Annotated in this window: 52 protein-coding genes and 1 other RNA gene (1 of these 53 only partly in view); 39 read left to right on the top strand and 14 right to left on the bottom strand. The window is 64.5% G+C overall.

The genetic code is table 11. The features are described 5' to 3' along the window. A protein-coding gene (gene ettA / locus QZ266_RS00385) for an energy-dependent translational throttle protein EttA (RefSeq protein ID WP_295690557.1) crosses the window boundary here: on the top strand, positions 1 to 698 show its final stretch. Its footprint begins 970 nt before the window's first position; the window shows 698 of its 1,668 coding nt (coding positions 971-1,668); its start codon lies beyond the left edge, outside the window; its stop codon occupies positions 696 to 698. A gap of 57 nt (positions 699 to 755) precedes the next feature. Here ettA and QZ266_RS00380 read toward each other — a convergent pair whose 3' ends face one another. Continuing rightward, the gene (locus QZ266_RS00380) at positions 756 to 2,078 is read right to left on the bottom strand and encodes a S41 family peptidase (protein WP_295690555.1); all 1,323 of its coding nucleotides are present in this window, start codon (positions 2,076 to 2,078) and stop codon (positions 756 to 758) included. Between the two features lie 75 nt (positions 2,079 to 2,153). Here QZ266_RS00380 and QZ266_RS00375 point away from each other — a divergent pair, with 75 nt between their 5' ends. Then, a complete protein-coding gene (locus QZ266_RS00375; protein WP_295690554.1) occupies positions 2,154 to 2,669 on the top strand; it encodes a MarR family transcriptional regulator in 516 nt (171 codons plus the stop codon). A gap of 56 nt (positions 2,670 to 2,725) precedes the next feature. Here QZ266_RS00375 and QZ266_RS00370 read toward each other — a convergent pair whose 3' ends face one another. From QZ266_RS00370 to QZ266_RS00360, 3 genes are all read right to left on the bottom strand, one after another. Next, positions 2,726 to 3,367 carry a hypothetical protein gene (locus tag QZ266_RS00370; RefSeq protein ID WP_295690553.1) on the bottom strand — a complete coding sequence of 214 codons (642 nt, stop codon included), beginning with the start codon at positions 3,365 to 3,367 and terminating at the stop codon, positions 2,726 to 2,728. Continuing rightward, on the bottom strand, positions 3,364 to 4,065 hold the full coding sequence (locus tag QZ266_RS00365; protein ID WP_295690550.1) for a hypothetical protein: 702 nt from the start codon (positions 4,063 to 4,065) through the stop codon (positions 3,364 to 3,366). The genes QZ266_RS00370 and QZ266_RS00365 overlap by 4 nt, the downstream gene beginning before the upstream one ends. A 118-nt stretch (positions 4,066 to 4,183) precedes the next feature. Beyond that, complete coding sequence (locus QZ266_RS00360) at positions 4,184 to 5,452, bottom strand: D-amino acid dehydrogenase (protein ID WP_295690547.1); 1,269 nt, start codon at positions 5,450 to 5,452, stop codon at positions 4,184 to 4,186. 99 nt (positions 5,453 to 5,551) lie between these two features. Between QZ266_RS00360 and QZ266_RS00355 the strand changes: the two genes are divergently transcribed. From QZ266_RS00355 to QZ266_RS00335, 5 genes are all read left to right on the top strand, one after another. After that, on the top strand, positions 5,552 to 6,505 hold the full coding sequence (locus QZ266_RS00355) for a metalloregulator ArsR/SmtB family transcription factor (RefSeq protein ID WP_295690544.1): 954 nt from the start codon (positions 5,552 to 5,554) through the stop codon (positions 6,503 to 6,505). Between the two features lie 66 nt (positions 6,506 to 6,571). Then, entirely contained in the window at positions 6,572 to 7,240 is a 669-nt protein-coding gene (locus tag QZ266_RS00350; RefSeq protein WP_295690542.1) for a hypothetical protein, read from the top strand. A gap of 204 nt (positions 7,241 to 7,444) precedes the next feature. After that, entirely contained in the window at positions 7,445 to 7,918 is a 474-nt protein-coding gene (locus tag QZ266_RS00345) for an ATP-dependent zinc protease (RefSeq protein ID WP_295690539.1), read from the top strand. Positions 7,919 to 7,977: 59 nt separating this feature from the next. Then, entirely contained in the window at positions 7,978 to 8,883 is a 906-nt protein-coding gene (rimK, locus tag QZ266_RS00340) for a 30S ribosomal protein S6--L-glutamate ligase (protein WP_295690537.1), read from the top strand. After that, positions 8,880 to 9,917, top strand: coding sequence for a succinylglutamate desuccinylase/aspartoacylase family protein (locus tag QZ266_RS00335; RefSeq protein ID WP_295690535.1), 1,038 nt, complete (start codon positions 8,880 to 8,882; stop codon positions 9,915 to 9,917). Before rimK ends, QZ266_RS00335 begins: the two co-directional genes overlap by 4 nt. 228 nt (positions 9,918 to 10,145) lie before the next feature. Here the strand turns inward: QZ266_RS00335 and QZ266_RS00330 are convergent, their stop codons facing one another. Next, on the bottom strand, positions 10,146 to 10,685 hold the full coding sequence (locus QZ266_RS00330; protein ID WP_295690533.1) for a fasciclin domain-containing protein: 540 nt from the start codon (positions 10,683 to 10,685) through the stop codon (positions 10,146 to 10,148). A 131-nt stretch (positions 10,686 to 10,816) separates the two neighbouring features. Further along, the gene (locus QZ266_RS00325) at positions 10,817 to 11,617 is read right to left on the bottom strand and encodes a helix-turn-helix domain-containing protein (RefSeq protein WP_295690532.1); all 801 of its coding nucleotides are present in this window, start codon (positions 11,615 to 11,617) and stop codon (positions 10,817 to 10,819) included. Between the two features lie 110 nt (positions 11,618 to 11,727). On the opposite strand from QZ266_RS00325, the gene QZ266_RS00320 reads away from it, so the two are divergent. Then, the gene (locus QZ266_RS00320) at positions 11,728 to 12,117 is read left to right on the top strand and encodes a hypothetical protein (RefSeq protein ID WP_295690530.1); all 390 of its coding nucleotides are present in this window, start codon (positions 11,728 to 11,730) and stop codon (positions 12,115 to 12,117) included. A gap of 3 nt (positions 12,118 to 12,120) precedes the next feature. Here the strand turns inward: QZ266_RS00320 and QZ266_RS00315 are convergent, their stop codons facing one another. After that, entirely contained in the window at positions 12,121 to 15,699 is a 3,579-nt protein-coding gene (locus tag QZ266_RS00315) for a hydantoinase B/oxoprolinase family protein (protein ID WP_295690529.1), read from the bottom strand. A gap of 152 nt (positions 15,700 to 15,851) precedes the next feature. Here QZ266_RS00315 and QZ266_RS00310 point away from each other — a divergent pair, with 152 nt between their 5' ends. The 29 genes from QZ266_RS00310 (at position 15,852) to ligA (ending at position 47,063) form a co-directional block, all read left to right on the top strand. Continuing rightward, a complete protein-coding gene (locus QZ266_RS00310; protein WP_295690527.1) occupies positions 15,852 to 16,553 on the top strand; it encodes a molecular chaperone DjiA in 702 nt (233 codons plus the stop codon). 58 nt (positions 16,554 to 16,611) lie between these two features. Then, positions 16,612 to 16,935: a hypothetical protein gene (locus tag QZ266_RS00305; RefSeq protein ID WP_295690524.1), complete on the top strand. Its 324-nt coding sequence runs from the start codon at positions 16,612 to 16,614 to the stop codon at positions 16,933 to 16,935. Between the two features lie 93 nt (positions 16,936 to 17,028). Then, positions 17,029 to 18,264, top strand: a complete 1,236-nt coding sequence (locus QZ266_RS00300; RefSeq protein ID WP_295690522.1) for a hypothetical protein — start codon at positions 17,029 to 17,031, stop codon at positions 18,262 to 18,264. A 39-nt stretch (positions 18,265 to 18,303) separates the two neighbouring features. Then, the gene (locus QZ266_RS00295) at positions 18,304 to 19,218 is read left to right on the top strand and encodes an EamA family transporter (RefSeq protein WP_295690521.1); all 915 of its coding nucleotides are present in this window, start codon (positions 18,304 to 18,306) and stop codon (positions 19,216 to 19,218) included. Continuing rightward, complete coding sequence (locus QZ266_RS00290; RefSeq protein ID WP_295690519.1) at positions 19,215 to 19,907, top strand: N-acetylmuramoyl-L-alanine amidase; 693 nt, start codon at positions 19,215 to 19,217, stop codon at positions 19,905 to 19,907. The genes QZ266_RS00295 and QZ266_RS00290 overlap by 4 nt, the downstream gene beginning before the upstream one ends. Positions 19,908 to 19,940: 33 nt before the next feature. Then, positions 19,941 to 20,329, top strand: an RNA gene (gene rnpB / locus QZ266_RS00285) — RNase P RNA component class A. A gap of 432 nt (positions 20,330 to 20,761) precedes the next feature. Next, the gene (locus QZ266_RS00280) at positions 20,762 to 21,220 is read left to right on the top strand and encodes a division/cell wall cluster transcriptional repressor MraZ (RefSeq protein ID WP_295690517.1); all 459 of its coding nucleotides are present in this window, start codon (positions 20,762 to 20,764) and stop codon (positions 21,218 to 21,220) included. Next, on the top strand, positions 21,220 to 22,224 hold the full coding sequence (gene rsmH / locus QZ266_RS00275) for a 16S rRNA (cytosine(1402)-N(4))-methyltransferase RsmH (RefSeq protein WP_295690515.1): 1,005 nt from the start codon (positions 21,220 to 21,222) through the stop codon (positions 22,222 to 22,224). The genes QZ266_RS00280 and rsmH overlap by 1 nt, the downstream gene beginning before the upstream one ends. Continuing rightward, positions 22,221 to 22,604, top strand: coding sequence for a hypothetical protein (locus QZ266_RS00270; protein ID WP_295690513.1), 384 nt, complete (start codon positions 22,221 to 22,223; stop codon positions 22,602 to 22,604). The genes rsmH and QZ266_RS00270 overlap by 4 nt, the downstream gene beginning before the upstream one ends. Continuing rightward, a complete protein-coding gene (locus QZ266_RS00265) occupies positions 22,604 to 24,361 on the top strand; it encodes a penicillin-binding protein 2 (RefSeq protein ID WP_295690511.1) in 1,758 nt (585 codons plus the stop codon). Before QZ266_RS00270 ends, QZ266_RS00265 begins: the two co-directional genes overlap by 1 nt. Beyond that, the gene (locus tag QZ266_RS00260; RefSeq protein WP_295690508.1) at positions 24,358 to 25,809 is read left to right on the top strand and encodes a UDP-N-acetylmuramoyl-L-alanyl-D-glutamate--2,6-diaminopimelate ligase; all 1,452 of its coding nucleotides are present in this window, start codon (positions 24,358 to 24,360) and stop codon (positions 25,807 to 25,809) included. Before QZ266_RS00265 ends, QZ266_RS00260 begins: the two co-directional genes overlap by 4 nt. Then, positions 25,802 to 27,226, top strand: coding sequence for a UDP-N-acetylmuramoyl-tripeptide--D-alanyl-D-alanine ligase (murF, locus tag QZ266_RS00255; RefSeq protein WP_295690505.1), 1,425 nt, complete (start codon positions 25,802 to 25,804; stop codon positions 27,224 to 27,226). The genes QZ266_RS00260 and murF overlap by 8 nt, the downstream gene beginning before the upstream one ends. 7 nt (positions 27,227 to 27,233) lie before the next feature. After that, complete coding sequence (mraY, locus tag QZ266_RS00250; RefSeq protein ID WP_295690504.1) at positions 27,234 to 28,337, top strand: phospho-N-acetylmuramoyl-pentapeptide-transferase; 1,104 nt, start codon at positions 27,234 to 27,236, stop codon at positions 28,335 to 28,337. A gap of 11 nt (positions 28,338 to 28,348) precedes the next feature. Next, a complete protein-coding gene (murD, locus tag QZ266_RS00245; protein ID WP_295690501.1) occupies positions 28,349 to 29,773 on the top strand; it encodes a UDP-N-acetylmuramoyl-L-alanine--D-glutamate ligase in 1,425 nt (474 codons plus the stop codon). Further along, positions 29,770 to 30,897 carry a putative lipid II flippase FtsW gene (gene ftsW / locus QZ266_RS00240; protein ID WP_295690497.1) on the top strand — a complete coding sequence of 376 codons (1,128 nt, stop codon included), beginning with the start codon at positions 29,770 to 29,772 and terminating at the stop codon, positions 30,895 to 30,897. Before murD ends, ftsW begins: the two co-directional genes overlap by 4 nt. Next, complete coding sequence (murG, locus tag QZ266_RS00235; protein ID WP_295690494.1) at positions 30,894 to 32,000, top strand: undecaprenyldiphospho-muramoylpentapeptide beta-N-acetylglucosaminyltransferase; 1,107 nt, start codon at positions 30,894 to 30,896, stop codon at positions 31,998 to 32,000. Before ftsW ends, murG begins: the two co-directional genes overlap by 4 nt. Beyond that, positions 31,997 to 33,403 carry a UDP-N-acetylmuramate--L-alanine ligase gene (murC, locus tag QZ266_RS00230; protein ID WP_295690492.1) on the top strand — a complete coding sequence of 469 codons (1,407 nt, stop codon included), beginning with the start codon at positions 31,997 to 31,999 and terminating at the stop codon, positions 33,401 to 33,403. Before murG ends, murC begins: the two co-directional genes overlap by 4 nt. Further along, positions 33,400 to 34,347: a UDP-N-acetylmuramate dehydrogenase gene (gene murB / locus QZ266_RS00225; RefSeq protein ID WP_295690489.1), complete on the top strand. Its 948-nt coding sequence runs from the start codon at positions 33,400 to 33,402 to the stop codon at positions 34,345 to 34,347. Before murC ends, murB begins: the two co-directional genes overlap by 4 nt. Further along, a complete protein-coding gene (locus tag QZ266_RS00220; RefSeq protein ID WP_295690486.1) occupies positions 34,344 to 34,943 on the top strand; it encodes a hypothetical protein in 600 nt (199 codons plus the stop codon). The genes murB and QZ266_RS00220 overlap by 4 nt, the downstream gene beginning before the upstream one ends. Positions 34,944 to 35,081: 138 nt before the next feature. After that, positions 35,082 to 35,405, top strand: coding sequence for a low molecular weight protein tyrosine phosphatase family protein (locus QZ266_RS00215; RefSeq protein ID WP_367178189.1), 324 nt, complete (start codon positions 35,082 to 35,084; stop codon positions 35,403 to 35,405). A 52-nt stretch (positions 35,406 to 35,457) separates the two neighbouring features. Then, positions 35,458 to 36,042, top strand: coding sequence for a hypothetical protein (locus QZ266_RS00210; RefSeq protein ID WP_295690483.1), 585 nt, complete (start codon positions 35,458 to 35,460; stop codon positions 36,040 to 36,042). Beyond that, on the top strand, positions 36,039 to 36,953 hold the full coding sequence (locus QZ266_RS00205) for a D-alanine--D-alanine ligase (protein WP_295690481.1): 915 nt from the start codon (positions 36,039 to 36,041) through the stop codon (positions 36,951 to 36,953). Before QZ266_RS00210 ends, QZ266_RS00205 begins: the two co-directional genes overlap by 4 nt. Further along, complete coding sequence (locus QZ266_RS00200; RefSeq protein WP_295690479.1) at positions 36,941 to 37,849, top strand: cell division protein FtsQ/DivIB; 909 nt, start codon at positions 36,941 to 36,943, stop codon at positions 37,847 to 37,849. The genes QZ266_RS00205 and QZ266_RS00200 overlap by 13 nt, the downstream gene beginning before the upstream one ends. Next, positions 37,846 to 39,177 (top strand): cell division protein FtsA, encoded by a 1,332-nt coding sequence (gene ftsA, locus QZ266_RS00195; protein WP_295690478.1) that lies wholly within the window; start codon positions 37,846 to 37,848, stop codon positions 39,175 to 39,177. The genes QZ266_RS00200 and ftsA overlap by 4 nt, the downstream gene beginning before the upstream one ends. Positions 39,178 to 39,399: 222 nt before the next feature. Continuing rightward, complete coding sequence (gene ftsZ, locus QZ266_RS00190; protein WP_295690476.1) at positions 39,400 to 41,040, top strand: cell division protein FtsZ; 1,641 nt, start codon at positions 39,400 to 39,402, stop codon at positions 41,038 to 41,040. Positions 41,041 to 41,233: 193 nt separating this feature from the next. Continuing rightward, positions 41,234 to 42,130: a UDP-3-O-acyl-N-acetylglucosamine deacetylase gene (gene lpxC / locus QZ266_RS00185; RefSeq protein ID WP_295690474.1), complete on the top strand. Its 897-nt coding sequence runs from the start codon at positions 41,234 to 41,236 to the stop codon at positions 42,128 to 42,130. A 235-nt stretch (positions 42,131 to 42,365) separates the two neighbouring features. Beyond that, entirely contained in the window at positions 42,366 to 43,196 is an 831-nt protein-coding gene (locus QZ266_RS00180; protein WP_295690471.1) for an outer membrane protein assembly factor BamD, read from the top strand. Positions 43,197 to 43,223: 27 nt separating this feature from the next. Beyond that, the gene (gene recN / locus QZ266_RS00175; protein WP_295690470.1) at positions 43,224 to 44,921 is read left to right on the top strand and encodes a DNA repair protein RecN; all 1,698 of its coding nucleotides are present in this window, start codon (positions 43,224 to 43,226) and stop codon (positions 44,919 to 44,921) included. 36 nt (positions 44,922 to 44,957) lie between these two features. Beyond that, positions 44,958 to 47,063: an NAD-dependent DNA ligase LigA gene (gene ligA / locus QZ266_RS00170; RefSeq protein ID WP_295690467.1), complete on the top strand. Its 2,106-nt coding sequence runs from the start codon at positions 44,958 to 44,960 to the stop codon at positions 47,061 to 47,063. 14 nt (positions 47,064 to 47,077) lie between these two features. Here the strand turns inward: ligA and QZ266_RS00165 are convergent, their stop codons facing one another. The 3 genes from QZ266_RS00165 to QZ266_RS00155 are packed head-to-tail and all read right to left on the bottom strand — an operon-like array spanning position 47,078 to position 51,299. Then, the gene (locus QZ266_RS00165) at positions 47,078 to 48,883 is read right to left on the bottom strand and encodes an ATP-binding protein (protein ID WP_295690465.1); all 1,806 of its coding nucleotides are present in this window, start codon (positions 48,881 to 48,883) and stop codon (positions 47,078 to 47,080) included. 47 nt (positions 48,884 to 48,930) lie between these two features. Next, positions 48,931 to 49,461 (bottom strand): hypothetical protein, encoded by a 531-nt coding sequence (locus QZ266_RS00160; protein WP_295690462.1) that lies wholly within the window; start codon positions 49,459 to 49,461, stop codon positions 48,931 to 48,933. Further along, positions 49,461 to 51,299, bottom strand: coding sequence for an aminopeptidase P family protein (locus tag QZ266_RS00155; RefSeq protein WP_295690461.1), 1,839 nt, complete (start codon positions 51,297 to 51,299; stop codon positions 49,461 to 49,463). Before QZ266_RS00155 ends, QZ266_RS00160 begins: the two co-directional genes overlap by 1 nt. A gap of 191 nt (positions 51,300 to 51,490) precedes the next feature. On the opposite strand from QZ266_RS00155, the gene QZ266_RS00150 reads away from it, so the two are divergent. After that, the gene (locus QZ266_RS00150) at positions 51,491 to 51,652 is read left to right on the top strand and encodes a hypothetical protein (protein ID WP_295690458.1); all 162 of its coding nucleotides are present in this window, start codon (positions 51,491 to 51,493) and stop codon (positions 51,650 to 51,652) included. Here QZ266_RS00150 and QZ266_RS00145 read toward each other — a convergent pair whose 3' ends face one another. After that, the gene (locus tag QZ266_RS00145) at positions 51,653 to 53,131 is read right to left on the bottom strand and encodes a LytTR family DNA-binding domain-containing protein (RefSeq protein ID WP_295690457.1); all 1,479 of its coding nucleotides are present in this window, start codon (positions 53,129 to 53,131) and stop codon (positions 51,653 to 51,655) included. An 82-nt stretch (positions 53,132 to 53,213) separates the two neighbouring features. Between QZ266_RS00145 and QZ266_RS00140 the strand changes: the two genes are divergently transcribed. Then, positions 53,214 to 54,254 (top strand): serine hydrolase, encoded by a 1,041-nt coding sequence (locus QZ266_RS00140; protein WP_295690455.1) that lies wholly within the window; start codon positions 53,214 to 53,216, stop codon positions 54,252 to 54,254. Positions 54,255 to 54,258: 4 nt separating this feature from the next. On the opposite strand, the gene QZ266_RS00135 is transcribed toward QZ266_RS00140, so the two are convergent. The 3 genes from QZ266_RS00135 to QZ266_RS00125 all read right to left on the bottom strand — a co-directional run bounded on the left by QZ266_RS00135 (position 54,259) and on the right by QZ266_RS00125 (position 57,373). After that, entirely contained in the window at positions 54,259 to 55,122 is an 864-nt protein-coding gene (locus tag QZ266_RS00135) for a 50S ribosomal protein L11 methyltransferase (protein ID WP_295690453.1), read from the bottom strand. A gap of 269 nt (positions 55,123 to 55,391) precedes the next feature. Further along, a complete protein-coding gene (locus tag QZ266_RS00130; protein WP_295690450.1) occupies positions 55,392 to 56,336 on the bottom strand; it encodes an alpha/beta hydrolase in 945 nt (314 codons plus the stop codon). A 386-nt stretch (positions 56,337 to 56,722) separates the two neighbouring features. Beyond that, positions 56,723 to 57,373, bottom strand: coding sequence for a hypothetical protein (locus QZ266_RS00125; protein ID WP_295690446.1), 651 nt, complete (start codon positions 57,371 to 57,373; stop codon positions 56,723 to 56,725). Positions 57,374 to 57,531: the final 158 nt, after the last annotated feature.

The raw sequence follows: 57,531 nt of genomic DNA, 5'->3' as shown, positions 1-57,531 counted from the left end.
TCGAGGTGGAAAACCTCAAGAAGGGCTTCGAGGACAAGCTTCTCATCGACGGCCTGTCCTTCAAACTGCCACCGGGCGGCGTGGTTGGCGTGATCGGTCCGAACGGGGCCGGTAAATCCACCCTGTTCAAGATGATGACCGGGCAGGAAACTCCTGACGAAGGCACGGTCCGTCTCGGCGATACGGTCAAGCTGGGCTATGTTGATCAGTCGCGCGACACGCTCGATCCGAACAAGACCGTTTGGCAGGAAATCTCCGGCGGCAATGACATGATCGAGCTGGGCGGCAAGGAAGTCCCCTCGCGCGCCTATGTCGGGACGTTCAACTTCAAGGGCGGCGACCAGCAGAAGAAGGTCGGTCTCCTCTCGGGTGGTGAGCGCAATCGCGTCCATCTCGCCAAGATGCTGCAGACCGGCGGCAATCTTCTGCTGCTCGATGAGCCGACCAATGATCTCGACGTCGAGACCCTGGCGGCGCTGGAACAGGCGCTGGAGGCCTATCCGGGCTGTGCCGTGGTCATCTCGCACGACCGCTTCTTCCTCGACCGTCTGGCCACCCATATCCTCGCCTTTGAAGGCGACAGCCATGTCGAATGGTTCGAAGGCAATTTCGAGGACTATATCGAGGACAAGAAGCGCCGGTTGGGTCCGGACGCCGACATGCCCAAGAAGATCAAGTTCCAGAAATTCGGCCGGTAAAATCCGCGCCCGTGATGTGAGGAAAAGGCCCGGCGGTGTCGCCGGGCCTTTTTCGTATCACTCTTCGGTTCGAAGGCGGGTGATCAGCGCGTCGATCTGCGTCTCGCGAGAGCCACTGAGCGGAAGGTCCGGCACAATGGGTGCGCTGGAGGTGTCGCCGGACGCGCGGGTGAAGACATAAATCGGCGCGGCGGCTTCCAGGCCCGTATTGGCGAGGCGGTGCAACTGGACCTGTCCGGTTGAATTGGCCCGTCCCTCCGTGCCCGGCCCGGCAATAGGGGCGATGTCGAAATCCTGGACCGTGGCGGCCAGCACGATGGCCTGGGAATAGGTGCCGGCCCCGACCAGGAAAGCGACGCGTCCGGTGAAGCGGTAGGGCTGCTCCGCTGGTGGTTCGACCCATTGGGCGAAGGGCATGGAGATGACCTGACCGGGCTGTGATCCGGGGATCAGGGCCTGGTTTTCCGGTGTGATGCGCGCGGTGACGGCTGAGAGCGGTGTGTGGCGCTGGTCGGTGAGATAGCTCAACAAGTGGTCAGACAACATGTGGGCGCCGCCGCCATTCTCGCTGATATCGATGACCAGGATGTCACTGCCGCGCTCGGCGATCTCGGCGAAGCTGGCATCGATGAAGGCGGCGAACTCAGTCTCGAGCGTGGGCGCGAATGTGTTGAGCGTGAGGCGCGCGGCGTCTCCATTGAATGCCAGAGACCAACGCTCGGCCTCCCCTCCTGCGCGCTCCCGCTGCGGGTCGAGCGTGAGCGTGCGTGTCTGGCCGTCGGCTGACATCAGGGTGACCTGCCAGTCATCCGCCCCGCCGGTCAGGGCCCAGAGATAGCTGGCAAAGCGCCTCTCCACGATATGGCGGCGCAATCCAGGTGTGTCGCCATTGGCGCGATCAGTGGCAGCCCTGATCAGCGGGCCGACCGGCCGGCCATTGATGGCTGTGATGCGTTCGCCGACCAGGGCGCGGCTGTCGGCGGAGACCGTCTCGGCCACGCGCAATTGGTCGCCTTCGATCCGGACGGGCAAGGTAAAATCCGAACCGCCCTCGGCAAGCCAGGCATCATGGTCCTCGGTCGGCAGGCGCAGGGTGACATGGCCATCGGCGAAATGCGGATTGAGGACGGCGAGGGCGAGCCAGGCTTCGCGGCGGGTATGGTTCTTGTTGAGTCTGTCACGGACCGCATCGAAGCCGGCCCGGACCGCTTCCACATCCATGCTGAATTCCGGTTGCGGGTGGGTTGCGAACAGCCAGTCTTCCCACTCCGTCACATCTGCTGCGATGGCGGCCGCGTCGAAACTGTCGGGCTGCGCCTGTGAACAGGCCGGCAGGAGAAGCAGGGCGATCGCGGCGATGCAGGCATGGACTTTTGGCATGAACGGGCGCATTCCTCGATATGCGTTACTGGTAACGTTACTGGTAACGTATATCGAATGAGGAGGCAATCGACCATGGCGAACGCGTCCCAGGCAGAGCTGGACCAGCTGATACATGGCCAAATGGCGCCCGGCTTTCTCGGCCTTCTGTTGGGGCGACTGGTTGACCGTCTCGTGGAGGAGGGGAGTGGTCCGGCCGATGCAGCGGGCATTCGAGCGCCCGTGCGGAGCTTCTCAATGATCATCTTGCTGGCCCGTTCCGATCAGAGCGTGACCGAGCTGGCCCGCCGGCTTGGTGTGACTCATGCCGCAGTGATCAAGACCGCGCGCGCCCTGGACGCGCTGGGCTTCCTTGCGCGTGGCGAGGATCCCGGCGATGCCCGACGCAAGCCGCTCGGGCTCACTTCGGCCGGGCGTGCCGACGCGGCCCGGATCGAGCGTTACATGGCGGATGCAGGCGAGGTCCTTGCCGGTCTGTTCGACGAAGCGGGTGTTGACCTGTTTGCGGCCGCCCAGGCTTTCGACGCCGCGCTCGACCGGGAGGGTTTCGCATCACGCATGCGGGCCTTGCGGCCGACGGGCTCCGGATAAGGAACAGCCGCCGCGATGGCGTCGCGGCGGCTGTCTGTTCAGCGTGACCCGGTCGATTATTCGACGTTCAGCAAACGAAAGACCACGCGCCCCTCGAACGAGTAGCTGCGCTCGGTCTGCAGGTCGTGTCCGTGATACATCGTGGCGGTGCCATAGCCGGTATAAACCTGGCTGGTGGAAATCCCCATCTCGATGCTCTCATGGGTCAGGCCAACGAGTTCCGGATCGACGGATACAGCGACCATTGCCTCTTCCGCGCGCGGCGTCAGCTGCAAGGAATAGCCATCGCCGAGGGTCACGAAGCGATCACGCTCGAAATGGCGGACAACCTGTCCGTTGGCATCCAGGGTGCGGACGTCGGTTGCCAGCGTGCGCAGCCGGTCGAGCGGAGCGATCACGGTCAGCAGGAGCTGGGACTCGCTCTGCGGCAACTGGGCAATGACATAGGGCGTGTTGATCCCGGTCTCGGGATTGGACCAGCAGGCGGTTTCAGCCGTGACGTCTGCCGCCATGACCGAGGCCCGGTTGGGGTTCGGTACTTCCAGCAGCAGGGGCGCCTCGATGCCCATGCTCTCGTCACACGGGCCGGCCGGCGGCGCCATCACCGCCACCGGTGGCGGCGGCGGCGTGGCGCAGGCCGTGGCGAAACTTGCCAGGGCCAGGACGGCGATACCGGGTTTCACGATGGCGCGGCTCATGGCGCGAGCAACCGGGCGACGGTCACCGCGGTCTCCGAGATGGCTGCGCGCACGGCGTCCACGAGGCGATCCGGATCTTCCAGCAATTCCTCGCGATTATTGTAGACATGGCGCGGGTTCGGCGACAGCACGATCTGGCCCTGCGGCTGACCGACCGAGGCATAGATCACGGCATTGCGCATCAAGACGGCGTCCGTGTCCGGATTGACCAATTGGGCCTCGACCGAGGCGTGCGGGCGGAACGGGGTGCCGGCGCCGGCCGACACGAAGCCGTAGGAGCGGAGCACGGTGTCCAGATAGGCCTGAACCTCGTCGCCATCATCAGGATAGGTTTCCATCAGATCGGCACGATTGCGACCATCGATCTGGGCGATCTCGACGGCATAGCCGAGCGCTTCCAGTTCTTCGGTCAGGCGTGTGCGAAAGAAGGCCTGGGCGTCGAAGCCGGCATTCTCGAGCACTTCTTCAACGCGGGCGCGGCGACTGCTCTGGACGCCGGCATCGACGATCGCGCCGACGAGCCCGAAATTGCCGCCGGCGGAGGCAAATTCATAGGCCATCACATTCGCGCTGCCGACGTCTTCGATCAGCGTGATGGTGGCAACCGGATTCTGGTCCGCCTCGTACGGAATCGCGACATACGGCGTGGCGCACGCCGATGTGGCAAGCAGTGCAAGCACAGCAAGAAACTTACGCATTGAACATCCCCAATATTTGAACTCGCATTGCTGGCGGCACAACCATAGCGCGCGGTCAATCTGAAAATGTGTTACAAATCAATGAATTGAATTCACGCGCGAGGAGGGTTCGCCAAGCCTAGAAGCGCTTCGCCGAGAATGGTTCGGCCGGGACGAGCGGTGTTTCCCCGTCCAGCAGGGCGGCCAGAAGGCCCGCCGACCCCATGGCCTGGGTCCATCCGAGATGACCGTGGCCGGCATTGATCCACAAGCCTTCCGCCCGGGTTTCGCCGATAAAGGGGCGTCCATCTGCCGACATCGGCCGGAATCCGCACCAGGGTTTCTGCTCGCCGGTGAGGAGATGCTCGGCCAGGGCCGGATAGAGGCGGGTCAGCAATTGCCGGAGATTGTCGACGCGTTCGCCGCGCAGGGTCCGGTCTTCGCCGGCAAACTCGGCCGTTCCGGCGATGCGCAGCGTGTCGCCCAGCGGGCTGACAATGGCGTGCAGCGCCTCGTCGACCACAGGCAGGGAGGGGCGCTGGTCGAGTGCCGACATGTCGAGGCTGAGCGAATACCCCTTAACCGGTCGCACCGGGACATGCAGTCCGAGCGGGGTGAGCAGGCGGTGCGAGGCATGACCGGTGGCGAGGACGATCTGGTCGGCCTCGATCTCCTCGGTCTCGGTGCGCACGCCGGTGATGCGGCCGGCCCGGTCGATCAGGCTGGAGACCGGGGACTCATACTCGAAGCGCACGCCGGCAGTGCGCGCCACTTCTGCCAGTCCCACCGTGAAGCGATGGGCGTCGCCGCTCTCATCATCGGGGTAATAGATCGCGCCGGCGAGATCCTCGGCGACGTCCGCCAGCATCGGTTCGCGCGCAATCGTGGCGGCGCGGTCAAGAATCTCGAAGCGCAGACCGGCATCGGCGAGGGCCTGGCTCGCCTGGCGGGCCGGTTCCAGGGCCTGGGCATCCCGGCAGACCTTCATGGTCCCGCGGGCGAGATTGGCGAAGTCCAGCTGGTGCGTGTCGCGCGCCGCCCGGGTGCAGGCCAGCGAATAGCGCGACAGGGCAAAATTGGCGAGCGAGGCCGCCTCGAAGCGTTTGCGGGTCGAGTTGGCGAGGAATTTGAGCCCCCAGGGCACCAGTCCGGGCAGCGGCGCCAGGCGCAGTTTCATTGCCGAATGGGGGTCGGGCAGGGAGGCGAGCAATTGCCAATGCACGCCGGGTGCATTCCAGGGCTCCGGTTCGGACGGCGTCAGCGCGCCGGCATTGGCGAAGCTGGTCTCCCGTGCCGGACCCTCATGCGCGTCGAGGACGAGAACATCATGTCCGCGCTCGCGCAGGGCGTAGGCCGTGCAGACACCGGCCAGACCGGCTCCGATAATGATCACTTCCTGATTGGCCACGAAATACTCCCGAGTCGACCGTCCTGAGCGGCTCGGTTTGAACTTCGTGGGGATACAGATAAAAGCAAGGCATATTCTGCAGGTCTTGCCCGGGATTCCATGGACGCTCTCGTCACTCAGCTCAAAGCGCTTGCCGAACCGACGCGGCTGCGCATCGTCACCCTGCTGTCGCGGGGTGAGCTGACCGTGTCCGAACTGGTGTCGATTCTCGGCCAGAGCCAGCCGCGCGTTTCACGCCATCTCAAACTCCTCACCGATGCCGGACTGGCCGAGCGTCTGCCTGAAGGTGCCTATGTTTTCTACCGCCTGACCGATGCCGGCGGCGGTCGCAAACTCGCGCAGATGGCGAATGAGCTGGTGCCCGAAGACGACGCCGTCCTGACCCGCGACGTGTCGCGCCTGGATGCGATCAAGAAGGCGCGTGCCCAGGCTGCCCAGGCTTATTTCGAAAGCGTGGCGGAGGACTGGGACACGATCCGCTCCCTTCATCTCGCCGATCACAAGGTCGAGGCCGCCATGCGCGAGCTGGCCGGGCCGGGCCCCTTTGGCCTGATGATCGATGTCGGTGTCGGCACGGGGCGCGTGCTGGAGCTATTCTCGGACCGGGTCGAGCGCGGCATCGGTGTTGATATCAATCACTCCATGCTCAATGTCGCCCGCCTCAACCTCGAGGGCGCCGGTCTGAGGCATTGCTCGGTTCGCCATGCTGATGTCGGGGCTCTGCCTTTCGATTCGGCGGTCGCCGACCTGGTGACCGTGCATCAGGTCCTGCATTATCTGGAAGACCCCGCGCTGGCCGTGGATGAATGCGCCCGCGTGCTGAAGCCGGGCGGTAATCTCCTGATCGTCGATTTCGCGCCGCACCAGCTGGAGAATCTGCGCGAGGATCATTTCCACCGCCGCCTCGGCTTTGCCGATGAGGAGATGTCCGACCTGATCGGACATGCCGGTCTGGAACTGGCGCATCAAAGCGCTCTGCATCCGGAAGAGCCGACCGGGCAGCTGACCATGAAAATCTGGGTCGCCCGGCGCAAGGCCGCCACTCCCTCCTGACGCGAATGCGCTTCCCGCTATCGCGGTGACGGTGTAGCGTCTTCGGTGTCTTGCAGGGGGGCAGACATGAAAACCACATTGAATATCATCAGTCTTGTTGTGCTTGGCGGGCTCGGGGCGAGCCTGTATTTCGGCGTCGGCGATGACAGTCCGGCACCGGCCGGCGCGGACGCGACTCTCGCGCCGGATCCCGCACCGGTCGTCGACAGTGTTCCCGCTGATCCGCTGGGCGACGCACCGCAAACCGACATCATTGACGATGCCGGCGACAATGCCGGCGACGGCGATGCCATCTATGATCCCGTGCCCGGCGACATCGTTTACACGGTTACCGGCACGCAATCGGGCTATTTCATCGCCAATGAGGCGATCCGCTTTGGCGACATGGTGCTGGAGAATGTCGAGCTGTGGCCGGCCATGCCGGAATGCGACGAGCCGGCCTATGTGCGCCTGGCCTTGGAAGATACCAGCGATCAGCTCGGTGAGAATGAGTACGGCCCGTATTTCCGCCTCTATGCCATGACGATCGACAGCGCCGCCATTACCGATGCGGGTGTCGTGATCACCGCCTCCGACCCGGATGTCGGAACCCTGGTCATCGAGGCCGACTACGCCCCGGGCGCATTGTCCGACTGGCAGGCTGGGGCCGACGCGATCGGCGAATTGCTGGTCGGCACCGCGACGCTGAATGGCGACACGCAGCCGGCGAGTTTTGCCTTCTGGATCGGCGATTGAGGGGCGTGAAGCACCAAGGCTGCGGCAATTCCAAGACGCGGACTGGCTGAGATCCCCCGGATGACTGCATTGCGGTCACCTAGGGATGACAGAGATTGCAGCGTTGCGGAAGGGAAAGGTCATTGCCCCAATCCCTTCCCGCTTGCCTTTTCCCGCGCGCCGGTGCTTGCATATCCGCGACTGACTGACGGGTGTGCCAGAGCCATGGTTCGCAAGACAAAATCCAAATCCGGCACGACTTTGCGCGCGCCGGCAATCGTCGTCGGTTGGCGCGAATGGGTGGGGCTGCCAGAGCTGGGCGATGCCCGGATAAAAGCCAAGATTGATACCGGCGCGCGGACCTCGGCCATCCATGCCTGGGAAATCCAGCCCTTCGAGCGCGAGGGCGAGGCCTGGGTGCGGTTCGAGCTTCACCCCAATCAGGGCGACAACAAGACCTGCATCGCCTGCGAGGCCAGGGTCATTGACAGCCGCACTATCAAGAGCTCGAACGGTCAGCAGCAGAAACGCTATGTGATCCGCACGCCGCTGCGCGTCGGTGACCACGTCTGGCCGATCGAGTTGACGTTGACAAGGCGAGATGAAATGGGCTTCCGAATGCTGGTCGGACGGACGGCCTTGAAGCCGCGCGCCCTGGTCAATCCGTCAAAATCCTATCTGTGCCCGACATCGGCTTAGGCCGCGCCGGTATTCGTGCTACCCAAATCCGACACACCGCCACCCCGGAGAAATTCCTGATGAAATTGCTCATGCTGGCCCGTAATCCCAACCTCTATTCCCACAAGAGGCTGGTCGCGGCGGCCGAGGCGCGCGGTCACGAGATCGATATCTACGACACGCTGCGCATGTATATGAACATCACCTCGCATCGTCCTGAAGTGCGTTATCAGGGCCGCGTCCTGTTCGGCTATGACGCCATCATTCCGCGCATCGGTGCCTCCATCACCGGCTATGGCATGGCGGTGGTGCGCCAGTTCGAGATGATGGGTGTGTGGTCGGCCAATGAATCGGTCGCCATCGGTCGCTCGCGGGACAAGTTGCGCTCGCTGCAACTCCTGGCGCGGGCCGGGCTCGGACTGCCGGTCTCGGCTTTCGCCCATGACACCTCGATGACCGATGACGTGCTGGACATTGTCGGCGGTGAGCCGGTGGTGATCAAACTGCTCGAGGGCACTCAGGGCGTCGGCGTCGTGCTGGCGGAAACGCGGCGCTCGGCCAAGTCGGTGATCGAGGCCTTCCGCGGTGCCAAAGTCGATATTCTCGTCCAGGAATTCATCAAGGAAGCGGGCGGCGCCGACATCCGGACCATTGTCGTGGGCGACAAGGTCGTGGCGGCCATGAAACGCCAGGGTGCCGACGGCGATTTCCGCTCCAACCTGCATCGCGGCGGCTCTGCTTCGAAAATCAAACTGACGCCGGAAGAGCGGTCCACGGCAGTCCGCGCGGCCAAGGTGATGGGGTTGAACATGGCCGGGGTCGACATGCTGCGCGGCAATCACGGCCCGCTCATCATGGAAGTGAATTCCTCTCCTGGTCTGGAAGGCATTGAGGGCGCCACCGGCGTCGATGTGGCCGACAAGATCATCGATTTCATCGAGAAGAAAGCCGTGGCAGGCAAGACAAAGACCCGCGGAAAAGGATGACGCGCGCGCCCTTCGAGATTGCCGGTGAGAGCGTCGCGCCGGGAACGACCCGGATTGTCCAGATTCCGGTTTCGGTACTCTCCGATCACACCCCGATGTCACTCTCCGTGCAGGTCCTGCATGGCAAGCGCCCCGGGCCCGTCATCTTTGTCTCGGCGGCCATTCATGGCGACGAGATCATTGGCGTGGAGATGATCCGCCGCCTGATCCGGACACCGCAAATGCGCTCGATCGCCGGCACGCTGATCTGTGTCCCGGTGGTCAATACCTACGGCTTCATCAGCCATTCACGCTATCTGCCCGACCGGCGTGACCTCAACCGCTCCTTCCCGGGCGCTCCAACCGGTTCGCTGGCTGCGCGACTGGCGGATATCTTCATGACCGAAGTGGTTGCACGCTGCGAGGCCGGCATCGATCTCCATTCGGCGGCGGTCAACCGCACCAATCTCCCGCAGATCCGCGTCGATACCAAAGTGCCCAAAGCGCTGGAGCTGGCCCAGGAATTTGCCGCCCCGGTCATCGTCCACTCTTCCCTGCGCGACGGCTCGCTGCGCGAAGCGGCGCAGAAACGCGACATCCCGGTCATCGTCTATGAAAGCGGCGAGGCGCTGCGCTTTGACGAGACCGCGCTGCGCATGGGCGTGAAGGGCATATTGCGCGTGCTGGGCAAGCTGGGGATGCTGCGCGCGGACAAGCGCCTCAAGGCGACGCTGCGCTCGGAGATCGGCGATAAGTCGAGCTGGGCGAGAGCCTCGATGGGCGGCGTCCTGCGCATGCATCGTGATTGCGGTGAGCATGTCGAGGAGGGCACGCTGATTGCCACCCTGTCGGATCCGTTGGGAACGCAGGAAGTCGAGATCACCGCGCCCTGTGACGGGCTGATCATCGGCCGCACCGTGCTGCCCATCGTCAATGAGGGGGATGCGGTGGTCCACATCGCGGAAATCCTCAAGCGTCGCAATGAGGAACCCATGGTCCAGCTCGGCGAGGCCCTGGGCAATGATCCGCTGTTCGACGAAGACGAGATTATTTAGGGGAGTGGGCTGCGGCTCGCCGGACCCTAACCTGAGTTGTCATCCCCGCCGGATATCCCGCGCAGGCGGGATGAAGAGCGGGGACCCAGGTGTTCGGATATCCAGGTCCCTGCCTTGCGCCCGGCCTACGCGGGGCGTCCATCAGGGATGACAAGGGGGCATTTCTCTTGAAAACGCGAAAGCGAGGCGGGCAGGCCTGAAGGCCCGCCCGGTCGCGTGCTGGGTATATCAGCCGGTCGGGATGATGACCCGGTCGACGATATGGATGATGCCGTTCGAGGTCGCGATATCGGCCTGGATGACCTGGGCATTGCCGACGCGAACACCGTCCGTGGCGTCGATCAGGACGCTAGAGCCCTCGACTGTTTCCACGGACAGGATCTGACCGCTCAGCTGGTCCGAGGTGATGGCACCCGGGACGACGTGATAGGTCAGGATTGCGGTCAGCTCGTGCCGGTTTTCCGGCATCAAGAGACGCTCGACTTCGCCATGGGGCAGGCTGGCAAAGGCCGCATCGACCGGTGCGAAGACGGTGAACGGTCCGTCGCCCTTGAGCGTGTCGACCAGGCCGGCGGCCTGGACGGCGGCGACAAGCGTGTTGAACTGACCGGCCGCGACGGCGGTGTCGACGATATCGGCCTGGGTCATGGCGCTGTGGCCACCCCCGTGATGATCGAACTTGGTCTTACCGGCATCGGACGGGACACCGGCGAGGGCCGGGGCGGAAATCAGGGCAGCCGAGAGAGCTACCAGAGAGACGAGACGCATATGTGCGCTCCCTTGTTCGTTTGGGGTGATCACCGGCGGTGGCCACCACCGGTTCACTGGAGGGTCGTCTCATGCATGTGACAGACGAGGTTACGGCACCCGCCCGGTTTCGGATCAAATCTTTCCGAAGCTTAATCTTGCGGGCCGGCGAGCTGCTCCAGCCGGGCCTTGCTCTCGGCATCAGCCGGAAAAAAGATCTCCAGGCGCAATTCCCGCAGGGTCAGGTCCTGGGCGGAGGACAGTTCGGCGATGGTGGTAAACAAGCTGAGTTCGCCCACAGGGCTTTGATAGCGCAGGGTCAGGATGGCCTCGGTGGGGTCGAGGCTGAGCGGGTCCGCGGCGTGTTCGTACAGGCGGTCGGCGAGCGCATCCAAACGCGGGTCATTGCGGTCCTTGAGGTATTCCGATCGCAGCCGGCTCATCATGACGGCCGCGACGTCCGGCCAGTTCAGGATTGGCGCCCGCAAGGCCGGATGGTCGACCAGCCGGTCGATCAGGCTGACGCCCGGGTGCCAGTCACCGCCTAGCAAAAGCGTGCCTGTCCGGTTCGCGTCAATCACATTCCAATGGGTGTCCAGCAGCAAGGCCGGGGCCGGGCTGTTGGCGTGCATCATCCGGGTCAGGGCCTCGCGGACCGGCGCGAGTTGGGCGGCCTCAAGCGGCGTGCGGGTGTAGAGCGGCGCAAACCCGGCCGCCACAAGCCAGGCGTTGCGCGCGTCCGGCGGGACGCCGAGGCATTCAGCCAGCCGCAAGACCATCTCCCGACTCGGCGCCGCATGACCACTCTCCAGAAAGCTGAGATGTCGGGACGAGACATTGGCCTCGCCTGACAGGGAGAGCTGGCTCAGGCGGCGCCGGCGCCGCCAGGTCCGCAACAGCGTGCCGAACTCGCTGGCCGCGGGACGCGGGGGGAGGGTTATCGAGAGTTGCATTGCGCAAGAGTGCCACGACTTCCGCGCGGAAACCATGACCTCCCGGGTAATTGTTTTGCGTCGATGAGCCGTGGAAGTTGCGGTTCTCTCTGACGAAAGGCCCTGACACCATGACCGATACCCGAGTTCTCATCACCGGCTGGGCGCTGATCCTGTTCGGCCTGTTCACCGTCACCGGCGCCGTGCCGGCGATCGATGCCGGGGCCGACCTGTTTCTCGACCTGGTCTTCCTGCCGCTTGACGGCGCTCCGTCTGTCACCACGAAGGCAGAGCGATTGCTGTTCGGCATTCTCGGCGGCGTCACGGCTGGCTGGGGCGTGGTGCTCTGGCAGCTCGCTCGCGGTGCCTGCATGCGACAGGCAGCGCTGTGGGGCGGGATCAGCTGGTTCGTGATCGACTCCACCGCCTCCATCCTCGCGGGCGGGGCGATGAATGCACTCTATAACTGTGCCTTCCTGGTGCTCTTCCTGTGGGCTGGCTGGTCGCGCAAGACGGCCTGACGCTCAGGCGCGGCCCATCCCGCCACCCCCCGGCGTTTCGATTTCAACACTGTCACCCGCCTCGACATCGATCCGGAACAGGCCGGGCAGGTCCTCGGTCTGGCCGTTGGCGCGGAGGACGCGCTGCAGGCCCGGCTTGGCGTCGCCACCTCCATCCAGTCCGAAGGGTGTTTCCACCCGGCGTGAGGACAGAAGGGCGACTTCCATCGGTTCCAGGAAGGTGAGGCGGCGCACAGAGCCATTGCCGCCCGGTGCGGCGCCGTCACCGCCGGAGCCGGGACGGATACGGTGATGCTCAACGCGAACCGGGAAGCGGCGTTCCAGCACTTCCGGGTCGGTCATGCGTGAATTGGTCATGTGGGTGTGAATGGCATCGGTTCCGGCGAAGGGCTTGCCCTCGGCGTCGAGACCGGCGCCGGCGCCGCCGCAGATCGTCTCGTAATACTGGTGACGGTCATTGCCGAAGGTGAGATTATTCATCGTGCCCTGGCTGGCCGCGAGGCGGCCGGTGGCGCCGAACAGGGCGTCGACCACCAGCTGGCTGGTCTCGACATTGCCGGCGACCACGGCGGCGGGTGGTTTGGGATTGAGCAGGCAGCCCTCCGGCAGGATCAGCTCGATCGGCTTGAGACAGCCCTCATTGAGCGGAATGGCATCGCCGACCAGACAGCGGAAGACATATAGGACCGCCGCGCGCGCGACCGAGGCGGGCGCGTTGAAATTGCTCGGACGCTGGGGCGCGGAGCCGGTGAAGTCGACCACCGCCGTGCGGGCCTCGCGATCGACGCGGATGGCGACGCAGATCTCGGCGCCGTCATCCAGCTTCACCGTGTGCGTGCCGTCCGACAAGGCGTCGATGACCCGGCGCACGGCGCGTTCGGCATTGTCCTGGACATGGCCCATATAGGCTTTCACCACAGCCAGGCCGTTATCGCTGACCAGGCGGTGCAGCTCGTCGGCGCCCTTGGCGCAGGCGGCCAGCTGGGCCTTCATGTCAGCGATATTCTGCGACGGGCGACGGGCCGGATGCGGGCCGGAGGCGAGCACGCCCGTGACCACATCATCCAGGAAGCGGCCCTTCTCCATCACTTTCACATTGCGGAATTGCACGCCTTCTTCCTCGATCGAGGTCGAGAAGGGGGGCATGGAGCCCGGTGCGATGCCGCCGACATCGGCATGATGGCCGCGCGCGGCGACATAGAAGATGCGTTCGCCGGTCCCGGGATCATGAACCGGGGTGACCAGGGTGATGTCGGGCAGATGAGTGCCGCCATCATAGGGGGCGTTGACCGCGACCGCATCGCCCGGGCCGAGATCCGGGTGCGCGTCGGCGGCGGCGCGGACCGAGGCCGACATGGAGCCCAGATGGACCGGCATGTGCGGGGCATTGGCAACGAGGCCGCCCCCGGCGTCGAAAACGGCGCAGGAGAAGTCGAGACGCTCCTTGATATTGACCGAATGGGCCGTGCGCTCGAGCGCCACGCCCATCTGTTCGGCGACGGACATGAAACGCTTGTTGAACAATTCCAGCCGGATCGGATCGAGCCCGGTATCGCCGCCGGCCTGACTGGCTGCCGCGTCGCGTTCCAGGGCCAGCGTGCCGTCGGCGAGCCGGACGGCCCGCCAACCGGCATCGACAACGATGGTCGCATTGGGATCCATCACCAGGGCGGGCCCGCTCGCTTCGCTGCCCGGACTGAACTGGTCGAGCGTGAAGACAGGGGTGTCCTGCCACTGACCGCCATCGAAAAGGCCGACCTGCCCGGTCGGGTGCGGTGTCGCGCCGGCGGCGTCCGGCATGTCGATCGACCAGTCGCCTGAACCCGGTGGTGAACACTGGGCCTCGGCGCTGACCGACTCGATGATGAGCCTGCCGTCGGGCGCGAAACCGAACAGGCGCTGATGGGCGGCGCGGAAGGCGGTCTCCATGGCGGTTGACGTGTCGGCGCTGACCGGAATGGCGGTGTCCGAGCCGGCGACTTTCAGACGCCATTCCCGGCTCACCGACATCGCCGCCAGAGGCAGGTCCTGGGCGGCGAGGGCATCGCGGGCTTCGTCCGAAAGTCGCTCCGCCAGAAGGCAGGCGCTGTCATAGCCGTCCGCAAAATCCTGTTCCACGGCAGCCAGGCGCGTCTCGCGAATATCGGCCAGGCCGATCCCCAGGGCAGACAATAGGCCGCCATAGGGATGGATGAGCACGGTCGTCATGCCCAGCGCATCGGCGACCCGGCAGGCATGCTGCGCCCCGGCGCCGCCAAAGGCGGAGAGGGCGTAGCTGGACGGGTTCACCCCCTGACCGATGGAGATCTGCTTGATCGCCTGGGCCATGCTTTCCACGGCGACGGCAAGAAAGCCCTCCGCGGCGGCTTCGGCTGTGTCCAGGCCCATGGCCCCTGCCAGTTCGCCCAGTGCTGTCCGGGACGCTTCCACATCGAGTGGCTGGTCGGAGGTCTCGCCGAAGACATGCGGGAACCAGTCCGGCTGGATGCGACCGAGCACGATATTGGCGTCGGTCACGGCAGCCGGTCCGCCGCGGCCATAGCCGGCCGGGCCGGGCATGGCGCCGGCACTGTCCGGGCCGACCCGGGCCCGCTCGCCGTCAAAGGTCAGCACGGAGCCACCACCGGCCGCGACCGTATGCACAGCCATCATCGGTGCGCGCAGGCGGTGTCCGGCAACCAGCGTGTCCTGGACCCGGTCATACTGCTCGCCATCAAAGCGCGAGACGTCGGTCGAGGTGCCACCCATGTCGAAGCCGATGACCTTGCCGTAACCGGCCTGACGGGCCGTCTTGGCCATGCCGACAACGCCGCCGGCCGGACCGGACAGCACGGCGTCGCGGGCGTGGAAGGCGCCGGCCGGTGCGAGACCGCCGGAGGATTGCATGAAGTAGAGGGGCGTGTCCGCCAGCCCGCGGTCAACCCGGTCGACATAGTCACGAAGAACCGGCGTGAGATAGGCATCAAGCACGGTGGTCGAGGCGCGCGGTCCGATTTTCACCAGTGGCGAGGCGATGGAGGAGCGGATGACGGTCGCGAAACCCGCCTCGCGGGCGAGCGCTTCCAGGCGCGCCTCGTGGGCATCATCGCCATAGGCATGCATCAGCGCGATGGCGACGGTTTCCAGCCCGTCCGCCTTCGCCGCCTCGAGCGCGCGCCGGGCTGCGTCTTCGTCGAGGGCAGCGTGGACCTTGCTGTCAGCGTCGAGGCGTTCATCGATCTCGACCACCCGGTCATAGAGCGGGTCGGGGCGTTTGAGGTCGAGCGCGAAAATATCCGGCCGGGTCTGGTCGCCAATGACCAGCAGGTCGGCAAAGCCGCGCGTGACCAGGAAAAGCGTGGGCGCGCCCTTGCGCTCCAGCAGGGCATTGGTGGCAACGGTCGTGCCCATTTTCACCGCGCTCACGGGCGCCCCGGCGGACAGGCGGCGGACACCTTCCGTGGCCGCATCGGGGTAGTCCGGGCTTTCCGACAGGAGTTTGAGGGCGTGCAGGCGACCATCCGGCGAGCGGCCGATCACGTCGGTGAAGGTGCCGCCCCGGTCGATCCAGAATTCCCACGCCTCGCGTCCGCGCTCACTCATCTCGGTGGCCCCTTGCCTGCTTGTCGCGGAGGTTAAGCATGGCATGGCAGGGTGCAACCGGCTTAAGCTGGTAAAGAACTGCTCAAGACCGGCCCCGCCCACTCGCGCGACAGGTGTGCGCTTCCTACATGGGCGACCGGAGGGTGATGCGTATGGGATTCTGGCGAAATCTGGCTGACCGGATCAGCGGTCGTGATTGCTTCCTGGAATGCGAGGGGTGCGATGACCGGGCCGCTGCGCACCAGGTCAATGACGCCGACTTTGCCATGGCGCTGATCGGGCTGGGTGCCAAGATGGCCAAGGCGGACGGTCTGGTCTCCCGCAGCGAAATCCGCGCCTTCTACGAAGTCTTCAAACCGCCGCCCGAAGGCCGGGATGCGCTCGACCGGGCGTTTGAACTGGCCATGCAGACCACGCTCGGCTTTGACGGATATGCCCGGCGGCTGGCGCGGCGCTTCCGCTGTTATCCGGCCATTCTGGAGGATGTGCTGGACGGGTTGTTCCATGTCGCCAAGGCGGATGGCTCCATCACGCCGGACGAGCTGGACTATCTCCGGCGTGTTGCCGATATCTTCGGTTTCTCGGAAACCGAATTCCGCCGCATCCTCGCTGGGCATGTCGAGCCCGACGACAAGGACCCCTATGTCATACTGGGCATAGAGGCGGGAATTTCTGACCTGGATTTGCGCAAGGCGTATCGCCGTATTGCCTCACAGAATCACCCGGACCGCCTGATCGCGCGCGGGGCGCCGCTTGAAATCCAGCGCCTGGCCGACGAGAAAATGGCAGCGATCAACGCAGCTTACGGGGAAATTCTGGCGCAACGTGGATTGGTCGCACCCCTCGCCAATTGACCTTTGGCCCATTGATGCCAACATGTAAGGAAGCGGGGGCGAAAACGGAATGGGGTTCATGACGGACGCTCGACAGACATTCTCATCAGCTTTCTCCGGACGAGCCAGCCGGGTGGTGCGCGATATCCTCGCCGCTGTCATCGCGCTCGGAATCGTCGGACTGGTGATCTTCCTCGCTGCCATGCTCACCGCAGCTTTCCTCGTGGTGGCCGGTATTGCCGTTCTTGCGGCGGGCGGTTTCTGGGTTTGGCGCAAGCTGCGCGGCGGCCGGGCTCCGGCCCGGGCCGACAAGGGTCAATCCGGTGGTCCGGAAATCCTGGTCGCAACCCGCGGGCCTGAAGGCTGGACGGTGGACGGCGTGGGTCCGTCCTCCTCGCGCTGATCTCTCTGCAGTCTCGCACAAGATTGTGATTGGGCGGACCGGCGGCTGCGTCTAGGCTGACCGGATGCTCAATCCCCTGGCTGACTGGCTTTCATGATCCGTGCCTCACTGTTTCTCATCGGCATCACCCTGCCGATGATGCTCGTCGGCTGCGTGTCGATGGTCCTGCCGCGCGTGTCGCCGGAACATTCCGGCCCGCCTGCGGCCCCCGCGATCGCGACGGACGGCCTGACCCGCGCGAGCTGGGAAGAGGGGCGGGCCGATTTGCTCGCCCGTTTTGAGGCCGAGATTTACGGCGCCTGGCCCGGCGACGCGCCGGCCCGCGTCACCGCGCGTCGCGTCATCGACCCGTCTGCCTATGAAGGGCGCGGGCGACTGGAAGAATGGGATGTCGATCTCGGCCCGATGGACACCCATCTGGTTGTACTGATGCCTGCTGGCGCGACCGAACCCCTGCCGGTGATCGTGATGCAGACATTCTGCGGCACACGGACCGCCTTTGGCGGCGCGTTTGACCTGTCACCGCCGGTCAATCCGTCGGCGCGGGAATGCGGTACATCCGGTGGCTGGCAGGGCGCGCTGATGACGTCGATCTTCGGTCGCCATATCGCCGAACCCCCGATGGAACAGATCCTCGACCGCGGCTATGCGCTCGCCTTTCTGCATCCCGGCGATGTCGTGCCGGACAATCCGATTGGCGCCCCGCCGGCCCTCGATCTGTTGATGGACGGCCGGGAGAGCGGCGCCATCATCGCCTGGGCCTGGGGCTATGCCCGTGTCATCGACGCGCTGGAGAGTGATCCCCGTTTTGATGATCAGCGCATGGCGGTCTGGGGGCATTCCCGCAATGCCAAATCCGCCCTCGTGGCCGCAGCCTTTGATCCACGCATCGATCTGGTCCTGTCGCACCAGGCCGGGACGGGGGGCACCACGCTGACCCGCAGTGATGTCGGCGAAAGTGTCGAGCAGATCACCGAGACCTATCCCTACTGGTTCAACGAGACCTATGCCGGCTATGGCGGCAATGAAGCCGCCATCCCGATCGACCAGCATCAGCTGATCGCCCTGATGGCCCCGCGCCCCTTGCTGATCGGTGGGGGCTGGCGCGATGCCTGGTCCGATCCGCAGGGCAGTTATCGCGCCGGTATCGGCGCCAATCCCGTCTATGAGCTCTACGGGTCAGGCGGTCTGCGTCAGGAGCGGCTGGGCGCGTTCGATCCAAGCGCAGACATGGCGGTTTTCATGCGCCGCGGCCTGCATGGTGTGCAGCCGTCGGACTGGGACGCGTTCCTGGCTTTCCTCGACGCGCATTTCGACCATTCGCAATAAGGTCTTGCCGCATCCCTGCGGCGCGTTCCAGACTGCGGTATGCGTCTCAAGGATTTTCTTCTTCTCGTCGCGGTCTGCGTGGTCTGGGGCTTCAACTTCGTGGTTGCGAAGTTCGCGGTTACCGGTGCGCCCGGCTGGGTCCCCGGCTTTGACGGCGTTCCGCCGATCTTCTTCGCCTTCCTGCGTTTCGCACTCCTTTATGCCTTCCTCGCGCCGTGGCTGAGGCCGCGCCCGACCGACATCAAGACGATGATTGGCGTGGCGCTGTGCATGGGGGCGCTGCAATACGCTCTGATGTTCCTTGGCATGCGCTGGGCAACGCCGTCGGGCATGGCCATTGCGGTCCAGATGGGCGTGCCCTTCGCCACCATATTGTCCGTCATTTTCCTCAAGGAAACGGTCGGTCTGCCACGGATAGCGGGCATGACACTCGCCCTCGCCGGGGTCTTGCTGGTGATCTTCAATCCCGGTGAGACCGATATGTCGATCGGCATGTTGCTGGGTGTTGGTGCCGCCTTCGTGGCGTCGGTCGGCATGATCCTGGTCAAACGCCTGCCCATGGACTCGATCCGCATGCAGGCCTGGATCGGGCTGATCTCCTGGCCGCCCCTCCTGCTGTTGTCGCTGACCTTCGAGAGCAATCAGATGGCGGGTGTGGTCTCGGGTGGCTGGGCCTTCGGGCTCGCCCTCCTCATCACCGTCGTGCTGGTGAATATTTTCGGACATGGCGTGTTCTACAATCTGCTCAAACGCTATGATGCGACCCTCATCGCACCCATTACGTTGCTGGCGCCGCTGGTCGGTGTGGTCTCGGGCATTCTCCTGACCGGCGACCCGATGGGCTGGCGCCTCTTCGTCGGGGGCGGGCTGACCCTGGTTGGCGTCGGCATCATCGCCTTGCGGCAGAACCGTAAACTGCCGGCGGCCGCCCTCGCGCGGGAGAAGACGCTGTGATCCTGGATGTGGGCGCGGCGACCGGCCTCGATGTGATTGCGGCCCCGTCGCCGAATTTCAATGACCGCAAGACGCCGGTCAGCCTTATCCTTCTTCACTATACAGGCATGGAGAGTGGCGCGGTGGCGATCGAGCGCCTGCGCGATCGCGAAGCCCAGGTCAGCGCTCACTATGTTGTCCGGGAGGATGGCCGGATCCTTCAACTCGTCGGTGAAGACAAGCGGGCCTGGCATGCCGGCCTGGCCAGCTGGCGCGGCGAAAGCGATGTGAACTCGGCCTCGATCGGCATCGAGATCGTCAATGGCGGGCATGATTTCGCGCTCCCGGCCTATCCCGCCATCCAGATCGATCGACTGATCACGCTCGTGGCCGATGTGATGAAGCGGCACGGTCTGGGCGCCGAGTGTGTGATCGGCCATTCCGACGTGGCACCCGGTCGCAAGCAGGACCCGGGCGAGCACTTTCCCTGGGGGCGACTTGCCGCGGCTGGCTGTGCGCTGGCGACGCCGCAGGCGGGAGAGCCGGTGGCGGATGTCGGGTCCGGTCTCGAGGCGATCGGCTATGCGCTTGATCCCGGCCTCGACGCTGTTATCGAAGCCTTCCAGCGACGCTGGCGACCGGCGTGTGTCGACGGGAATGCCGACCGGGAGACCCGGGCGCTCATCGCCGCGCTGGCCGATCGCTCTTGACGCCTGGCCCGGTCTGACCGATCTAGGCGGCGATCAGGCGGCTGGGCGGTCGCGGCAACTGGGCCGGAAACGGTGTTGTCGAGGAAAGTCCGGGCTCCACGGAGGCAAGGTGCCGGATAGCGTCCGGCGGGGGTGACCCCAGGGAAAGCGCAGCAGAGAACAGACCGCCGGGCCTTCGGGCCAGGCAAGGGTGAAACGGTGCGGTAAGAGCGCACCGCCTCGACCGCAAGGAAGAGGGCTAGGCAAGCCCCACCTGGAGCAAGACCGAATAGGGACAGACCGCAGCTCTCGGGTTGCACGTGCGCCTCCGCATGCTGTCCGGGTAGGTCGCAACAGGTCGTGTGCAAGCACGATCGCAGATGAATGACCGTCGCCCCGGCTCGTCCGGGGGACAGGACCCGGCTTACAGGCCGCCTGATCACGTTTCCCGACACCCGCACTCCTGACCTCAGACAGCGAGATGACCTTCCACGTAGCGGCCCGGTGCGGCGGGGCGATCGCGCCTGCGGTCTTCGTCCGCGGGCGTCCTTTCCATTTTGGCATCAATCGCGCCGGAAGCGCGATCCGCCCCCACGGGTGACAGGATCTGGTCTCGCGAAGCGACCTCTTTTGCCAATCCGGAAACAATCCCCAATTTTCGCGCAATTCCCGGGATTCCAAGGCTGAGCCAATCCGGGGCCTGTGGATATTAACTTAATGTTCTCTTCCTGTTCTTGTTTTTCTCATAATCGAATACTTCTGGAGGCGCGCTATTCCATGAAAAACGGGCCTTTCGTCATTGTTTCCCATCTGATCCCATGTTATCCCATCGTTAACCATGAGGGACGGGTCTCATGGCTCTGGGGGTTTCTCGCGTGTTTCTGTCGACGACGATCAATGGGGTGGATGCGAAGGGACGGGTTTCCGTGCCTGCCGGCTTCCGCGCAGTCGTCAAGAATGATCCCGAAGAGAAGATTTTCGTCTGGCCGTCCTTCGAGGGCGGCTATCTGGAAGGGGGCGGGCAGGCTCTGCTCGACCGTTACCTGGCGCTCATGGAGGAAATGGATCCCTATGACGACGCCCGCGCCGCCTTCGAGCAGACCATTTTCGGTGACACACGTGGCCTGGCCTTTGACGGCACCGGCCGGGTCAGCCTTCCCAGGGATCTGATCGAGCATGCCGGGCTGGGCGGCAAGGCGGCCTTTGTGGGTCTGGGCGCGCGCTTCGAGATCTGGGATCCGGAGCGCCTCGCCGAGCGCAAGGCAAATGCTCGCAATTTTGCCCGGGACAACAAGAAATCGCTCAAGCTCCCGCCCCGGACCGGAGGCGCGTGATGAGCCCGTCTCCGCATATCCCGGTCATGCTGGCTGAGGTCCTGCACGCGCTCGAGCCGCGCGCCGGGGCGCTGTATATCGACGGCACTTTTGGGGCTGGCGGTTATTCGCGCGGCATCCTCTCCGCAGCGGATTGCAAGCTGATCGGTATCGACCGCGATCCGGCGGTCCAGCCTGCGGCAACCCAGCTGGTCCAGGCCTCGGGCGGGCGTTTCGCCTTCGCCGAGGCCCCCTTTTCCGCCATGGGCGAGGTGCTGGCGTCGCGCGGGATCGACAGTGTCGACGGCATTGTCCTGGATATCGGCGTTTCCTCGATGCAGATCGACCAGGCCGAGCGTGGTTTCTCCTTCATGCGCAAGGGTCCGCTGGACATGCGCATGGCGGCGGACGGGCCAAGTGCGGCCGACGCGGTGAACCGGCTCAAGGAGTCCGAGCTCGCCGACATATTTTATGTATACGGCGAGGAACGGCGCTCGCGCCGGATTGCGAAATTCATCTGCACGGCGCGCGCCGAGGCGAAAATCGAGACGACAGATCGGCTCGCCGAAATTGTCACGCGCGCAACAGGCGGAAAACACTCAAAGATTCACCCGGCCACAAAAGTCTTCCAGGCGCTGCGGATTTTCGTCAATGACGAGCTCGGCGAGCTGGCCCGCGCCCTGGAGGCGGCCGAGCAGCTTTTGACCCCGCTGGGCCGGCTTGTCGTGGTTACCTTCCATTCACTGGAAGACCGCATGGTCAAGACCTTCCTGCGAGGCCGTGCCGGCCTGGCCGGAGGCGGTGGTTCGCGCCACGAGCCGGTGGTTGAAGCCGGACCCGCGCCGAGCTTCTCCTTGCTGACCCGCCGCGCCGTGGCGGCCAGTGATGAAGAGGCGGCGGACAATCCGCGGGCTCGCTCTGCCAAGCTTCGTGCGGCCATCCGAACGGAAGCGCCTGCCTGGGCTGACGGGCCGTCGCTTCACACGAGTATTGTTCCGCTCGCCCGACTGGAGGCCGCGCTATGATCCGCACGCTCAATGCGATTGCGTTCGTCGTTGCCGCAGCTCTGGCGGTCGCGCTCTATATCGCCAAGGCCGAGGCGAAGAGCTCGCAGGAACGCCTTGAGGATATCCAGGCCCAGCTCGTCGAGGAGCGTCGTCAGATCAATGTGCTCAATGTCGAGATCGCCCATCTGGAAGACCCGGAGCGCCTGCGCGCCCTGGCTCGGCGTTATCTCGGCTTCGAACCGCTGGATCCGTCCCGGGAGGTCGATTTGAGCGATCTGCCACTGCTTGCCGATGCCCGCCCCGAAGAGGAGGGCGTGCGCCGCGACCAGACCCTGGTTCGCCAGGAGGAGGGTGCTCTGGCGATGGCTGAGCCGACGCGGGTGGGAGGTCCGGACTGATGCGTCTGTGGCCGTTCCGCAAACAGGTGTCGGCCGAGGCGCGGACCCTGGCTCCGCCGCCCTTGGCGGAAGCGGCGCCGGCGGACATGTCGCGCCTGCTCCGGATTGAAAGTGACGAAACCCGCGCGATGGAATCCTCGCGCGGGCGTTTGCGCGTCATGGGGCTTTCGATGGCCCTCGGCTTCGCCATTCTCGGTGGCCGGGCGGTGGAGGTCGCGGTGACCGGGTCGGCTGATGCGGCCTCGCCAAATCGCCAGGCCGTGGCCGCCCAAGCGCGAGGCGATCTGTTTGACCGGACCGGTCAGGTCCTGGCCACGACGCTCGATACCCACTCCCTGTATGCCGATCCCGCCCTGGTCTGGGATGCTGCGGAAACCGCGGAAATGCTGGCAACCGTCCTGCCCGATATCGATGTCGCCGGCCTGACGGAAGAGCTCGACTCGCGGCGCCGCTTCGTCTGGGTCCGCCGCAATCTCACGCCGCGTCAACGCCAGGCGGTCTTCGCCCTCGGCCTGCCGGGTCTGGAATTCCGCTCCGAGCCGCGACGTGTCTATCCGCGCGGTCGTCTGGCCTCGCATGTGGTGGGCTATACCAATCGCGACATGGACGGGCTCGCCGGCGCGGAGCGCGCCTTCGACAGTGCGCTGATGTCCGGCGATGGTCGTCCGGTTGCCCTGTCGATCGACATGGCGGTCCAGTTCCATCTCGATGAGGTCCTGCGCGCCAGCATGGCCGAATACCGGGCGCTGGCGGCGACCGGCATCGTGATGAATGTCCGCACGGGTGAAATTCTCGGCATGGTCTCCCTGCCGGATTTTGATCCCAACCGACCCGCCGATGCCAGCAATGGCGAACGGCTCAACCGTGCGGCCCAGTCGGTTTATGAAATGGGCTCGACTTTCAAGGCGTTCACCGTTGCGGTTGCGCTTGAGGAAGGTACGGCGACGATGGAGAGCCGCTATGATGCGCGGGCGCCGCTCTCGGTCGGCGGCTACGAGATTTCCGACTATCACGGCGAGGAGCGCTGGCTGACCGTTCCGGAGATTTTCACCCATTCGTCCAATATCGGCTCCGGACACATGGCGCTGGAAGTCGGCGCCGATGCGCAGCGGGGTTTCCTCGGCGATCTGCGCCTGCTCGAGCGCGCCCCGATCGAACTGGCGGAAAGCGCCGATCCGCTTCTGCCGCGCAATTGGGGTCCGACGGAAACCGTCACGATTTCCTACGGCCACGGTATCGCGGTCAGCCCGATCGCGACGATCGCCGCCTTCGCCGCCATTGCCAATGACGGTGTCTATGTCCCGCCAACCCTTCTGCCCGTCGCGGCCGACGAAACCATTCTTGGTGAGCGCGTCATGCGCTCCGAGGTGGCGCGCGATGTCCTTGCCCTGATGCGCGAGAATGTGGTGGGCGGAACCGGGGGCAATGCCGAAGCGGTCGGCTATCTGGTGGCCGGCAAGACGGGTACGGCCGACAAGCCCACCCGTGGCGGCTATGATACGAGCCGTCTTCTCTCCTCATTTTCGGCCGTTTTCCCGGCCAATGATCCGCAATATGCGATCCTTGTGTTGCTCGACGAACCGCAAATGCCCGAACCAACCTATCTTCGCCCGACCGGTGGCCGGGTCGCGGCGCCGGCGGTGGGTGAGATCGTGGCACGGATTGCGCCCATTCTCGGTGTTGACCGGTCGAATGAAGACCCGGTCGGTCGCGCCGCCCTTGTTCGCGCTGCCCTGATGCCGGAGATGATCCCGTGACCCTGGATGAGCTGCTCGCCGGAGAAGGCCTGTCCGTCACTGGCGGGCGCGAGGGCATCCGCGGGCTGACCCTGGACAGCCGCAAGGTGGAGCCGGGCTTTGTCTTTGCGGCGCTGCCCGGTGTGAAAGTCCATGGCCGTGATTTCATTCCCAGGGCGCTGGCGGCGGGCGCTGCCGTGATCCTGACGGATGAGCCGGTCGACGCCCCGGTTCCGGTGATCGCGGTGGACCAACCGGCGGCACTTCTGGCGCGCATGGCGGCGCGTTTCTATCCGCGCCAGCCTGCGCATATCGTTGCCATTACCGGAACGAATGGCAAAAGCTCGACCGTTGAGTTCCTGCGCCAGATCTGGGCCGGAGCGGGTCTCGAGGCGGCTTGTCTGGGGACGCTTGGCGTGACCCGCGGCGACACCGTGGAAGTGACCGGCTATACCACGCCGGACGCCGTCGCCTTGCAGGCAGCGCTTGACCGTCTGGCCGGCGAGGGCGTGACTCATCTGGGCATGGAGGCATCAAGTCACGGGCTCAAGCAGCATCGTATAGACGGGGTCCGCCTGGCGGTCGGTGCCTTCACCAATCTGACCCAAGATCATCTGGATTATCATCCGGATTTCGCCGATTATTTCGCGTCCAAACTAAAGCTTTTCACAGAGCGCCTGCCAGCCGATGGGCGGGCGGTGATCAATGTCGATAGCGAGTGGGGTGGCAAGATGGCCGCCGCGGCGCGCGAGCGTGGTCTGGACGTCCTGACCATGGGTTGGCGCGGCCGCGATCTGACCATTCGCGAGATTACCCCGCGCCCGGCGAGCCAGAGCGTCGTCTTCGCCTGGCAGGGGCGTGAGTTTTCGCTCGATATCCCGCTCGTGGGTGAGTTCCAGATTCTCAACGCCCTCGGCGCCGCCGCGATCGCGTTTGCGGAAGGTGTCGCGGAGGCCGATGTGCTGGCGACCCTCAAGACACTGACCGGTGTTCCCGGCCGGCTCGAGAAAGTCGGAGAGACGGCGGAGGCCGCTCCGGTGCTTGTCGACTATGCCCATACGCCGGACGGGCTAGACAAATTGCTCCGCGCCGCGCGTCCGCACACGCGCGGCCGGGTGATTGTGATATTCGGGTGTGGCGGTGATCGCGATGCGTCCAAGCGCGCCAAGATGGGGGTGATCGCGGCCAACCAGGCCGATCATGTCATTGTCACCGACGACAATCCGCGCTCCGAGGACCCTGCCAGCATCCGCAAGGCTGTGCTCAAGGGCTGCCCGGATGCCGAGGAAATCGCCGACCGGGCCGAGGCCATCCGCCATGGCGTGGACATGCTGCGCGCGGGCGATTGCCTGCTGATCGCCGGCAAGGGGCATGAGACCGGCCAGACCATTGGCGATGTCGTTCATCCCTTTGATGATCGTGATCAGGGGCGCGCTGCGCTGGCGCAAAGGGAGGCTGCCCGTGTCTGACGACAAGACTGCACCGCTCTGGACATCCAGACAGGCCATGGCCGCGACCGGCGGCATGCTGTTGGGTGACACGGACTGGACCGCGACCGGCATCTCGATCGACACCCGCACACTGGAGCCCGGTGACCTCTTCGTCGCTCTCAAGGATGTCCGGGACGGGCATGAATTTGTCGGTGCCGCGATGGAGAAGGGGGCGTCAGCCTGCCTGGTCGAGCGCGGGGATAGCGGTGTCGAGCCGGCCCTTCAGGTGAAGGATGTGCTGGATGGTTTGCGGATGCTCGGGACGGCGGCGCGTGATCGCTCCGATGCCATCCGCGTCGCCGTGACCGGAAGTGTTGGCAAGACCAGTGTGAAGGAGGCGGTTGCCGCCGTCTTCCGGGCCGCCGGCCCGGCGCATTGGAGCGTGAAATCCTATAATAATCATTGGGGTGTGCCGCTGACCCTTGCGCGCATGCCCAAGCAGACCGAGCGCGCCGTTTTCGAAATGGGCATGAACCATGCCGGCGAGATCCGCGACCTGTCGTCGCTCGTGCGGCCGCATGTGGCGCTGATCACCCGGATCGCGCCGGCCCATCTGGAAAATCTGGGGACGATCCAGGCCATTGCCGACGCCAAGTCGGAGATTTTCGAGGGGCTGGAACAGGACGGGGTCGCGATTTACCCGTCTGATGATCCGCTGGCCGAGCGCCTGGCGCGGCACGCCCGTCACTCCTGCGCGGCTTTCATGCTCGATTTCGGAACGGGTGCGGCTGCCGCCATCCGCATCGAGGACTTCGAGACCGGGCTGGACGGCTCCCGTGGTGTCGCCAATGTCCTCGGCGTGCGGGCCCCATTCCGCCTTGCCGCAACCGGCGAGCACTGGGCCTGGAATGCCGGCGCGATCTTCGCGGCGGCTGCCGGTGCCGGACTGGACGCGCGCGATGTCGCCGAAGCGCTTTCGGGTGTCGGTGCCGAGGCTGGTCGCGGTCGTGCCATCGCCATCGACCTGCCCGGCGGGGGCACTTTCACCCTGCTCGATGACGCCTATAACGCCAATCCGGTGTCCATGGCCGCAGCGATCGCCGCTCTGGGGGCTGCCCAGCCGGCCGCAGGCGGGCGCCGCATCGCCATTCTCGGTGACATGCTGGAACTGGGCCCTGACGAAAATCGCCTTCATGCGGCACTGGCCGACGAGCTGGTCGCCGCCGGAGCCGATGCTGTGATCGCCTGCGGTCGTCGCATGAAGCATCTGCATAACGCCTTGCCGAACACGGTTCACACCGGCTATGCGCAGGATGCTGGCGAGGGGCTGGGACAAGTCAAATCCATCGTGAAGGCGGGAGATGTGGTGCTCATCAAGGGCTCCAACGGTTCCGGCCTCCACAAGATTGCCTCGGTTCTCGTCGATGGTACCGCATTCGGACTGACGGAGGCCTGATCCGCCCATGCTCTACTTGCTCTTCGCGCCGCTGGCGGATGACCTGCAATTGGCGAATTTGTTTCGCTACATCACCTTCCGGACCGGCGGCGCGCTGATGACGGCGATGTTGATCGCCTTCGTCTTCGGCAAGCCGATGATCGGCTGGTTGCGCCGCAAGCAGGGCAAGGGTCAGCCGATCCGCGCCGAAGGCATTGAGCGCCATGTGGTCGAGAAGGCCGGGACGCCCACCATGGGCGGCTTCCTTATCCTGCTGGGCGTGATGGTCGGGACGCTGCTGTGGGCCGACCTGTCCAATTCCTACGTCTGGATTGTCATCTTCGTCACGGCCGGCTTCGGCCTGATCGGATTTGTCGATGACTATCTCAAGGTGACCAAGCAGACCACGGCCGGTTTCGGCGGCAAGTTCAAACTGGTCGGCGAATTCGCGATTGCCCTCGTGGCGGTGGTCTGGGCTACGCATACCGCGCGCTCGCTCGGTGTCGAGCCCGGCATCGAAACCTCGATTGCCTTCCCCTTCTTCAAGGATCTGATGCTCAATATCGGGCCGCTCTTCTTCGTCTTCGGCTGCATCGTCATCGTCGGTTCGGGCAATGCGGTGAACATGACTGACGGGCTGGACGGGCTGGCCATCGTGCCGGTCATGATCGCTGCGGCGACCTTTGGCGTGATCGCCTATGTCGTCGGCCGGGTCGATTTCGCCGAGTATCTGCAGGTTCACTACACCGCCGGTGCGGGCGAGATCCTGATCTTCTGCGGCGCCTTGATCGGTGCCGGGATCGGCTTTCTGTGGTGGAATGCGCCACCGGCCATGGTCTTCATGGGCGATACGGGCTCCTTGTCGCTGGGCGGCGCGCTCGGCACGATTGCGGTCGCCATCAAGCATGAGCTTGTGCTGGCCATTGTCGGCGGTCTCTTCGTGCTCGAACTGGTGTCGGTCATGGTCCAGGTCGCGAGCTTCAAACTCTTCGGCAAGCGGGTCTTCCGAATGGCGCCGATCCACCACCATTTCGAGAAGAAGGGATGGGCCGAGCCGACCATTGTCATCCGCTTCTGGATTATTGCGGTCATTCTCGCATTAATCGGACTCGCCACGCTGAAATTGAGATAGGCTAGGTCTTCATGATCCCGATCCATGCATATGAAGGCCGCCGCGTGGCTGTGTTCGGATTGGGGCGCACAGGCATAGCCACGGCAAAAGCCCTCGAGGCAGGCGGCGCAACGGTATCGTGCTGGGACGATTCCGAGCCCTCGCGGCTGCGCGCCGAGGCGGACGGCCTGACCCTGGATGATCTCAACCGGCGCGACTGGGGCGATATTGCAGCCCTGATATTGTCGCCGGGCATCCCCTTGACCCATCCCAAACCCCATCACGTGGTCGAGCTGGCCCGGGCCGTTGATGCGCCGGTGATCGGCGATGTCGAACTCTTCGCGATGGCGATTGCCGATCTGCCTGAGAAGCGTCGACCCAAAATCATCGGCATTACCGGGACCAATGGAAAGTCGACGACGACCGCCCTCATCGGTCACATCCTGCGCGAGACCGGGCGCAATGTCGTGGTCGGCGGCAATATTGGTGACGCCATTCTCGCTCAGGCGGCGCCGCGACCGGGCAGTTACTATGTCCTCGAACTGTCGTCTTACCAGTTGGACCTCACCCACTCGCTGGCCTGTGATGTCGCGCTCCTGCTGAACATCTCGCCGGATCATATCGACCGGCATGGTGATTTTGACGGATATTTCCGCGCCAAACAGCGCTTGTTCGACATGCAGCGGCCGGGCGATGTGGCGGTTATCGGGATCGATGACAATGTGACCTCGGCCTATTTCTCCACCCTGCGTCGCAATCGACGCGAGGAGGAGATCATTCCGATCTCGGCCGGGCGGGTCTTCGCGCGCGGCGTCTATGCGCTGGGCGACCGGGTCTATGACGCGCTGGACTGTGCCTCGCATCCGGTCGTCGACCTGGCGAAGGCGCCGGCTCTGCCGGGGCGCCACAATGCCCAGAACGCGGCCGCCGCACTGGCCGCCGTCCGGGCGCTGGGTGTCTCGGGGCGCGCCGCCGCCGATGCGATCGCGACCTTTCCGGGTCTGGCGCATCGTCAGGAGCGGATCGCGACGATCAATGGCGTCACCTATATCAATGATTCCAAGGCGACCAATGCCGAGGCCGCCACGCAGGCCTTGGGTTGTTATGACCATGTCCGGTGGATTGTCGGTGGCCGCGCCAAGGATGGCGGACTGGTCGCTGCGCGGCCGCATTTCGACCGTGTCGCCAAAGCCTATCTGATCGGTGAGGCGGCGACCGGCTTCGCCGCCGAGCTCGCCGGGGATGTCCCGCACGAAGCGTGCGGTGATCTGGCCGCGGCGCTTGAGGCGGCCACGCGCGATGCAATAGCGGCAGGCGTGTCGGGCCAGGTTGTTCTCCTGTCACCGGCAGCGGCCTCCTTCGATCAATTCACCAGTTATGAAGCGCGCGGCGACGCCTTCCGCGAGCTGGTGCGCGCCCTCGTGCCGGTCGATTCCGTGGCGGAGGGTGTTGCGTGATCCAGAGTTTCCCGCGGGCGCTGGCGAGCTGGTGGCGCGGCATTGACCGTACCCTGCTCTTCGTCATCCTGGCGCTGATCATCACCGGACTCGTCCTGTCCATGGCGGCCAGTCCGGCGGCCTCGGAACGCCTCGGCCTGGATGATCCCTTCTACTTCCTCTACCGGCAGGGCGTCTTCGCGGTGCTCAGCCTGGTCGGCCTGTTGGGAATATCCGCGCTGTCGCCCAAGGGCGCGCGGCGACTGGCCGGCCTGGCCCTTGTCGGTGCTTTCGTCCTGATGGGCGCGGTCCTGCTCGTGGGCTATGAGGTCAAGGGCGCGACCCGCTGGCTGCGCTTCGGCGCCTTCTCGCTGCAACCCTCGGAATTTCTCAAGCCAGCCTTGCTGGTCACGGCGGCCTGGCTGTTCTCCGAGGAGAAGCGCGGTGCCCCCGTGCCCGGGCGGATCATCGCCTTCGGCCTGTTCGCGGTGGCGATCGGCTTGTTGATGCTGCAACCGGATTTCGGCCAGTCCGTGCTTTTGACCCTGTGTTTTGGCGGTATTTTTTTCGCCTCCGGACTGTCCTGGATCTGGGTGGCGGTCCTGGGCGGGCTGGCGGCGTCGGGATCGACCCTGGCCTATTTCACCTTTCCGCACATTGCGTCCCGCGTGGACCGTTTCCTCAATCCGGAAAGCGGCGACACCTACCAGATTGACCGGGCGACCGAGGCGATCTCGAGGGGCGGGATTGCCGGTGTCGGCCCCGGTGAGGGCGAGGTGAAGCATTTGCTGCCCGATGCGCACACGGATTTCATCTTCTCGGTCGCCGCCGAGGAGTTCGGCCTGATCGCCTCGCTGTCGATAATCGGCCTCTTCGCCATTCTGGTCACGCGGGCCTGGATGCAGGTCATGCGATTGCAGGATGGTTTCGCGCAGTTGGCCGTTGCTGGACTTGCGCTGCAATTCGGACTGCAAAGCCTGGTCAATATCGCCGTAAACTTGAACCTCATTCCACCCAAGGGCATGACCTTGCCCTTCGTGTCCTATGGAGGTTCATCCATGCTCGCCCTCGCTTTTGGCGCCGGCCTCCTGCTCGCTTTCACGCGCCGTCGACCCGGCGCCTATACGACCCGTTACGCCGCATGACACCCAGACGATGCCTGATCGCCGCCGGCGGAACCGGTGGACACATGTTTCCCGCGCGCGCCGCGGCCGAAGCGCTGATCGCGCGCGGCTGGCAGGTGCGCCTCGTCACCGATACGCGCGGTCTGCGCCATGCCACCGACTTCCCGGCCGTTGCGGTCGACGAAATCCATGCCGCCAGCCCGTCGACGAAAAATCCCGTCAAACTGGCCAAGGCGGCGCTGGAACTGACCCAGGGCTTTGCCCAGGCGCGCGCCATTGCCGGCAAGTGGAAGCCTGATGTTGTGGCCGGTTTTGGTGGCTATCCGGCTTTCCCCGCCCTGGCGGTTGCCCGGTCCATGGGCACACCCTTTGCCATTCACGAGCAAAATGCCGTGCTCGGCCGGGTCAATCGGGTCTTTGCCGGCAAGGCCGGCTTCATCGCCTCCGGCTTTGAACGCCTCGACCGGCTGCCGGCGAAAGCGAAAAAGCGTCATATCCTGACAGGCAATCCCCTGCGCGAACCGATCATCGAGGCGCGCGCCGCCGGATATCCGGCGATCACCGCTGACGGGCGGCTCAACATTCTGGTGCTGGGCGGCTCGCTGGGTGCGCGTATCCTGTCGGAGACGGTGCCGAAGGCGCTGGCGATGATCCCGGAAAAGCTCCGGTCTCGCCTTGATGTGGTCCAACAGACGCGGGAGGAATCCCTCCCCATGGCCCGTGAGATTTACCAAGCCGCCGGCATTGCCGCCCGATGCGAACCCTTTTTCGAGGATGTCGGAGCGCTCTATGCCGCCAGCCATCTCGTGATCGGCCGGGCCGGAGCGTCCACTGTGTCCGAAGTCGCGGGCGTCGGGCGTCCGGCCATCTTTTGCCCGCTGGCGATCGCCGCAGACGATCACCAGGCCGCCAATGTCGATGGGCTTGTCCAGGCGGTGGCCTGTGATGTCGTCCATGAAGGCGAGTTCACGGCCGGGAAGATCGCCGCCCTCGTCGAAACCCGTTTGTCCAACCCTGACGATCTCGCCAGCCGCGCCCAGTCGGCGCGCGCGCTCGGCCGACCTGATGCCGCCGATGCGCTGGCGCGGGCGGTCGACGGCCTGGTCACCGGAGCCCTCGTATGAAATTCACCGCCCTGCCATTTGAAGTCGGCCCCGTCCATTTCGTCGGTATCGGCGGGATCGGCATGTCCGGCATCGCCGAAGTCATGCTCAATCTGGGCTACAAGGTTCAGGGTTCCGACATCAAGGCGAACCCCAATGTCGAGCGCCTGACCGGCCTCGGCGCGACGGTCGCCATCGGCCATGCCGCAGAGAATGTCTGGGGCGCGGGCGCCATTGTCGTCTCCTCGGCCATCAAGCCGGACAATCCCGAGCTCGTCGCGGCCCGGGCTGCCAAGATCCCGGTCGTACGCCGCGCGGAAATGCTGGCCGAACTGATGCGCCTGAAATTCGCCGTCGCAGTCGGTGGAACGCATGGCAAGACGACGACCACCTCGCTGGTCTCTGTGCTGATGGACGCGGCCGGTGTCGATCCGACCGTGATCAATGGCGGCATCATTTCCGCCTATGGCTCCAACGCCAAGATGGGATTGGGCGACTGGATGGCGGTCGAGGCGGATGAGAGCGATGGCTCCTTCCTCAAGCTTCGCTCGACGGTGGCGATCGTCACCAATATCGATCCCGAGCACATGGAGCATTACGGCGATTTCGATACGCTGCGTCAGGCCTTCTATCAATTCGTCGAAAACCTGCCCTTCTACGGTTTTGCCGTCCTGTGCACGGACCACCCGGAAGTCCAGTCCCTGGCCAGCCGGGTCGAAGACCGTCGGGTGATCACCTATGGCCAGAACCCGCAGGCCGATGCCCGGCTGGAAAATCTCGAAATGGACCCGTCCGGCGCGACATTCGATGTCCGTTTCCGCCTGCGCGGGCAGGATGAAACCGTCTGGCAGGGCCTCTTCCTGCCGATGATGGGCGAGCACAATGTCCTCAATGCGGTGGCCGCCCTGGCGACGGCGCGCGAGCTGGGCCTGACCGAGGAGGGTGCCCGGACGGCGCTGGGTCAGTTTGGCGGGGTGAAGCGTCGCTTTACCCGCACGGGCGAGTGGAAGGGCGCCGCCATCATTGATGATTACGGCCATCACCCGGTCGAGATCCTCGCGGCGCTGAAAGCCGCCCGCCAGGCGTCAACCGGCAAGGTGATCGCGGTCATTCAGCCGCATCGCTATAGCCGTCTGCACGACTTGTTCGACGATTTTTCCACCTGTTTCAATGATGCCGACAGCGTTCTGGTCACCCCGGTCTATACCGCCGGCGAGGACCCGATTGAAGGCGCCGACCAGCCCCATTTGGTGGAAAGCCTGGGCGCCCATGGTCACCGCGATGCCATTGCCACGACGCGTGAAACCGTCGCCGCCGATGTCGCCAAACGCGCCGGTGCGGGCGATGTCGTCATCTGCCTCGGCGCCGGCGACATCACGCAGTGGGCCTATGCCTTGCCGGGTGAGCTGGAGGCGACGGGGTGACCCTCCTGTCCCGACTCCCGCCCGTTCGCGGCAAATATATCGAGGCCGCGCCGCTGAAGGATCTGACCTGGTTGCGGGTGGGTGGTCCGGCGGATGTGCTGTACCTGCCGGCCGACGAGTCCGATCTGTGTCGCTTTCTCGCCGAGACGCCGGACGAGATCCCGGTGACCGTGCTGGGCGCCGGGTCGAACACGCTGGTGCGTGATGGCGGGGTGCCGGGTGTCGTGATTCGTCTGGCGGGCGCGTTCGCGAAGACCGAGGCACTCGACGGGCATCGCCTGCGCGCTGGTGCCGGAGCGCTCGACAAGATGGTCGCCAAGGCGGCGGCGAAGGCCGGAATTGGCGGGCTGGAATATCTCGTCGGCGTGCCCGGCACGATTGGCGGCGCGCTGCGCATGAATGCCGGTTGTTATGACCAGGAAACATCGGACGTGCTGGTCGAAGCCATCGCGCTCGACCGGATGGGCCGCCGGATCATCGCGACACCGCAGGAGCTGGCCTATTCCTATCGCCATTGTTCGGCGCCGGAGGACTGGATCTTCACCGAGGCGGTCTTCCAGGGGCAGGCCGATGATCCGGACGCGATCACCGAGCGGATGAATGCGATCACGGCACGGCGCGAAGGCACGCAGCCGATCCGCGAGAAGACCTCCGGCTCCACCTTCGCCAATCCCGATCCGCCCGGCACGCCGAACCAGCGCAAGTCCTGGGAGTTGATCGACAGTGTCGGCGGTCGCGGCTACCGCGTTGGCGGGGCGCATTTTTCCGAGCAGCATTGTAACTTCCTGATCAATGACGGCACGGCCAGCGCGGCTGATCTGGAACAGGTCGGGGAAGACGTGCGGGCTCGGGTTCGCAAGCAACACGATATCGATCTGCGCTGGGAAGTCCGGCGCATTGGCCGGACGACCGGCGACGGACACAAAGAGGGGCAACCCGGATGACACATCCTCTGGCGTCGGCCATTGAGCCGATCCGCGAAAAATTCGTCTACGCCTACACGCAATGGCTGCCGGAAATGGCCAAGCAGTTTCCCCAGGGTGTCAGCGAACATCCTTTTGCGATCAAGGCGGACAAGGCCTTGCTGCGCAGCCTTTACCGGATTGATTTCGCCACCCAGCTCGAGCCGAAGCCGGAATTCCGCGAATTCCGCATGCAGGAAATGATCGCCTTCAAGTCCTGGGACGGGCCGATGGATGGTGTGCATCTGCACCTCCACCCCTTCCGCTGGGACGCGGCGGTCGTCCAGCTGCGCGATGCGAAATGGGACGAGGCCGCATTGCTGGACTGGTTCGACCGCTATTTCGGCCTGATGAAGGGCGTGCCCGTCACCATGCCGGGCGTGCAGACCGGTGGTTTCCTCCATGCCGCCTCCCTGCAGGGCGAGCTCCTGCATTGTGATTTCGGCACGGCACCGCTGGAGGCGCTGATCGAGCTGGTCGGGATCGGCGCGCGCTCCGGCGCCAGCGCGGTGGCGATCAGTGATCCGACCGTGAAGCCGATGACGCCGAACGCGCCGGCCGGCGACGTATTGAACTAACCCCGCCCGGGCCGATTTGCGGTCGACCGGGTCCAGTCAGGACGAGCTCATGAGCAAGCGTGTTGCAGGCGTATTCGTGCAGGAGCTGAGTGTCGCGCGAGTATCCGGAATTGTCTGCACCGCGCGGGCTGGCGATCTATGAAGCGGGCACTTTTCATATGTTCGGCCAACAAGTTGCGCAGTCCTACCGCCGAGCATGTGTTCGCGTCCTGGTCGGGTGTGGAGACGGACTCAGCCGGTTTGAACCATGACGCGGTCGTCGTGCTGTCCCACGACCAGATTGAATGGGCCAATGTGATCTTCGTGATGGAACAGGCGCACAAGAACAAGCTGCGCAAAAAGCACAAGGCTGTGCTGGACGGAAAGCGGATCATCTGTCTGGGAATTCCGGACGAGTATGAAGTGATGGATCCTGAGTTGATCCGGTTGCTGGAAGCCAAAGCCGGACCGTTTTTGAGGTAAGGGTATGACCAAGCGAATTGCCGTGCTGATGCGCGGCCAGATGGGGTAAGCCATGACACCAGAATGGATTATAGTCATCGAGCAGGTCCAATCTCACTATGTGGATCAGTACGCGAACTGGGTCGAAGCTCAGATGCAACGCGAGGGCCCCAATTCTCCGGAAGTGGCGTTTCAGCTCCAGTCCGAATCTGCACTGTTTGGAAATCTTGCTCGTGTGGATTTCGTTCAAAACGCATCTGGTCGCTCCGAAGTCGTTCCCTTTTGGCCCGACTACGCGTTGAATTTCGAGCCTGTGAGCGGCCAGATGGGCGAGGCTCAAATACACATAGAGCCTTTTGTTTGGTCTCAAGCCGTCATCACAATCGAAGGTGCACGCTGGGAAGGCGTGGTGCTGGATCCTTGGTTCAATGATTGGTTCGGGCTTGAGAGCGGTCGTGAAGCGCAAGCGGCGCCGGGCCAGCCTGGCGGCATGATTCACAGCGTTTCAATCTCAGAAGATTCCCTTCATGTGGACTTCGGGTCTGCGCCACCTGAATGTCTGATTGAATTGGTTGAGCTTGCAGAACGCGGTGGAGCTAGCCGATTGGCGATATCGAACGATTCTGCAGGCGAGGAAGCAGCTGGTAGGAAATCATGAGCAAGCGTATCGCGGTTTTGTCGGGCGGTCTGTCGCCGGAACGGGATGTTTCCCTGGTCTCGGGTGCGGCCTGCGCCAAGGGCCTGCGCGACGCCGGCTATGATGTTGTCGAGATCGATGCCGGCCGCAATCTGTCGCAACAACTCGCGGACGCCGATCCGGATATCGTCTTCAATGCGCTGCACGGCGAATGGGGCGAGGACGGGCTGGTTCAGGGCGTGCTCGAGCATTTCGGCAAGCCCTACACCCATTCGGGCGTGCTCGCCTCGGCCCTGGCCATGGACAAGCAAAAAGCCAAGGACGTGCTGCGCGCCGCCGGTATTCCTTGTCCGGAAGGCCTGATCACCAATCGCTTCGAGGCCGCCAAGTCGCATGCGATGAAGCCGCCCTATGTGGCCAAGCCGAATGCCCAGGGGTCGTCAGTCGGTGTGCATATCGTGCTGGAAGGCGCCAATCGCCCGCCAGCCGAACTGGGCTCGACCGCCTGGGCGCTCGGCGATGAGATCCTGATCGAGCGCTATATTCCGGGACGGGAGCTGACGGTGGCGGTCATGGAAGATCGCGCCCTGTGCGTGACCGAGATCAAGCCGAACACGACTTTCTATGATTACGAGGCGAAGTATTCCGCCGGCGGATCGGATCATATTTTACCGGCGCCCGTGTCGGACGAGATCGCCGAACTGGCCAAATCTCTCGCCCTGAAAGCGCACCAGGCCTTGGGATGTCGCGGGATGACGCGGTCAGATTTCCGCTACGACACCGATTCGCATACACCGCTATGGTTACTCGAAATTAACACCCAGCCGGGCATGACACCTACATCACTAGCGCCAGAACAGGCGCAGTATTGCGGGATCGCGTTTTCTGATCTCGTTGCATGGATGGCGGAGAATGCGTCGTGTCGAAGGTGAGGCGTGCCGGTTCGCGTAATGCGGGCCGTCGCAAGACCAAACCCCAGTCCGCCGCGGTGTCCGCACCGCGGCGTTTGCGTAACTGGGCCGAGGCCCAGATCCGGGGTGTCAGATACCGTATGGCGAATGCAGCCCGTTTCGGCGGGCTCGCCGTGGCCGGCCTGTCGGCTGTCACGCTGGGCGGACTTGCGCTTTTCGGACAGCTGGATGACGTGACCGCCTGGGCCGGTGACCGCGTTGAAGGTCAGCTGGCAGATGCCGGCTTTGCCGTGCGTGCCGTCGATGTGACCGGTGCCCGTGGCGAGATGGCGCACGAGATCGTCCTCGCCTCACAGATCACTGATGGCCAGTCCATCTTTTCCGTCGACCCCGAGATCATTCGCTCCCGCGTCGAAGCCATGCCGATTATCCGCCGGGCCCGGGTCGCGCGCCTGCTGCCGAACCGGATCGCCATCGTCGTGGAAACCCGTGAGGCCTTTGCCCTCTGGCAGGTCGAGGGCGGACTGCATGTGATTGATCGTGACGGTATCGTGCTCGCCGACGCCGATGTGATGAATCCGCCGGACCTGCCGCTCGTCGTCGCCGAGGGCGCCAATCAGGCCGCGCCGGAAATCGTCGATGCGCTGAGCCATTACCCCGATGTCGCCGGCCGTGTCGTCGGTGCGGTCCGGGTCGGCGAGCGCCGCTGGAATTTGCGCCTCGACAGCGGGGCTGATGTGAAATTGCCGGAGGGGGATGTGGTGGCGTCGATTGCCATTCTCGCCCGCCTCCAGGCCGAGCGCGGTGTCCTGCGCCTGGCCGCCGAGAGTTTTGACCTACGCGGCGAGGGCGATCTGATCGTCCGGGCCCTGCCTGATCGGGCAGCGGCGGCCGGTATGCGGGAGCGTGAAGCGTGAGTGTGTTCGATCTGTTCCGGTCGCGTCAGCCCAGCGCTGTCAGCGGTTCCAAATCCCAGGGCGTCTGCGCCGCACTCGATGTCGGGTCGTCCAAGATCGCCTGCTTCATTGCTCGTACGGATCAGACCATTGCCGGGCCGCGCCCGCGTGTGATCGGCGTCGGCCACCAGTCCTCACGCGGGATGCGTGCCGGTGCGGTTGTCGACATGGACGCTGCGGCCGAAGCCATCCGGACTGCCGTCGAACAGGCCGAGCGCATGGCGGGTATCGCGGTCAATGCGGTCACCGTCACCCTCTCGGCCGGACAGCCGGCCTCGACGCGCCTGGCCGCCGAGATCGATCTGCCGCAACGTGAAATCACCGAGCGCGAGCCGCGCCGCCTGCTTGATGGCGCTCTGGCCGAATTCGCAATCGAGGACCGCGTTGTCCTGCACGCCATTCCACTGTCCTGGTCGGTTGATGATCATCGCGGGATCAAGGATCCGCGCGGCATGTTCGGCAAGACGCTGGGCGTTGAGGTTCATGTCATCACCGCCGCCATCGGCCCGCTGCGCAATCTGTCGACCTGTATCGAACGCTGCCATCTCGATCTCAAGGGCGTGGTGGCGACGCCCTATGCTTCCGGTCTGTCGGCGCTTGCCGATGACGAGGTCAAGCTGGGCGCGACCCTGATCGACATGGGGGCCGGAGCGACGACCGCGGCGGTCTTCGCCGAAGGCGCGCTCCTGCATATCGACGCCGTTCCGGTCGGTGGGTCGCATGTGACGTCCGATGTGGCGCGCGGCCTGTCGACTCCATTGGCCGCCGCCGAGCGCCTGAAAACTCTCTACGGCTCGGCGCTGGACAGTCCGGAAGATGATCAGCAGATGATCGAGGTTCCCTCGGTCTCCGGCGAGAATGGGGCGATGTATGACAGCGCGCCGCGCTCGCTGCTGAATTCGATCATCCGGCCGCGCCTGGAAGAAACATTCGAGCTGATCCGCGATCGCCTTGATGCGGCCGGCGTCGGCAAGACGTCGGGCCGGCGTCTGGTCCTGACCGGTGGTGGCGCCCAATTGCCCGGTGCGGCCGAACTGGCGGCCCGGATCTTTGGCAAACAGGTCCGGATTGCCGGGCCTAGCGGTGTCAGCGGGCTGGGTGATGCGGTGTCCGGACCGGCCTTCAGTGCCGCTGCGGGCGTGGTCCGCCGCGAGACCCGCGGCGCCGCCGAAGCAATCGCGGGCCCGCCGCGCATGAGCGGTTTGCCGGTGGTTCCGCGGCGCGTGCGTGGCGAGGCCGGGCAGGGTGGTGCCGCGTCCATGTGGCGCTGGTTTGCCGAGAGCTTCTGAGCGGCCTTGGACCGGTCCGCAGACGCGCCTCGCGCATGGCCGGACCTGTTGACGGCAGGCGGTATCGGGTCACCGGAGCATGGGCCAAAGCACCTCGGGCCGGGTGCGAATCGCAAGGCAATTCCTGCCGCAATCGGCCTGTCTTTAACGCCTGCTTAAGCGTCTCGGGGCGACACTTCATGGTGAATCTTTGTTAACTCCAGTCCCGAGCACGAGGCTCCCATGACGCTGAACCTCTCCATTCCTGAAACGACCGAATTGCGGCCGCGCATTGTCGTCTTTGGTGTCGGGGGCGCCGGGGGCAATGCCGTCAACAACATGATCGAGGCCAAACTCGAGGGTGTCGACTTCGTCGTTGCCAATACCGATGCGCAGGCCTTGCAGCGTTCACAGGCTGAAAAGCGTGTGCAGATGGGCGCAGCGATCACCGAAGGTCTGGGCGCGGGTGCGCGACCGGAAGTCGGAGAGCAGTCGGCCGAGGATTCCCTTGAGGAAATCCGCGAGCATCTGGGCGGCGCCCACATGGTCTTCATCACCGCGGGCATGGGCGGTGGTACCGGCACCGGTGGTGCGCCCGTCGTGGCCCGCGCGGCCCGCGAGATGGGTATCCTGACCGTTGGTGTCGTCACCAAGCCTTTCCATTTCGAAGGCTCGCGCCGCATGAAGCTGGCCGAGAGCGGGATTGAGCAACTCCAGGATCATGTCGATACGCTGATCGTGATCCCGAACCAGAACCTGTTCCGTATCGCCACGGAAAAGACCACCTTCGCGGAGGCCTTCTCGATGGCTGACCAGGTGCTGCATTCCGGCGTGCGTGGAATTACCGACCTGATGGTCATGCCGGGCCTGATCAATCTCGACTTTGCCGACGTTCGGGCGGTGATGAACGAGATGGGCAAGGCGATGATGGGTACGGGCGAAGCGGGCGGCGAGAAGCGTGCCGTTGAAGCTGCCCAGGCTGCAATTTCCAATCCGCTGCTTGATGATGTGTCGATGAAGGGCGCGACCGGCGTTCTGATCAACATCACCGGCGGCTATGACATGACCTTGTATGAAGTCGATGAGGCGGCGAACGAGATCCGCGCCGAAGTCGACCCCGAGGCCAATATCATTGTCGGCTCGACGTTCGACGAGACTATGGACGGCTCCATGCGGGTCTCCGTTGTGGCGACGGGCATCGACGCGGAAGTCATGGTCCAGGCCGATCCGCGGGCGCGCCAGCGTGCCTCCGCGCAGGCCCAGTCCAGCCCGAATGACGCGATCCTTCCGTGGAAGCGGAGCAATTCGGATCGTCCCGGTCGCGCGATGACCGAGCGCACTGTCGAGACGCGTGTCCAGGAGTCACGGGCGCCGGAAACGCGTCGCGAGGCCCCGGCCGCGCACGCCACGCCGGAGCCGCGGGTCGAGTCGGATGCAGACAATGAATTCCAGGTCGAGCCGATGAAGCGGGCTGTGGGAGCGGAGGACTTGTCCGACGCGATCTCCACCAATTCCGTCCATGTCGAGCGTGATCCCTATGTGTCCGAAGTGCGCACGTCGCAGGCCGAGATGAGGACTGACGCACCGCAGGTCGTTCATGACCAGGCCCGACTCGCCCAGGAAGCCGAACGCCTGAATGCGCGCTATGAGGAGCGTCGCTCCGAAACGGCTGCGCCGCAGGCCGAGGCCAAGGAAGAGAAGCGCGGTTTTTCACTTTTCGGTCGCCGCAAGAAGCCGGCCGAGCCGGCACCGAAGGCCGCGCCGGTGACCAAGACGGCTCCGGTTCAGTCGGCGCAGCGCCCGGCCTCCGGTGACCTGTTTGGCGACAGTCTGGAAGAAGGTGATCTGGAAATCCCGGCCTTCCTGCGCAGACAAGCCAACTGATTTCATAACCATCTGAATTCAAATGAAAAACGGGGCGCTCCATCGGGCGCCCCGTTTTGCTGCGAATGCGTAACAAACCGCAACAATGCTTTAATTGAATACAGACCCCGCCTGTCGTTCACTGCAAACACGGACGGCTGCTCTGCCGTCATTTGTTGTTGAGCGTAAACCTAAAGCAAGATGGCGCGTAATCGTGATTAACCGGCACACATTGGCGGCTCCTGTTGTTTTTGCAGGCATCGGTCTTCATTCCGGAGAGCGGGTCCGAATGGTTCTGCAACCGGCCAGTGCCGGCGCAGGCATCATCTTTGTCCGCTCCGACATCACTGATCGCAATAATCGCATCGCGGCGCTCGCTCACAACGTGAATGAAGTGCGCCTCGGCACGACGATTTCGAATGAAGATGGCGTGTCGGTCGCCACGATCGAGCATTTGATGGCCGCTCTGGCCGGTCTGGGTGTCGACGATGCCGTGATCGAGGTCGAGGGGTCGGAAATCCCGGTCATGGACGGTTCGTCCGAGCCCTTCGTCAAACTCATCCGCCAGGTCGGACTGAAAGCGCACGCCATGCCGCGTCGCGCCATCCAGGTCCTGCGTCCGGTGATGATCGAGGATGACGAGCGCAGCGCCGGTTTCATGCCCGCGCTCAAGCCGTCAATCGAGATCGAGATCAGCTTCGAGCATGCCGCGGTCGGTCGCCAGTCCTGTGGCTTTGACATTGCCCCGGACATTTTCAGCGATGACATCGCCTCGGCGCGGACTTTCGGTTTCCGCAAGGATTATGAAGCCCTGCTTGCAGCGGGCCTCGCGCGCGGTGGCTCGATGGATAATGCGGTCGTGCTGGATGATGACGGGATCGCCAATCCGGAAGGTCTGCGCTTCAAGGATGAGTTCGTGCGCCACAAGGCCCTTGATGCCCTGGGCGATATCGCACTCGCCGGCGCGCCGATCATTGGCTGCTACCGGGCGAGCCGTCCGGGCCATGCGATCAATAATGCGGCTGTTCGTGCCCTGCTGGATGACCCGTCCAGCTGGAAATGGGTCAGCCTGCGCGATGTCGAGGCCGGTGCCCTCGCCATGGCTCGCTGAACTGATACCCCACTTGTTTCGCACAGCAATTGGAGAGGCCTGACTGGTTTCAGGCCCGGTCCTGTGCCCGTTGCAAGGGGCTTTGAGCCCCGATCGGTTTCCCGATCCGACTGCCATATTACCCCCTGAACCGTCCTTGACCTGACAGCGGCCTTTTGTGCGAGCCAATCATCCGCTACAAACCTATTCGAACGGGCGGCCCTTCCGGCTGCCAGAGCTGTTGAGCCGTGCCTTCATGACCTTTAAGTCGCGTTTAGTTGTCCCGCTTCTCCTGTCAGCCATTCTGGCGTCCTGCGCCAGTGGGCCGGATACGTCCGTCGCTTATGTCGAGCGCCCGGCGGAGACGATTTACGCAACCGCGTTCGAATCGCTTGATCGGGGCCAGTTCCCGCTTGCTGCAGCCCAGTTCGATGAAGTCGAGCGCCAGCACCCCTATTCGGAGTGGGCGCGACGCTCGATGCTGATGGCCGCCTATGCCAATTACGAATCGACGAATTACGAAGAAGCGATCTCGGACGCGCAGCGCTTCATCTCGCTGCACCCGGGCAATCGCAATGCGGCCTATGCCTATTACCTGATCGCGATCTGCCATTTCGAACAGATCATGGATGTCGGCCGGGACCAGGCCGCGACTCAGCAGGCCATGATGGCGCTTGAACAGGTCGTGCGCCGTTTCCCGGAGAGCCGTTACGCAACCGACGCCCGTCTGAAGATTGACATGACGCGCGACCACCTTGCCGGCAAGGAAATGAGCGTTGGTCGCTGGTATCTGCGTCGCGGCTATCACCTCGCGGCGATCAACCGGTTCCAGAATGTGCTGCGCGAGTACGGCAATACCAGCCATGTGCCCGAAGCCCTGCACCGTCTGGTCGAGTCCTATGTCTCGCTGGGTGTCGACGAGGAAGCCCGCCAGGTGGCGGCCGTTCTCGGCTATAACTTCCCGGGCAGTGAATGGTATGAGAACAGCTATGACCTCCTCACGCGTGAGGGGATCTCGATCGATGAAGCGATCGACCAGGCTGATCCAACCTTCCTTGAACGGGCCATGCGACGCCTGTTCGGCTAATCCGGTCCGGGGGTGCCTACGCGCTGAATGCTGCTCTCCCTCTCTATTCGCAATGTCGTCCTGATCGATGCGCTTGATGCTGCGTTCGATGGTGGATTGTGCGCGCTGACGGGCGAGACCGGTGCGGGCAAATCAATCCTGCTCGGCGCCTTGGGACTTGCTGCCGGCGAGCGCGCTGACCGCGCGCAGGTCCGCAGCGGAGCGGATGAGGCCCAGGCGATCGCCGAATTCGACCTGCCGACCGGACATCCCGCCTGGCAGGTGATCGAGGAGGCCGGTCTGACCGTCGAGCCGGGCGAGCCGCTTATCCTGCGTCGCCGCTTGGGCGAAGACGGACGCTCGCGCGCACACGTCAATGACCAGCCCGCCAGTATCGGCCTCTTGCGGGGCCTGGGTGATGTACTGGTGGAAGTTCATGGCCAGCATGACGGGCGTGGTCTGATGGATCCGCGGACCCACCGGACCTATCTCGACAGTTTCGCCGGCCATGACAGCCAGCTCGCCAATTGCCGCAAGGCCTGGCGCCGCCTCAGTGATGCGCAGCGCAAGCTGGACGATCTGGTCGCTGCCAACCAGGCTTCGGACAGCGAGCAGGATTTCCTGCGCCATGCCATCGAGGAGCTGGACCGTCTGGATCCGCGTCCGGGTGAAGAAGCCGGGCTCTCCGAAGAGCGCCAGTTCCTGCAGGGTGCCGAGCGGGCGCTGGGCGATCTTCAGGACGCCCAGCAGGCCCTGGCCGGCGAGGGTGGGGGGCTGGAGTCCCGTCTCAACGCCGCCCTGCGGGGTCTGGAGCGCGTTCGTGATCATATTGGGGCTGGTGGCGGTAATGCCGGTACCGCCCTGGAGCGAGCCTCCACGGCGATTGACCGCGCCCTGATTGAGTTCACGGAAGCCGAGGGGGCGCTGGCCGATGCAGCCCAGGCCTTCGATGTCGAGCCGGGGCGGCTGAACGAGGTCGAGGAACGTCTCTTTGCCCTGCGTGGCGTCGCTCGCAAGCACCATGTCGCACCCGACGATCTCGCCGAGCTGCATGGCCAGCTCACCGGCCAGCTCGACGGGATCGAGAATGCGTCCGACCGTATTGCCGAGGCCAAGTCGGCGGTGACGGCAGCGCGCGCGCGCTATGATGATGCCGCGCATGCGCTGAGCCGCAGCCGCGAGAAGGCCGGCAAGACCCTGTCTGCGGCGGTCGCAAGTGAGTTGCCGCCGCTGAAAATGGACAAGGCCCGCTTCCGGGTCGCGCTCAATTCCGATGATGCCAAGGCCGGGCCGGACGGCCGCGATCATGTTGTCTTTGAAGTGGCCACCAATCCGGGCTCGCCCTTCGGCGCGCTCGACAAGATTGCCTCGGGCGGCGAGCTGTCGCGTTTCGGTCTGGCCCTGAAAGTGGCCCTGGCCGGCGAGGATGACGGGCTGGTCCTGGTCTTCGACGAGGTCGACCAGGGTGTCGGCGGCGCGGTGGCCGATGCGGTTGGCCGGCGTCTGAAACGCCTGGCCGCGAGCGGTCAGACGCTGGTTGTCACCCACTCGCCCCAGGTCGCAGCCCTGGCCGACCATCACTGGCAGATCGTCAAGACCGATGATGGCAAGGGCGGTGTTCGGACCACGCTGGTCAAGCTGGACGGCGAAGCCCGGCGTGAGGAAATTGCCCGCATGCTTTCGGGCGCTGACATTACTGACGCCGCACGGGCCCAGGCCGATGCCCTGATGGCCGTCGAGGCGTAAACTGCACGTCCCGACTGATTCCGCAGGGCAGGACTGATGAGCGCACTCAAGGATGTCGACCAGCTGACCGAGAAGGAAGCGCGCACGGAACATGCGCGCCTCGCACGCGAGATCGCCGGTCACGACAAGGCCTATTACCAGAATGATGCGCCGAAAATCTCGGACGCCGCCTATGATGCCCTGCGCCAGAAGGTGGAGGCGATCGAGGTGCGCTTCCCCGCCCTGATTGATTTGCTCAGCCCGACCCAGAAAGTCGGCGCGGCACCGTCGGGCAAGTTCGGTGAGATCCGGCACGCCGTGCCCATGCTCTCCCTCGGCAATGCTTTCAAGGATGAGGATGTTGCCGATTTCGTCGGTCGCATCCGGCGCTTTCTCGGATTGGCAGCGGATGAGATGGTCGCCGTGACGGCCGAGCCGAAGATCGACGGGCTGTCGGCCAGTCTGCGCTATGAGAAGGGCAAGCTGGTCCATGGTGCCACGCGCGGGGATGGTCAGTCCGGCGAGGATGTGACGCAGAATCTGCGCACGCTCGACGACATCCCCGAGACCCTGCCGCCCGGCGACTGGCCCGACGTGGTCGAGGTGCGCGGCGAGGTCTACATGTCCCATGCCGATTTCGCGGCCCTCAATGAACGTCAGGCCGAGGCCGGCAAGGACGCCTACAAGAATCCCCGTAATGCGGCCGCCGGATCATTGCGCCAGATCGACCCGACAATGACGGCCCAGCGCCCCCTGAAATTCTTTGCCTATGCCTGGGGTGACGTCTCGGAGCCGCTCTCGGAGACGCAGATGGGTGCGGTCCGGCGTCTGGGCGCCATGGGCTTTCCCATCAATGATCTCATGCAGCGCTGTGACAGTGTTGAGGCGCTGATCGCGGTCTATCGCGATATCGAGGCTCGCCGGGCCGGGCTGGGCTATGATATTGACGGCGTCGTCTACAAGGTCGACCGGCTCGACTGGCAGGCGCGCCTCGGTTTTGTCGCCCGGGCACCGCGCTGGGCCATCGCCCACAAATTCCCGGCCGAGCAGGCGACCACAAGGCTGGAAGCGATCGATATCCAGGTCGGCCGGACCGGCGCGCTCACCCCTGTCGCCCGCCTGATGCCGGTCACGGTGGGGGGCGTCGTGGTGACCAATGCCACCCTGCACAATCAGGACGAGATCGAGCGCAAGGACATCCGGGTCGGCGATATGGTTGTCATCCAGCGCGCGGGCGATGTCATTCCCCAGGTCGTGCGCGTTGTCGATGCAGATCGTGCCGGTCGCTCGGCAGCCTTTGACTTTCCCACGGACTGTCCGGTCTGCGGCAGCCGGGCCGTGCGCGAGCATGACGAGAAATCCGGCAAGCTGGACGCCATTCGCCGCTGTACCGGCGGCTTGATCTGCGGCGCCCAGCTCAAGGAAAGGCTGAAGCATTTCGTCTCGCGCAAGGCCTTCGATATTGAAGGTCTCGGCACCAAGCAGATCGAGGCCTTCCACGAGGAGGGGCTGATGACCGAACCGGCCGCCATCTTCACCCTCAAGGCGCGCAATGAGGCCGGTGAGATCGTCCCGCCCTTGCAGGAGCGCGAGGGTTTCGGTGAGACCTCGATCCGCAATCTCTTCGCCTCGATCGAGGAACGCCGGACCATCGCGCTTGCACGCTTCTTGAATGCGCTGGGCATTCGTCATGTCGGGGAGAACACCTCGGCCCTGTTTGCCCGGACCTATGGCAGCTGGGCCAGTTTCCGTGCCGCCGCCGAAAACCTGGCCGACGACGCCGTGCGTGCCGACATGCTGGGTATAGACGGGATCGGCAATGCGGCGGTCGAGGCCCTCGACCAGTATTTCACCGAGGCCCACAATCGCGAGCTTCTGGACCGTCTCGTCGAGCAGCTCACCATCGAGGACGCCGAGGCGGTCGCCAATGACAGCCCGGTCGCCGGCAAGACGGTCGTCTTCACCGGCGCGCTGGAGCGCATGACCCGCGACGAAGCCAAGGCCAAGGCCCAATCGCTCGGCGCCAAGGTCGCCGGCTCGGTATCGGGCAAGACGGATTACCTGGTGGCAGGGCCCGGCGCCGGTTCAAAGGCCAGGAAGGCGGCTGACCTGGGCGTCACCACACTCACCGAGGATGAGTGGTTTGAGCTGATCGGGGCCTAGCTTGCCGGGCGCGATCAGCCTGTGCGACTTGCCTGTTCGTCTGCAACCGCATCGCTTTGCCACGCCGTCACCACCGCTTGCAGGGCATCGATCGATGTCGGCTTGGGAAGGATGTGATCGAACAGGCCGGCGGGCAGGATGCGGGCGCTCTGATCGGCTTCCAGCGCGGATACCGCGATGATGGCAATGTCCCGGTCCGGATGCGCGTCGCGGATGCGACGGGCGGCGGTCGCCCCATCCATCTCCGGCATCTGGATATCCATGAAGATGAGATCGTGACGGTGCTGGCCGGTCAGGTCGATCGCGGCCTGGCCTGAGTTCGCGATATCAATGGTCAGATCGGCGCCGGAGAACACCTGCTCCAGCAGGGCGCGCAAAACGATGTGATTGGTGGCGACATCATCGACCGACAGGATGCGGATGGCGCCGGCGTGGTCGACCCGTTCAGTCCGGTCAGCTGCCGTCACTTGGTCCGCCGGTCCGGCAGAGGCCTGCCCCGGCGCCAGCGGCAGGGTCAGGCTGAAGCAGCTTCCGCCGCCCGGATTGGCGCGAAGGCGGAGCTCGCCCCCCATCAGACGGGCCAGCTGTCGGCTGATCGACAGACCGAGCCCTGTGCCGCCATAGCGTCGCGTGATCGAGGCGTCGGCCTGGTGAAAGGCCTCGAAAATCGTGTCCCGCTTCGCCTCGGGCACGCCGGTGCCGGTATCGATGACCTCAAGCGTTGTGAGCCAGTCATCCCCATCAGGCGCCTGGCTGAGCTGAATCGTGACATGGCCGAACTCAGTGAATTTGAGCGCGTTGGAGACCAGATTGTTGAGGATCTGGCGCAGGCGCAATGGATCACCCTTGACGTCGGCGAGCTGTATGCCGTCGAGGTCTACATGAAGATCCAGCCCGCGGCTCTCGGCCTCGGGGCGCCAGCTCGCTGCCGTCATCTCGATGACCTGGAGAAGATTGAAGTCGACCTTTTCGGCGACGACCTGTCCGGTCTCTATCTTGGACTGGTCGAGAATTTCATTGAGCAGTTCCAGCAGGGTCTGGCCGCTATCGCGGATCAGGTCGAGACGTTCTGCCTGGTCCGGTGCCAGACCGCCGACCCGATGCATCACATCGGCCATGCCGAGAACGCCATTGAGGGGCGTGCGGACCTCATGGCCGACATTGGCCAGGAATTCGCTCTTGGCGCGCTGGGCCGACTGGCTCTCGGCGAGGGCAGCGGCGAGGTCGTCATTGGCCCGGCGCAGCTGTCGGGCCGCGACGTCCTGCACCGAGTTGAAGACCGCGGCGAGACTGAGCAGCCAGATGCAGCTGAGGCCGAGCGCGAGTGTCAGGGCGCCGAACGGGTAGGGATTGGGATTGTCAAACCCCGCCGAGAGCGCGAGTACGGCTCCGAAGGCGAGGCTGAAGGCCGGGACAGTGACGATGAGGCTGCGCGGCCCCCAGAACTGGTAAAAGCCGAGCAGGACGCAGGGCGTATAGGCAAATGCCGGCGGCACGTCGCCGCGATTTCCATAGATCGCGCCAGCGTAGAGAGCTGCGGTCAGCACACCCAGCATGATCATTGTGATCGATGGTCGACGCAGCCAAGCGCCCAATAACCCGCACGCGGCGAACCCGGCCGCACCCAGGAGGCCAAGCTCGACCATTCCGGCACGGCCGTTCTCGGTCAGCGCGAGCACCGTCACATTGACGATCGCGATCAGTCCCATCATGCCGGAGAAGGCAACAGCCAGTCGCGCGCGCAAGGTCTGTTGCAGATCGGTCGATCCGTCGCAGCCGAGAAAGCGATCGATGGGGGTCCACAGGCTCAGTGTCTTCACTCCGGAAATCGCCTCGATTATTGGCTTCTGGAGTTAATAAAACCTGCCTAGTCAATCCGCCGATAGACACCGTCGATCGGCATGTTTTCGCCCATCGCATCGGCATAGCTCAGCATGACGCCAACCAGCCGGTCCCAGTCGTCGACCCGGCAATAGCCGCGTTCTTCCTCGTGCTCGGTAACGTCATAACGCGCCAGCACGACGGCTTCGACATTGCGGCATTCCGGCGCGTGATAGGTGGCCACCCCGCCCGGGAAAACACGCATCAGGCCATAGCTCCAATTCTCTTCATCGCGCCTCTGGGCAATGTAGAGACCATCCGCGATTTGCTTCAGCCGGACCCCGTGATGCGGGAAGCTGTCATCATCGGAGACATAGCGGGCCCAGCTGCGCTCGATCTCGCCGGTCCAGGCCGGGCGATCGAAGGGCGTGACGCCATCGGTCAGATAGGGCGTATGGCTGTAGACCCCTTCCTCGAGCGGGAAGTCGGCCTGACCACGCGAAATCAGGGCATCCTCGGAATAAAAGCAGCCGCCCAGAAAGGCGGCTGCCATGAGGATGAAGACAGGTACCCGCACTAGGGCGTGGCTCCCGCAATCGGCTCGGTCGCCTTGATCAGCCAGTCCGCGACCTCGCCATCGACCAGAGACAGGACGCGCTCACGCACACGGGCGTGATAACTGTCCAGCCAGCTGATCTCGTCGGCGGTGAGCAGATGCGTGTCGATCAGCCCCTTGTGGATCGGGGCCATGGTCACGGTCTCAAAACCCAGCATTGCGCGCTCGCCACCGGGAATCTCCGCGGCGTCGGTGACGACTTGCAAATTCTCGATCCGGATGCCGAACCCGTCTTCCTTGTAGTAGCCCGGCTCATTGGACAGGATCATGCCCGGCTCCAGCGCGACGGCATTGGGCGCCTTGGAAATCCGCTGCGGACCTTCGTGCACGCCGAGGAAGCTGCCTACGCCGTGGCCGGTGCCGTGGTCATAGTCAAAGCCGGCCTGCCACAGCGGGAAGCGGGCGAGAATGTCGAGCTGGGTCCCGGTCGTGCCGACGGGGAAGCGGACCATGGACAGGGCGATATGGCCCTTGAGGACGCGGGTATATTGCGCCTTCATCTCGGCCGTCGGATCGCCAATCGGCACAGTCCGGGTGATGTCCGTTGTGCCGTCCGGATACTGTCCGCCACTATCGACCAGAAAGAGAGAGCCCGGTGCAAGCTTGAGGTTGGAGGCTTCCGACACACGATAGTGGGCGAAGGCCGCATTGCCCTGGGCGCCGGAGATCGTGTCGAAGGACAGATCCCGCAACTCCGGCAATTCCTTGCGCAGGGCTTCCAGTTTCTGCGCGGCCTGGATCTCGTCGACCTCACCGGACTGGGCTTCGGTGTCGAGCCAGTGCAGGAAGCGGGTGATCGCGCCGCCGTCGCGGATATGGGCCTGGCGCGAGCCTTCCACTTCAGCAGAATTCTTTGCGGCCTTGGGACGCATGACCGGGTCTTCCAGCGACTGCACCTCGGCGCCGCCGGATTTCAGCGTCTCGAAGACCCAGGCCGAAGCCGTGGTCGGGTCGACGCGGACCGTTTTTCCTTCAAGCTCGGACAGGCCGGCCCCGAATTCGCTCTCCGGCCGCACCGCGATCTCATTGCCCAGATGGGAGCGGGTCTCGTCAGTCAGCTTGTCCGGCTCGACGAAGAAGGTCGCGCTGCCATCCTTGTGGATCAGGGCGGCGGACAGCGGCAGGGGCGAGCGGGAGACATCGCCGCCACGCACATTGAAGAGCCAGGCGATCGACGGCGGTGCCGTGATCACGGCGACGTCGGCGCCGCCGCGTTCGATTGCAATACCGATGCGCTGGCGCTTGGAGGCATGATCTTCGCCGGCGAACTCGATCGGGTGGGGAATAATGTCGGCTTTCGGCGCGGCCGGACGATCGGTCCACGCGTCGTCGATCGGATTGGTGTCGACCGAGACCAGCTCGACGCCAGCGCGCATGGCGGCGGTTTCCAGCAGATCCAGTGCGGCCGGGCTGTGCAGGCGCGCGTCATAGCCGATTTTCTCACCCTTGCGGCCCTGTTCCTCGATCCAGCCGTAAAGGCCCTGGCCAACCAGATCACACTGGTCGAACAGGCTGGTGTCGGTCTGCTGCCGACCCTGCGCCGTGTACCGGCCATCAACCAGGAGTGCGGCCCGGTCGAGCATGACGATCGCGGCACCGGCAGAGCCGGAGAAACCGGTTGCCCACAGGAGCCGCTCATTGCAGTCCGGCAGGTATTCATTGTCATACTCATCCTCATGCGGGATGAGGAAACCGTCCAGGCCAAGCGTGGTCAGCGCGGCGCGCAGCTTGGGCAGGTTCTCGCGGCCAAAATGCGGGCCGCCCTTAACGTCGAAAGTCTGGGAAATCATCTGGGTCATGGCGCGCAAGGTAGGCGCGTCGCGGGGGCGGTTCAATGCTTGTCAGCGGAGGGGTGAGCGGGGTCCACACCTGACCTTGCGCATGGCTTGTTTGTGATGCCATGCATTTGCGCAGCTCAGGCTTGCGGAAGCGGTGCTTCGCAGCGGCGAAAATCCATGGCTAAAGCGCGGGGAATTCAAAGGAGTTTCCCATGCTGTACGGGATTGATGACTGGCGCGCCATGAACGCCAACGACATGCTCAATCGCTCGATGGAGCGCAATCGTTCGCGCAGTGGAATCCGCGCCTTGCCGCGCACCAATGACGTCAATGCTTTCCTTGCCAGCTTCGGCCTCAAGGGCAAGCGCGCCTGATCAGGCGTTTCGGCCGGCCAGGCGTTCACGCAGGTCGGCCACTTCGCGGCGACTGACCGGCACCGATGCGCCGGTCTTGAGTTCGAGCTGGTAGCGACTGCCGACCTCGCTGGTCAGCGCCTCGACCTGGTGCAGATTGACCGCGTGTGAGCGGTGCACGCGGACGAAGTCGGCCGGCAACAGGTCGAGCAGCGCGCTCAGATTGCGATTGTCCAGATGAGTCGCGCCGCCGCGCATATGCACTTCGGTGTAATTGCCGGCTGCCGCGAGATGGACAATGTCCGGACAGGACAGGCGTGTCAGGCGTCCGGTTGATTGCAGGGCGAGAATGGCAGGCGCCGCCGCCGGTGCGGGTTGGAGAAAGTCCGGCCAGCGAATGGCGGGCAGGGCCAGCAATCCCAGTACCAGGGCGTAAATGCCGCGATCGATCAGGTCCGACGGCAGCAGGAGCGCATAGGCGGGAATGATCGCCAGCCCGATCGCGAGAGTCCGGGCAGGGCCATCGCCGCGCCAGGCCATCCAGAGAATGGTCGAGCCCGCCAGACAGGCAGTGACGGTGGCAGACTTGGCGTCATAGCCGGTCATCGCGAAAACGCCGATCAGCGCGACCAACCCTGTCATACCCATCCAGATGGCTGCCGACCGCCCCGGCGCCGCCCAGCGCTGCTGGGCAAAACGCAACAGGGCAAGCCCGAATAGGGCGAGGCCGATGAGACTGACCGCCTGGCGCGGCTGGTGCCAGTCATAGGGATAGTTGATCATCGACCGGGTAATTTCCGCCAGACCGGCGATTGTCAGTCCGGCCAGGGCAAGCGCCAGCCAGAGGCCGCGGCCATCGCCAATCCTCCGGGACCGCAGGGCGAAAGCAAGGCCGAGCGCGACCAGACCGGCACCGAGAATGGCCAGCGGAAGATAATAGCGAACCGGTCGTCTGGTCTCGGCGCTGTAAGGCATGACGAAAAGAGACTGGACCAGGCTGTAGGGCGTGTAGCCGGCACGATGACTGGACAGGCGCATGACGAGCTGGTTGCCATCGGGCTGGATCAAGCGGGCCGGAACTGCGAACAGGCTGTCGATCGGGCCGGCGGTCTCGCGTGTGGCGTCTAGGCCGGGCTGCCCCTTCTCACCGATCAGTTCACCATTGAACCAGAGTGTTGCCGAAAACGGGCCGGATGTGCTGATGGCGGGCGGCGGTCCATCCTGTGAGATCGGTACGTCATCCCAGACCAGCCAGCCGGCCGTCCCGGGGCGCTCAATGCTGCGATAGGCGACCCTCTGCCCGTCTGCCGGGCTGGCGAGAAGGCGCTCCAGTCCGACATCGACATCGAAATAGCGAACCGTCTCCGGCATGCGCGCGTCGATCCGCGGCTGCGGCGCGGTCAAAAGGAAAAGGAGCGCGAGCAATGCAAGGCCGACACTTTCGAGGCCGGCGCGCCGATCTGCCATTGTCTTGAGCCATCCAGCCATGAGGTGAGCCATTCATCCTTTTCCGGTGGGCGAGGCCCTGATTGCCCGGCATGAGCGCCTCTTGCCGGGGGGCAAGTCAACAACAGGAATGCAGATGCTGACGATTGGAAGTTTTCTCACCGCAAGTGCCGGAGCCGCAAGTCTCTGGCTGAGTGTGACCGGCCAGGTTGCGACCCCGACTGTCGCCGACCAGGCCCAAGCCGCCTTCGAACCGCTCGCCGCCACCTATCCGGCGCTCAACGCCACGGTGATGGTCGCCGGCGAGATCGTCTGGGAAGCGGAAGCGGGCTGGGAGCGCGACGATGCCGACGGCGTCGACCATGACTATAATTTCTACTCAGTGGCCAAGATGCTGACCGCGCTGGCCTATGCGCGGCTCGAGCAGACCCGCGGGCTCGACCTCGAAACCCCGGTTCGCCAGGTCGATCCGGACCTGCCTGCGCATTATGAGGCCGTCACGCTCCGTGACCTGCTCGAGCACCGCGCCGGTGTGCGTCACTATTCCTCGCGAGAGGACTGGATCAGCTTTTCGGACCGGCGCTGTGACACGCCAGCCGATGCGCTGGGGCACTTCATCGACGCCCCGCTCTCCCCGCTCGCGGAAGGAGAGATGGCCTATACGACATATGGCTATGTTCTGCTCAGTCATCTGCTTGTCCGGTTGACCGAGACCGACAGTTTTGACGCGGCGATGCTGGCTGCGCTCGGCGGGAATTACCGGGCCCGGCGTGATTCAGAAGAAGCCGAGAAGGCGACCAACTGGGTCGATCTCGGCGAGGGGCCGCAACGGATTGAGGGCCTGTCCGCCGAGTGCAAATTCGGGGCGGGGGGCCTCCTGGCCAGTGCGCGTGATCTTGCCGCGATGGGCGATGCGCTGGCAGCAGGCGAGCTCGTTGACCTGGACAGCTGGAGCGATCTGCCCGGTCCCTGGGCGGGGCATTCCGAGCGGGCTGACCTGCACTATGCCGCCCATTCCGGAGGCTCGCCGGGCGGACGCTCTTTCCTCATCGTCTATGTTGAACCGCAAGTCTCGGTCGCGCTGACGGGCAATGCCGACAGCGAAAACCTGCAGACGCTTTCGATTGAGCTGGCTGATTTGTTCGCCGGTCTCGACAACGCGGCGACAGAGGACTAGCCGCTCAGGCCGCCTTGCTGGCGATCAGCGTCTCCCAGCCTTCCAGTGGCGGCTGGCGGTGGACGCTGAGGCCGGCGGCCTCATAGGCGGCCCGGACCCAGGCTTCCTGTTCGGTCAGCAGGCCGGACAGGATGACCTTGCCGCCGGGTGCCAGGATGTCTGCGACGCCCGGAGCCAGTTCGACCAGCGGACCGGCGAGGATATTGGCGAAGATCAACTCGAACTGGCGCCCGGCCAGCTTGGGGTGGTCGAGGCCTTCCGCGACAAAACAGTCAATGCCGGGCGTGGTGTTCTTCGTGCAGTTCTCGGCGCTTTCCTCGACCGCTTCCGGGTCGATATCGGATGCGAGGATTTCGGCGTCTGGCAGGGCTTTCGCGGCGGCGATGGCGAGCACCGCCGTGCCACAGCCCAGATCGAAGACCGTCCCGGGTTCCGCGCCGGCATCCAGCATCTCCGAAAAGGCGATCAGGCAGCCGCGCGTGGTGCCGTGATGGCCGGTGCCAAACGCCGGACCGGCTTCGATCTCGATTCCGATCTGCCCGGCTTCCACCGCGTCACGGTCATGGGCGCCGAAGAGGGTGAAACGGCCGGCATCCACCGGTTTGAGACCCTGCAGGGACAGCCGCACCCAGTCTTCTTCCGGCAGTGGCCCGAACTCGACCGGGATGTCCTCGCTGATCCCCGAGGCGGCGCGGAAGGCGGCTTCATCGGGCATGGACTGGAAGAGCACGTCCAGGCGGGCCGTCGGGCCTTCCTCGAAGATCGCCCAGCTCAGCGCGACCGGCGGATAGGCCTCGTCGAGACGTTCGACGACATCCGCCAGCGTGGCAAAATCGGACAGGGCAGTCAGGCGCCAAAGCGTGGTCATGGGCGGTCTCCGGATCAGGCGGCGGGTGTGGACGCTGACGCGGCGGAAATCAAGCGGGGAAGGGTGTGCGATCGGGCGGAAATTGCGAGCGATAGCTCGAGAGGAGACCTTGATTGTCTTGCCGGGAGATCGCCGCATGGGTTCATTCGTGTCAAGGCGCATGCCCGCTTCGCGGCGCCGAAGGCGGCCTTGACGCGAATGAACCCATGCGGCCTGCTGGCTGGCATGACAAGTAAGGATGGGTGGGGGCGAGGCCCCGCTTGTCACGCTTACTCCACCTCCAGCGCCTCGATGAGTACCACCCGGATGTCCTGCCACGCCGGAGCCGTCGGATCGATCAGTTCGAAATGGCCGGCCGCGGGCAGCGCAACATGCCGGACACTGTCACCGCGCTCGGCGGCGAGAAGCGTGTAGCGCGCGCCCAAAACCGGCGGGACGATCGGGTCGAGTTCTCCGGAGATGATCACCTGGTCCACCGCGATACCCGCCATCGAACCCGGCGAGACCTGGGCCATCAATTCGCGCGTCTGGCCCTCGACCGGGCCAATGAGATTGTCCACCGTGTCCGGCTCGCCGCAGCGACCCGGCCCGTGGGCGCGGTAATCAGCGAGGTCATTGATCCCGGCCAGAGTGACGACCGCGTCCGGCAGGAGCGGATCGGCCCGCCAGGACGGACTGCTCTCGGGCAGGCTGCCTCGCGCCGCCGCCCACAGGGCCAGATGCCCGCCGGCGGAGTGTCCGGTGACGACCAGACGGTCGAGATCGAGCGGATAGTCCTCCGCGACCACACGCAAATGATCCATCCCGTCGGCGATATCCTCGAACGTGCCCGGCCAGCCGCCCGTCTCATGCCCGATCCGGGCGTATTCCAGGTTCCACACGGCGATCCCGTGATCGCGCAGATCGGCGGCGACATAATCCTGCAGGATCGTGCCGGGGATCTGCGACAGCCAGCACCCGCCATGCACCATGGCCACGACCGGGAAGGGCCCCGCGCCCTCGGGCAGCCACAACTCACCAAATTCCAGCTCGCCCTCGCCAAAGGCAAGGCGCGCCGTCGCCGTCTCGCGGGGACGATCGAGGAGTTCATTCCAGGCAATCGGTCGGGCCTCGGCATGCGGATCGGTGAAGCCGGGCGCGGGGGCCTCGGGCTGACAGGCGGCGAGGGCAGTCATGGCCGCAAGGAGGACAGAAAGGCGATGCAGACGGAACATGGCGGCTCACAGGGTGGCTGGAGTGACCAACTTTCCGCGAAACGGGTGTTTTGTCATCGGGCGAGCTGAGGATTTCTTCCCCGCGTGCGGGGACGTGGATTGCCGAGACCGAAGACCTGTAAACGGGTACGCTTGAAACGGCGTCCTCTCCACGTAACCACCGTCATCCCCCGGATGAGCGCTGCGCGCTCCCCGTGGGATGACGGAGTGTGAGGGGTGTCCAATGCATAAAAGGCCCTTTCCCTTGATGGGGAAGGTGCCCCGGAATGAATCCGGGGCGAAAGGGGTGAAACACGTCAGCGTTCTGCCATTGACCACCCATCAACCACTCCGTCTCGCCGCCGTGCGGCGATCCACCTCGCCTTGTCTGGGCGAGGACCTGGTGGTCAGTACCGTTCGTCGTCGGGCACACTCGCGTAGTCGAACAGGAAGTGTCCCAGCTCGCGCAAGGCGCCGCCGGGTGACCAGGCATCGTGCAGGCAGTAGGTGTCCGACCCGGAGCTTTCGAATATCCATTGCGCACCATCCTCGCCGCCATCGACCTGCCGTGTCGCGGCGCAGATGTCGGCTTCCTGCAAGCGAGCAAGGAAGGATGCCGTCGCGGCATCGTCTAGTAAAACAACGTCATGACGGGCCAATTGACCAGGATCATAGCCGCCAGCACCGTCCGCCTCACGCCACTCCAGCCTGGCCTGTCGCGCCTGCGCGTCGACGAACACACGAAAGCTCATCGGATGATGGAAGCTACGTAGCCAGGTCAGACGAAACTCCGTGCCGCGAGCGGGCGAGGGCAGGGGGCGTTCATCAAGCGCCGAAAGCTGGTGCGTGTACCAAGTGCAGGTCTGCCGATCATCAAACCCGTCAACAGGAAAATGAGCTTCGAAACTCGAGCTGTCCGGTGCTACCGGCACCATCCGTCCATTGGCATCCGGTTCACTCCAGACTCCGTAGGACAGCCCTTCGCAGACGCGGCGCTCCATCGGCAGCGACCATTCCTCGACGGCTAGCAGGCCCAGCGCGACCGCAAAACTGATCACCTCACCCGCCCCCCTAAGGCAGATCCCGCAGGAAATTCTCCACCACCTTCTTCTCGCCGGCCTTGTCGAATTTCACGGTGTATTTCGAGCCATCGGCCTTTTTCACCGTGCCGTAGCCGAACTTGTCGTGGAAGACGCGGTCGCCGGCGCGCCAGGTG

The organism is uncultured Maricaulis sp. (genome assembly GCF_905480005.1).
Taxonomy (GTDB): domain Bacteria; phylum Pseudomonadota; class Alphaproteobacteria; order Caulobacterales; family Maricaulaceae; genus Maricaulis.
This window is presented reverse-complemented; position numbering and strand designations above follow the sequence as displayed.

Coding starts and splice junctions, on each gene's coding strand:
- murC (WP_295690492.1), top strand. CDS start 31,997: ATGAAATTCACCGCCCTGCCATTTGAAGTCGGCCCCGTCCATTTCGTC.
- QZ266_RS00205 (WP_295690481.1), top strand. CDS start 36,039: ATGAGCAAGCGTATCGCGGTTTTGTCGGGCGGTCTGTCGCCGGAACGG.
- rimK (WP_295690537.1), top strand. CDS start 7,978: ATGAAATTGCTCATGCTGGCCCGTAATCCCAACCTCTATTCCCACAAG.
- QZ266_RS00375 (WP_295690554.1), top strand. CDS start 2,154: ATGGCGAACGCGTCCCAGGCAGAGCTGGACCAGCTGATACATGGCCAA.
- murD (WP_295690501.1), top strand. CDS start 28,349: ATGATCCCGATCCATGCATATGAAGGCCGCCGCGTGGCTGTGTTCGGA.
- QZ266_RS00320 (WP_295690530.1), top strand. CDS start 11,728: ATGACCGATACCCGAGTTCTCATCACCGGCTGGGCGCTGATCCTGTTC.
- QZ266_RS00150 (WP_295690458.1), top strand. CDS start 51,491: ATGCTGTACGGGATTGATGACTGGCGCGCCATGAACGCCAACGACATG.
- QZ266_RS00365 (WP_295690550.1), bottom strand. CDS start 4,065: ATGCGTAAGTTTCTTGCTGTGCTTGCACTGCTTGCCACATCGGCGTGC.
- mraY (WP_295690504.1), top strand. CDS start 27,234: ATGCTCTACTTGCTCTTCGCGCCGCTGGCGGATGACCTGCAATTGGCG.
- QZ266_RS00315 (WP_295690529.1), bottom strand. CDS start 15,699: ATGAGTGAGCGCGGACGCGAGGCGTGGGAATTCTGGATCGACCGGGGC.
- QZ266_RS00215 (WP_367178189.1), top strand. CDS start 35,082: ATGAAGCGGGCACTTTTCATATGTTCGGCCAACAAGTTGCGCAGTCCT.
- QZ266_RS00220 (WP_295690486.1), top strand. CDS start 34,344: ATGACACATCCTCTGGCGTCGGCCATTGAGCCGATCCGCGAAAAATTC.
- QZ266_RS00330 (WP_295690533.1), bottom strand. CDS start 10,685: ATGCGTCTCGTCTCTCTGGTAGCTCTCTCGGCTGCCCTGATTTCCGCC.
- QZ266_RS00155 (WP_295690461.1), bottom strand. CDS start 51,299: ATGACCCAGATGATTTCCCAGACTTTCGACGTTAAGGGCGGCCCGCAT.
- QZ266_RS00265 (WP_295690511.1), top strand. CDS start 22,604: ATGCGTCTGTGGCCGTTCCGCAAACAGGTGTCGGCCGAGGCGCGGACC.
- QZ266_RS00380 (WP_295690555.1), bottom strand. CDS start 2,078: ATGCCAAAAGTCCATGCCTGCATCGCCGCGATCGCCCTGCTTCTCCTG.
- QZ266_RS00345 (WP_295690539.1), top strand. CDS start 7,445: ATGGTTCGCAAGACAAAATCCAAATCCGGCACGACTTTGCGCGCGCCG.
- QZ266_RS00370 (WP_295690553.1), bottom strand. CDS start 3,367: ATGAGCCGCGCCATCGTGAAACCCGGTATCGCCGTCCTGGCCCTGGCA.
- QZ266_RS00325 (WP_295690532.1), bottom strand. CDS start 11,617: ATGCAACTCTCGATAACCCTCCCCCCGCGTCCCGCGGCCAGCGAGTTC.
- QZ266_RS00295 (WP_295690521.1), top strand. CDS start 18,304: ATGCGTCTCAAGGATTTTCTTCTTCTCGTCGCGGTCTGCGTGGTCTGG.
- QZ266_RS00145 (WP_295690457.1), bottom strand. CDS start 53,131: ATGGCTCACCTCATGGCTGGATGGCTCAAGACAATGGCAGATCGGCGC.
- QZ266_RS00180 (WP_295690471.1), top strand. CDS start 42,366: ATGACCTTTAAGTCGCGTTTAGTTGTCCCGCTTCTCCTGTCAGCCATT.
- rsmH (WP_295690515.1), top strand. CDS start 21,220: ATGAGCCCGTCTCCGCATATCCCGGTCATGCTGGCTGAGGTCCTGCAC.
- QZ266_RS00310 (WP_295690527.1), top strand. CDS start 15,852: ATGGGATTCTGGCGAAATCTGGCTGACCGGATCAGCGGTCGTGATTGC.
- QZ266_RS00305 (WP_295690524.1), top strand. CDS start 16,612: ATGACGGACGCTCGACAGACATTCTCATCAGCTTTCTCCGGACGAGCC.
- QZ266_RS00300 (WP_295690522.1), top strand. CDS start 17,029: ATGATCCGTGCCTCACTGTTTCTCATCGGCATCACCCTGCCGATGATG.
- QZ266_RS00135 (WP_295690453.1), bottom strand. CDS start 55,122: ATGACCACGCTTTGGCGCCTGACTGCCCTGTCCGATTTTGCCACGCTG.
- QZ266_RS00130 (WP_295690450.1), bottom strand. CDS start 56,336: ATGTTCCGTCTGCATCGCCTTTCTGTCCTCCTTGCGGCCATGACTGCC.
- recN (WP_295690470.1), top strand. CDS start 43,224: ATGCTGCTCTCCCTCTCTATTCGCAATGTCGTCCTGATCGATGCGCTT.
- ligA (WP_295690467.1), top strand. CDS start 44,958: ATGAGCGCACTCAAGGATGTCGACCAGCTGACCGAGAAGGAAGCGCGC.
- QZ266_RS00335 (WP_295690535.1), top strand. CDS start 8,880: ATGACGCGCGCGCCCTTCGAGATTGCCGGTGAGAGCGTCGCGCCGGGA.
- QZ266_RS00210 (WP_295690483.1), top strand. CDS start 35,458: ATGACACCAGAATGGATTATAGTCATCGAGCAGGTCCAATCTCACTAT.
- QZ266_RS00270 (WP_295690513.1), top strand. CDS start 22,221: ATGATCCGCACGCTCAATGCGATTGCGTTCGTCGTTGCCGCAGCTCTG.
- QZ266_RS00350 (WP_295690542.1), top strand. CDS start 6,572: ATGAAAACCACATTGAATATCATCAGTCTTGTTGTGCTTGGCGGGCTC.
- murG (WP_295690494.1), top strand. CDS start 30,894: ATGACACCCAGACGATGCCTGATCGCCGCCGGCGGAACCGGTGGACAC.
- ftsZ (WP_295690476.1), top strand. CDS start 39,400: ATGACGCTGAACCTCTCCATTCCTGAAACGACCGAATTGCGGCCGCGC.
- QZ266_RS00355 (WP_295690544.1), top strand. CDS start 5,552: ATGGACGCTCTCGTCACTCAGCTCAAAGCGCTTGCCGAACCGACGCGG.
- QZ266_RS00140 (WP_295690455.1), top strand. CDS start 53,214: ATGCTGACGATTGGAAGTTTTCTCACCGCAAGTGCCGGAGCCGCAAGT.